Raw genomic sequence first — 57,380 nt, 5'->3', positions numbered from 1 at the left:
ACAATCTTGACGATATGCTCAACGCCGATTGCTTCAGCAGATTCTGCGGCGACGTCGACTTCGGAGTAGCCTTCGCGCTCGAAGCCGGTGGTGAAAGTCAAAAGATCCGGATTGTGGCGCTTTGCCAGGGTTGCAATCGCGGTGGAGTCGATGCCTCCGGACAGGAAAGAGCCAACCGTGACGTCTGCACGCATGTGCTTTTCGACGGAGTCCTCCAGCGCCTTAGCAATCTTGTCGAAGAGCTGCTGTTCGCTGCCCTCTGCCACCTTCTGGACCGGGAAGCGCGGCTTGAAGTAACGATCATTTGTCACCTTCTGGCCCGGGCGCAGCGTGACGGTGGAGCCGGATTCGACGCGGCGGATGTTAGCGTGCAGGGACTCCGGTTCCGGAACGTACTGTAGATCGACGTAGTGCTCAATTGCGCGCTTGTCTAGGCTGAGGTCTAGACCTAGCGGCTCGGCCATGTCGAGGATGCACTTCATCTCGGAGGCGAAGATGGTGCCTGCCTCGGTGGTGGCGTAATACAGCGGCTTGATGCCGAACTGGTCGCGGGCGGCAAACATCGTCTTGGTTTCGGTGTCCCAGATAACGAAGCCAAACATGCCCCGCAGGTGATTGACTACATCCTCGCCCCAGTGGTGATAGCCCACGACGATGGGCTCGCCGTCGCCTTCGGTGTTGAACTTCAGGCCAGCTGCCTTAAGTTCCTCGCGCAGCTCGATGTAGTTGTAGATCTCGCCGTTGAAGGTCAGGGCATAACGCTCTGGATTATCTTCTGGGCCCCAGCGCAGTGGCTGGTGGGAGTGCTCAAGGTCAATGATGGACAGGCGGTTGAAGCCAAAGACGACGTCGTCGTCATGCCAGGTGCCCGCTGCATCCGGGCCGCGGTGGTGCATGCACTGCAAGGACTGTTCGAGGGCATCTACGTACTTGGCCGCGTCGTGATTAGCGGTCAGTAGTCCGCAAAGTCCGCACATAGGGTGGTTGCTCCTTATTAATCAAGGGTCTTTTTCTTCCGAATACTTTACGGGGCTTAAATCCTAAATGGAGTTACGCGCGCCGAGTTACAAGCTTCGTGGCAGTCTTTGTCCAGCAATCGGGGAGGGGTTGGCGCAGCTTACCCGTTAGGGTGCGAACTTTCGGATGATGTAGCCGCATGACCTCTGTGAATTGGGTCATAGGCTAAACCCGCCATTCGAGGGGTTGGTTCTGCCCTTGTGCAGGTGGGCCGGTAACATGCAGTGCGTTCGCAGTTTGCAGAGTGTTTCGGAAGGCCTGTGAAGCTATCAAATGCTTAAGAAACGCAGGCTCCATCCACTATCCTGATTGGATAGGAATGCTCTGTGAGTATTCGAGAAGTTTGTGTGGACAGAAAGGCAGAACACACGTGGGACAGCGTAAGCAGCGCAACTTTGCCCGTAAGGCGGGCCTAGCTGGCGCAATCGCCCTTGGCGGCTTCGCATTGGCTGGTTGTGACGTAGAAGCTCCAACCGCCGTTGAGAACCTCTTGGGCTTTGGTTGGCCAAAGGGTATTACCCCTGAGGCGGAGTCTATGTACAACTTCTGGATTTGGGTCTGGGTTGCAGCATGGATTGTTGGTTTCATCATGTGGGGACTCTTCCTCACCGCCATCTTCAAGTGGAACGCGAAGAAGGCTGAAAAGGATGGCAAGGGCGAGTTCCCTAAGCAGCTGCAGTACAACGTGCCGCTGGAGATGACTCTGACCATCGTGCCAATTCTTATCATCATGGGCCTGTTCTTCTTTACCGTTCAGGCGCAGCAGAAGGTCACCGCACTGGACAAGAACCCAGAGGTTACCGTCGATGTCACCGCTTACCAGTGGAACTGGAAGTTCGGTTACGCCGAGAACAAGGTAGACGGCGAGAACTACAACGGCGAGGACACCGAGCGTAAAAAGATTGCTGAAGAATCCTCCGTTGACCCGGAGGGCGTGGAGAACCCGAACCCAATTCACGGCAAGTCCATGGGTGACATCTCCTACCTGAACTTCAACAAGATCGAGACTGTTGGCTCCACCGAGGAGGTTCCGGTTCTGGTTCTTCCTTCCGAGACCCCGATTGAGTTCCGTCTCGCTTCCGGTGACGTCTCCCACGCATTCTGGGTTCCGGAATTCCTCTTCAAGCGCGACGTTTACGCGCACCCAGAGGCTAACGCTCAGGAGCGTCGCTTCCAGATTGAGAAGATTGATGAGGAAGGCGCATTCGTTGGCCGCTGTGCCGAGATGTGCGGTACCTACCACTCCATGATGAACTTCGAGATCCGTGTTGTTAACCGCGAAGACTTCAATAAGTACCTGAAGTTCCGTGAGCAGAACCCGGAGGCAACCAACGCTGAGGCTCTTGAACACATCGGCCAGGATCCTTACGCAGTGACCACCTCTCCGTTCAACTCTCAGCGCGATACCCGCACCGGTGACAACTTCGTTGACACCCCGAAGGCATAAGTAGAAAAGGACTGAATTTCACAATGCGTGCAACATCTAAGGTCTTCTACTCGATTGCGACCTACCTATTCGTTTCCCTGATTGTTTACGTCCTCGGCGTGAACTTCGTGAAGGATGACGGCTACCTGTACGGCCCGGAGTGGGCAGGCATCGTCGGCCTTACCCTGGCGTTCCTGCTGTGCATCATGCTCGGCGTGTACATCAACTTCACTGATTCCCGCGTCGACGTCGCTCCTGAGGACTGGGAAGAGGCAGAGACTGAGGACGGCGCTGGCATCCTCGGCTTCTTCTCCCCGGGTTCCATCTGGCCGCTGGCTATGACCGGCTCCATCGCGCTGCTTGGTCTGGGCATCATCTTCCTGTACTTCTGGCTCATCGTTCTCGGCGCTGCTTGCCTGGTGGCTTCCGTTACCGGTCTGTCCCTGCAGTACGGTCTGCCGAAGGAAAAGCACTAATTTTCCTTGCGCGTTATGGCGGCCTATCCCGGCAGCCCATAACGCCCGCCTAAAACTTCTCGCGTCCCCCATCACTTTCCGTGGTGGGGGACTTTGGCGATCTCTGCGTCGGATGGCAAGTTCCAAAAGTTCCCACAAAATCTAAAAGATTTTCTAGAGCGGATGTAGCGGGGGAGGAGACGGTAGTGAAAGCTGCTCTCAACGCGCGCTATATCGCCGAGTAATGGCACGTTAGGGGCTATTTTCGCGGGGGTCAACCGAAAGTTGGAAACCTGCCATTTTCGGCAGCGACCGTTTTGTGATTTATATCATCAAGCTAATTGCTCAATTTGGTTGCAAAGTGCATCTCAAGTGTTCAAATTTTCCGACGATTTTGCGGCCCTTTCGATGGTCAACCGGCCAATAAGCTGTTTACCTGCACGGATGGGACGTCGTAAAGCAGTAGTAAAAGTTCCCGCTAGCAACCGATTTTTTTCCAAAATTAACCTTTGCTGGCAAAGCGCTGTGGCATGGCGAAAAGTAGCTTCAAAAAATCGGGGGGAATTGAAGTGACTTCACGTCTCTGACCGGCCATACTGTTATGCGTGACGAGCGTAGTTTCAAACCAAGGTATGGCAGCACCACGTGTTGCCGCGCTGAACCGACCCAACATGGTCAGCGTTGGCACCATCGTGTTCCTGTCTCAGGAATTGATGTTCTTTGCCGGACTGTTCGCGATGTGGTTCACCTCGCGCGCAAACGGCCAGGAAGGCGACTGGGCGGAGCATACCGCCCATATCAACGTGCCGATGGGATTCATCATCACGGCAGTGCTGATTTCGTCTTCTGTGACCTCCCAGTTCGGCGTATTCGCAGCAGAAAGGGGTGACGTATACAAGCTCCGACTCTGGTACTCAGTGACCTTGCTGTTGGGTGTTGTCTTCTTGGGCATCATGGCATTTGAGTGGACAGAGTTGATCACGCACGGTGTGACTGTTCAGTCCAGCGTCTTCGGTTCGGTCTTTTACATCCTGACCGGCTTCCACGCTGCACACGTGACCGCAGGCCTTATCTCCTTCGCGATCATTCTGGCGCGTATTGCTAAGTCCAAGTTCACGCCAGCACAGGCAACCGCAGCGATGGCAGTGTCCTACTACTGGCACTTCGTCGACGTTGTCTGGATTGGCGTGTTCGTAGTCATCTACCTAGTCCAGTAGGCCGTAGGAGCCCGGGAGCAGGCTCTCGGCCTACAGCCATCCATTTCCGTGTACGAGTTATCTAAAGGAAAATGATGGATAACATTCAGCAAACCGCCGCAGTGGAAGAGACCACTGCCGCGGCTAAGAAGACCCGCCGTCGCCGCAAGGCGAAGCGCACTCTTGCCGGCGCCTTCGCTCTGAGCATCGGTCTGACTGGTGCTGGTGTCCTGGCTTCCGCCTTGACCCCAGACGCGCAGATCGCAACCGCTCAGAAGGATGACCAGGCTCTCGTTCAAGAGGGCAAGGATATCTACGACGTTGCTTGTATCACCTGCCACGGTGCCAACCTGCAGGGCATTGAGGGCCGCGGCCCGTCCCTCGTTGGAATCGGTGCTGGCTCCGTGTACTTCCAAGTGCACTCCGGCCGCATGCCGATGATGTCCAACGACGCACAGGCTGAGCGCAAGACCCCGCGTTACACCGAGCAGCAGACCCAGGCGCTTGCAGCTTATGTTGCAGCAAATGGTGGCGGCGCTGACATCGTCTACAACGAAGACGGCACCATTGCTCAGGAATCTCTTCGTGGCGCTAACTACAACGGCCAGATTCAGGCCGAGGACGTAGCTAAGGGTTCCGAGCTGTTCCGCATGAACTGTGCATCCTGCCACAACTTCACCGGCCAAGGCGGCGCGCTGTCCTCCGGTAAGTATGCTCCGCCGCTGGCTCCGGCCAACGAGCAGGAGATCTACCAGGCAATGCTGACCGGTCCGCAGAACATGCCTAAGTTCTCCGACCGTCAGCTTTCTGCAGACGAGAAGAAGGACATCATCGCCTACCTCAAGTCTGCAAAGGAAACCCCGTCTCCAGCAGGCTGGGACCTTGGTGGATTGGGCCCGGTCGCTGAGGGTCTCGCAATGTGGATCATCGGCATCAGCGCTTTGTGCGTTGCCGCTATGTGGATTGGATCGCGCTCATGAGCAATGTAAAGAAGAACTACACCAACGCAGAGCTCGACAAGATGAGCAACGATGAGCTCGCCGCTCTCGGCACCGAGCTCGATGACGTAACCGTTGCGTTCCGCAAGGAGCGTTTCCCGGTTGATGGCGACCCAGCTGAAAAGCGCGCCGCCGGTAACGTCACCTTCTGGCTGGCACTGTCTGTTATCGCTGGTATCGCCTTCCTTGGCGTTTACCTCTTCTGGCCTTGGCAGTATAAGATGCTGGGAGAGGACGGCATCTGGTGGCATACCCTTTACACCCCGTTGCTGGGTGTTACCGTTGGCCTGGCTATTTTGGCCCTGGGCTTTGCCATCGTTCAGTACGTTAAGAAGATTCTGCCGGAAGAGATTTCCGTTCAGCGTCGTCACGACGGCCCTTCCGAGGAAGTTGACCGCCGCACCCTGACCGCTCTTCTGAACGATTCTTGGAAGACCTCCACTCTGGGTCGTCGCAAAACCATCATGGGTCTGCTCGGCGGCGCAGGCGTTCTGTTTGGTCTGTCCGTTATTGCTCCGCTGGGCGGCGCAATCAACAACCCATGGAAGAAGCGCCACGAGCTTAACTACGCTGGCGACGGCACTCTGTGGACCTCCGGTTGGACCATGCACGAGAAGGGCGTGAAGCTCTACCTGGCTCGCGATACCTCTACTATTGCGGAAAAGCACGAGGGTGAGTCCGGTACCCACTACACCACCCGTGGCCTCGCTCGTCTGGTTCGCGTGCGTCCTGAGGACCTCGCTGCCGGCGGCATGGAGACTGTCTTCCCGCTCGCTGCGGAAGACGTCAACGATGGTGACCTGTGGTCTGAGGAAAAGGACGTCTACGAAAACCACATGCACTCCATTCACGGCAACCGCAACGCCGTGATGCTCATCCGCCTGCGTCACTCCGATGCGCAGAAGGCAATTGAGCGTGCTGGTCAGGAAGACTTCCACTACGGCGACTACTACGCCTACTCCAAGATCTGTACCCACATTGGTTGCCCGACCTCTCTGTACGAGGCTCAGACCAACCGCATTCTGTGCCCGTGCCACCAGTCGCAGTTCGACGCTTTGCACTACGGCAAGCCGGTCTTCGGACCTGCAGCCCGTGCGCTGCCGCAGCTGCCGATCGGCGTGGACGAAGAGGGCTACCTCGTTGCCAAGGGCAACTTCATCGAGCCTGTCGGACCTGCATTCTGGGAGCGTAAGTCATAATGAGTAACAAACTTGCCAAGATGGGCAACAACATGGATTCGCGCTACTCCGCAGCCGGAGTACTGCGAACCCAGCTGAACAAGGTCTTTCCGACCCACTGGTCCTTTATGCTCGGTGAGATGGCTCTTTACAGCTTCATCATCCTGCTACTGACCGGTATCTACCTGGCACTGTTCTTCGACCCTTCCATCACGAAGGTCATCTACGACGGTGCATACACCCCGCTGAACGGCGTTGAGATGTCCCGCGCTTACGCAACTGCGCTGGATCTTTCCTTCGAGGTTCGCGGCGGCCTGTTTATCCGCCAGATGCACCACTGGGCAGCCCTGATGTTCATGATGTCCATGGTTGCTCACATGCTCCGCATCTTCTTCACCGGTGCGTTCCGTCGCCCGCGTGAGGCTAACTGGATTATCGGTTGTGCACTGATTCTCCTGGGCATGGTTGAGGGCTTCCTCGGCTACTCCCTTCCGGACGATCTGCTCTCCGGCGTTGGTCTGCGAATCATGTCTGCTATCATCCTGGGCCTGCCTATTATCGGCACCTGGCTGCACTGGGCAATCTTCGGCGGCGACTTCCCGTCCGACCTCATGCTGGACCGTTTCTACATCCTGCACGTTCTGGTTATCCCGGGCATCATCCTGGGTCTGGTTGCCGCTCACCTCATTATGGTTTGGTTCCAGAAGCACACCCAGTTCCCTGGACCAGGCCGCGCAGAAAACAACGTTGTCGGTGTCCGCATTATGCCGGTCTTCGCTACGAAGGCAATCGGCATGGGAATGATGGTTGCTGGCGTTCTGGCTTTGATGTCTGGTCTGCTGACCATCAACGCCATCTGGCTGCTTGGCCCGTACAACCCGTCTCAGGTCTCCGCTGGTTCCCAGCCGGATATCTACATGCTGTGGACTGACGGTGTTGCTCGTGTCATGCCGGCATGGGAGCTGTACCTGGGCAACTACACCATTCCTTCCGCATTCTGGGTTGCACTGCTTTGTGGTGCGATGGTCGTGCTGCTGTTTGCTTACCCGTTCCTGGAGAAGAAGTTCACTGGCGATGACGCTCACCACAACCTGCTGCAGCGTCCGCGCGATGTTCCGGTTCGTTCCGCTATCGGCGCAATGGCGATCACCTTCTTCCTGCTGGTGACCCTGTCCGGTGGTAACGACCACGTCGCACACTTCTTCCAGATCTCGCTGAACGCAATGACCTGGGTTGGTCGTATCGGCCTCATCGTCTTGCCTCCAATCGCTTACTTCGTTACCTACCGCATCTGCGTTGGTCTGCAGCGATCTGACCGCGAGGTCCTGGAGCACGGCATCGAGACCGGTGTTATCAAGCAGCTGCCGAATGGTGCCTTCATCGAGGTCCACCAGCCGCTTGGCCCGGTCGACGAGCACGGGCACCCGGTTCCGCTGGAGTACGCTGGTGCTCAGGTTCCGAAGCAGCTCAACCAGCTCGGCTTCGCTGACTCTGAGACCCAGGGTATTTTCTCCCCGGATGACTCCGCACTCATGCACCGTGTCCACGAAATTCACGAGGAGAACCACGCTGAGGAGGCAGAAATGTTCCGCCGCCTCAACGAGGCAAACCGTCGCGAAGACGAAGAGCACGGCCGCATCTAAGGCTTCTATATAAGAGCCTGAAACTCGCTCACAAGCCCTCGCCTTTCCTACTGCTAGTAAGAGAGGCGGGGGCTTTAGCGATCCCCACATCGGCCCGCTAGGTGCCTGTGTTGCGCGCCGTTTTCTACTCCTTATATATAGGAAGCAATCCATTCAGGTTTTAGGGCGAGAACTCTGGGGATAAGGAGAACGTCGTTATTAGGGGAGTAGTGCATTCTTCTAGCGCGTAAACTTGCCCAAACTGAGTTCAAATGTGTGTGAAAATTGGTGCTCGTGAGCCTTCAGATCCGGGCCAAAACTGCATTGTGAGCAAGGACACTGTTGTAATTTTTTACGCAAAATTCGCTTCAAAGGTTGATGATAATAAGTTTCCTGCAAACGGCATTGGTGACCATATTTTCGCAGGTTAGGCTTTATCTCAAAGTGATAACGGGGAGAGTTTCCCGGCGAAAGGTCTGAAACATTTCGGAAATGTCAATGGAAGATAACGGGACGATAACGGCCGCGGTTTTGGGTCGGTGATTCGACATTGGCTGTGACAGTTTCGTAACCTATTTGAGACATTGAGTTACCGACGAAGTGGTGCTCAATAACGAACTGAAGATTTAAGTGCCGCATCTGGCCCCCTCCTAATCCGGGGGCCGAGTGGAGATGCTCCTACAGGAACGGAGCATCAACGAACGCTAGGCCCGCCCCGGGTCAGAGCTTCGAAAGGTTCGCAGAAATTGTGAACCCGAGCGTGAATCTTTACTTCCAGCATTTCTGCGAAGTAATTACGCGTGCTCATTCGAAGTAGGCACACAGGAAGATTTGGAGTTTAATTCGTGTCTAAGCACCGTCGTCAGGGCGCAATCACCACCCGCCGTATTGCAACCACCGCAGTTGCTGCAGCGTCCGCAGCAGTTGCAGTCCCAGCAGTTGCACAGGGTGCCGAGGTAGTCATCCCTAACACCGACTACCGCTTCGAGGTTGCGGGCCTGGAGAACGTCCCGAACATCAACCAGGTTCCGAACATTCAGCAGTATGTTCCGTCCCTGCAACAGGAGAACGTAAACTACGCTGCGTCCGTACAGGCGTCGGCTCCGGCCGCTGCTCCGGCACAGTCTGCGGGCCAGAAGGCTCTCGCAGCTGCACGCTCCGTCATTGGTGCACCGTACGTTTACGGTGCAAACGGCCCGAGCGCATTCGACTGCTCCGGTCTGACCTCCTGGGCATACCGCCAGGCCGGCGTTGAGATCCCACGTACTTCCCAGGCTCAGGCTGCTGCTGGCAAGCAGGTCTCCCTGGATGCTCTGCAGCCGGGCGACATCATCGTCTACTACTCTGGTGCATCCCACGTCGGTATCTACACCGGCAACGGCACCATCATCGATGCTTTGAACTCCGGTGTCCCGGTTCAGGAGCGCCCTCTGGATTACATGCCGATCCACTCCGCAGTTCGCTTCTAAGGCTTAAGCAGCTGCCTTCGGCATTACTGGCCCTTGCCTCCATTTATTTATGGACGGCAGGGGCTATTTGTGGTTTTATGGTTTGTTGTTCGTGTACTCGCTTTCAGCGCGAGATATGCGCTAGTATTAAGCGGTCTATTATTATTTTTTAAGTTTGGGAACTACTACCGTGCTTTCTTCCACTTTGCGGGCCCGCCGCACTTTCTACGCGGCATTGGCCGCAGCGCTTACCGTATCCACTGCTTGGGGCGTGGCGGTCGTGCCTCCCGCGACGGCACAAGAGGTCGAGCAAGTCCAGGAAGCACCGGCTGCCGCAGCGCCCGCGGAGGAACCTGGTAGTCCTGAGAGCGAGGACCTGCAGAAGTTGGTTGACCGTGTCGCGGACGTCGCCCAGCGCGTGGCCGCCAAGAACGAGGAAGTCAAGGCTTCCGAGGATGCACTGGCCGCTACCGAAAAGGAAGTAGAAGAACTCCAGAAGCGCGCCGATGACGCGCGCATAAAAGCGGATGCTGCAGCTGTTGCCGTAACAGACCAACAAGATCGCATCAACGGCATCGCCCAGTCGCGTTACCGCGGTGATTCCACCAGTGCCGTCGCAGCCGCTTTGGATGCCGCAGATCCTGGCACCGCTGTTGAACGTATGGGCTACCTTGGCGCGCTTTCGCGCACCGCGCAACGCAATCTTGATGACAAGGCTGCGGCCGCCGACGTCGCTCGTGGACTGCAAGACGAGGCCGCCGCTGCCGTAAAGGCCGCACAAGATAAGGCTGTGGAGCTTGAACAGCAGCGGGATCGCCTTCTCAAGGAGCAGGAAGAGCTCGAAACACAGAAGAAGGAGATCGAGGAAAAGGTCGATAGCCTAAACGAGGCGCAGCGCGCTGCCTTTGTGGGCCGCTTCGGTGCTAAGGACGTCGACGTTGCTGCCTTGTCCGACGGTTCCGGTTCCAAGGCCGTCGAAGCTGCCCTTACCCGCTTGGGTGCGCCGTATGGCTGGGGTGCTACGGGCCCTGACGTCTTTGACTGCTCAGGTCTTATGCTTTGGAGTTATCAGCAGATGGGCAAGTCCATTCCGCGTACCTCGCAGGCGCAGCTCGCAGGTGGCACCCAAGTCCCACTCGATCAGCTCGAGCCCGGTGACATCATCGGTTATTACCCAGGAGTTACCCACGTCGGTATGTACGTCGGCGATGGCAAGGTAGTACATGCTTCGACCTATGGCGTGCCGGTTCAGGTTGTTCCGGTGGACTCTATGCCGATCCAAGGAGCGGTGCGCTACTAGAGTAGGGCGCATGGCGCGCACACTACTGGTTAGCAATGACTTCCCGCCCACGATTGGCGGGATTCAGTCATATCTACGGGACTTCGTCTCCACCCTGGATCCTTCCGAGGTTGTCGTCTTTGCCTCGACGCAGGATGCTGAGGCCGCCGCGCTTTACGATGCCGCCCAGCCCTACCAGGTCATCCGTTGGCCGCGGCGCATTATGCTGCCTACTCCGGCAACCGTGCGCGAGATGCAGCGGCTTATCAAGGCCTATGACATCGACATCGTTTGGTTCGGTGCGGCAGCCCCTCTTGCATTGATGGGTAAGGCTGCCAAGGAAGCCGGCGCGACCAAGGTTGTGGCCACTACTCACGGCCACGAGGTGGGGTGGTCCATGCTTCCGGTTGCCCGTCAGGCGCTGCGGTGCATCGGAGAGCACGCTGATGTTATTACGTATATCTCCGACTACACGCTGCGTCGCTTGCAAGCGCCCTTTGGCCCTGGGCCGAAGTGGGTGCATCTTCCCTCTGCGGTGAGCCTGGAGGATTTTCAGCCGGCCGATGAGCAGAAAAAGCAGGCTGCGCGTGCGCACTTCGGTTTGTCAGATGGTCCCGTCATCACGTGTATTTCCCGCTTGGTCCCGCGCAAGGGGCAAGACCAGCTGCTGCGAGCTCTGCCGAAGGTTCGCGCGCAATTTCCCAATGCACAACTGCTCATCATTGGTCGCGGCCGCTACCGGAAAGCTTTAGAGCGGCTCGCCGAAATCTATGCCCCCGACGTCATCATCCGCGAGGCCAAAGACATTACGGAGCTGCAGATGGCCCTGCACGCCGCCGATGTCTTTGCCATGCCCGCGCGTACCCGTGGGGGAGGCCTCGACGTCGAGGGCTTGGGCATCGTCTACCTTGAGGCCCAGGCCTGCGGCGTGCCCGTCATTGCCGGTGACTCCGGCGGCGCACCGGAGACCGTCACGGATGACACCGGCATCGTGGTGCGCGGTTCAAGTGTTGCCGAATTGGAGGAGGCATTGTGCGCCTTGCTAGGCGATGCTCCTCGCGCCCGCCGCATGGGCCAGGCTGGCCGCAACCACGTGGAGAAGGCATGGACGTGGGAAATCATGGGTGGGCGCCTGCGTGAAATCTTGGCTTAGTGACAGAGATTAATTTCTTTATCGATTCCGCTCGAACATGCAGAATGTGACCAATACCCCGGCGGGGGTATATCCTGTTGTGCATGCTTGAACACGCTCAACCTGCCGCGGACTCCGGATTCACCATTGGATTCGACATCGGCGGCACCAACCTACGCGCGGCGACCATCAGCGCGGAGGGCAACATTGTTGATTCGGTGAGCGTGCCAACTGCGGATAGCGCCCGCCAGCTAGAAGATGACATCGTCCAGGCCGTAGACACCCTGCGTGAGAAGAATGAGATCTCCGCAGTCGGCTTGGCACTCGCCGGCTTTTTGGATCCCCAGTGCGAAACCGTGCGCTTTGCCCCGCACTTGCCGTGGCGCGATGCGCCGGTGCGCGAAATTTTGAGCAAGCGGCTCGGTCTACCCGTACGCCTCGAGCATGACGCTAACTCCGCAGCGTGGGGAGAGTGGCGCTTCGGTGCCGGTCGCGGCGCCAAGGACTGGGTGTTCTTCTCTGTCGGCACCGGCATTGGCGCAACCTTGATGACCGAGGACAAGATTTACCGCGGCGCGTTCGGCACGGCCCCAGAATTCGGCCACCTTACCGTGGTCCCGGGTGGACGCGAGTGCTCCTGCGGCAAGCGCGGCTGCCTAGAACGCTATGCCTCCGGTACCGCATTGCCCGATACCTGTGAGGAGCTGCGCCCAAGCTATTCCACCACGCTGCCAGTAGGTGCCGAGGGAGTAGAAATCACCACCGCCGCACGCGCCGGCGATCCTCTCGGCCTAGCCGTCATGGAGCACTTCGGAACCTGGCTGGGCCAGGGCCTTTCCATCGTGGCAGACGTCTTGGATCCCGAGCTGATCGTGATTGGCGGCGGCGTCGCCAATGATGCGGATCTCTACCTAGACACCGCGCGCGAGAACATGGCGCGCCAAATAGTAGGGGCGGGGCATCGCCCGCTGGCCCGCGTGGCCACCGCAGATCTGGGCTCAGCGGCGGGTATGATTGGCGTAGCTGACCTAGCCCGCAATGGGCTTGCCATAGGTTAATTAAACGACAGGGACAACGCGATGCGAAACAAGTGGTACTGGGCATTTAAGAACATCTTTTTCGGTCCTGCCTTGCGGTTGTGGAACCGCCCGTGGACTGAAGGCATGGATAACATTCCCACTGCAGGCCCAGCGATTCTTGTCTCCACGCACCAAGCGGTGATGGACTCTTTCTTCTTCCCACTGATGTGCCCGCGTCAGATCACCTTCTTGGCCAAGAGCGAGTATTTCACTACCCCGGGCTTGGTGGGCCGCGCGCAAGCGTGGTTCTTCAGCTCGGTCGGCCAGGTCCCTGTCGAGCGCGACAGCGACAACGCCAGCGATGCCATGCTGGAATCCGCACAGCTGATTCTGAATAGGGGAGACCTGTTTGGCATCTACCCGGAGGGCACCCGTTCTCCTGATGGCCGCATCTACAAAGGTCGTACTGGTATGGGGCGCATCGCCATGACCACCGGGAAGAAGGTCATTCCGATCGCCATGATCGGTACCCGCAAGGCCAATCCGATCGGCAGCTGGGTGCCGCGTCCTACCAAGGTCGGCATGCGCGTTGCCGAGCCGATCGATCCGCATGAGTGGGCAGCGGAACGCGGTTTGGACCCGAATGAGCATGACACCATTCGTGCTTTCACCGATTACGTTATGCAGGAATTGGCCGAGCTTTCCGGCCAGCCATATGTCGATGTCTATGCCTCTGAGGTCAAAGCCTCCCTGCAAGCAGGCAAGGGCTATCCTGCAGGCGCGGAACCAAAATACGAGGCGCACTAGGCGGTGAGTTCCCCTAAGGCTCGATTAGCGTGGCCTGACATCGCCAAGGGTATTTCCATCCTTGGCGTTGTTCTTTTGCACGTCACGCTCACTGTTCCCGAATCCAGCGAGACCCGACTCGCGGCCCTCAACCTCTGGCTAGACCCGCTGCGTTTGCCCCTCTTCTTCCTCGTCAGCGGCTACTTTTCTACGAAGGTTTTTAACTTCACCTTCCCGCAGCTTTTCGCGCGCCGCCTGTGGTATTTCATCGTGCCCTATGTGGTGTGGATGGCCGTGGAATTGCAGGTAAAACGCCTCGAATTACACTGGGTCTTTGAAAGCGACATCTTTGATCGCAATGAGATGCTGTTCAACATGGTCTTTGGCCACACGATGGCCTGGTTTATCCATTCTCTGATCTTCTTCAACATCTTCTTGTGGTGCGTACGCAAGCTGCCCGGCTGGCTGGCCGTGCTTTTAAGCTTTACGCCGCTCTTGTTCATGGCGTGGCAGGCGCACTTTACCTTCATTGCCAAGGCAATGATGTTCCTGCCGATGTTCGTAGCCGCGGCTTTCTTCCGGGACTGGATTACCCGCTTCGCCTCCGAAATCGAGGCACCTTTCAAGGGACACTTTGGCCTTTCCACCGCCTTTTTCTACGGCGGCACCATTGTGGCTTACCTCTGCGGCTCCTTTTTCCGCCGTGCTTGGGATTCTTATCCCGAGGAGGTCTTCATTCCGTGGCCGCTGCCCGGTGCGGAGTACCTGACCTCTAACGAGGTGCACATCTTGGTCCGCTTCGTGGAACAGGCCTTGGAGGTCCCGCTGGGCATTGTGCTTGCGATTTGGGTCTCCTATGTCCCAGTCCTGTCCAAGGGATTGCGCTTTATAGGCTCGCACACGCTGCCCATCTACTTGGCGCATCCCATCGGCCTTACAGTGGGCTATGGCTTCTTCATGGCTTGGTTCCCACATGAGGTCACCCTGCACGGCGAGCACTTGCTGGATAACACCTGGTTCTGGTTGATCGCCTGCTTCGTCTTTGCCGCCATTGCCTCTCTGGCGCTATGGGCGCTGGGGCGCGTGCCGATTGTAGGCTGGCTGCTCAAACCGCCGGACATCTCGCATCTCATCGACGCGCCTGCACAGCAGGATTATCATCCGGAAAACACTCCGCGGCAAGACCCAAAGGCCCACCGCTGCGAGCGGGCCCCCTGCTGCAGCGCACGCCGCCGCGACTAGCAGGTGTATGCGTGGGAGCGGGGGTCGGGCGGCGTCGCCAAGCACCGCCTCTTGCACCCCAGACCCCAAGGCATGCTGGGGGAGGGAAGCCAAGTAAGATTAGGCCCCGTGCGCTACTTCTATGACACCGAGTTTATTGAGAATGGAAAGACCATCGAGCTGGTCTCCATTGGCATCGTCGGCGAAGATGGCAGCGAATTTTATGCGGTATCTACCGACTTCAACCCCGCGCATGCCAACGCGTGGGTGCGCGAGAACGTTCTCGATAAGCTGCCTTCCCCGAGCGATCCCGTCTGGAAGTCGCGCGATCGCATTCGCGAGGAGCTCATAGAGTTTCTCACCAAGCATTCCACTCCGGTCGAGCTCTGGGCTTGGGTGGGTGCCTATGACCACGTGGTTTTGGCCCAGTTGTGGGGCGATATGGCGGGCTTGCCCAAGCGCATCCCGCGCTATACCCGCGAGCTCAAGCAGTACTGGGAATTCGCCGGCTGCCCAAAGTTGCCGCCGGTGCCGCAGGGCAATCACGACGCGCTTGTCGACGCCCGTCATAACCTAGCCAAGTTTCGCGCCTGCATGGAGGCACTACCGCTGACAAGGGCCAACCAAGTAACTATCTAGTCCCAAACTATCCTGCGGCAGGGGGCTAATGGTTAAATAGCCATGTGAGTTGGACAGTAGATATCCCTAAAGAAGCACTTCCGGATCTTCCGCCTTTGCCTGCCGGCATCGAGGAGCGATTCCGGGATGCCATCGCACGCAATGCCAAGCAGCAGCCGAGCTGGGATCGCGCGCAGGCAGATAACGTGCGCAAGATTCTGGAATCCGTGCCGCCCATTGTCGTGGCACCGGAGATTGAGGAGCTTAAGCGCAAGCTTGCCGACGTCGCGCTCGGCAAGGCATTCCTGCTGCAAGGCGGGGACTGCGCTGAGACCTTTGAATCCAATACCGAGCCGCACATCCGCGGCAACGTGAAAACCTTGCTGCAGATGGCAGTGGTGCTCACCTATGGCGCTTCGACCCCAGTTGTGAAGTTGGGTCGCATCGCCGGTCAGTACGCGAAGCCGCGTTCGGCGGACATGGACTCAAAAGGTTTGCTCAACTACCGCGGCGACATCGTCAACGGTGTTGAGCCCACCGAAGAGGCCCGGCGTCACGACCCAGCCCGCATGATTCGGGCCTACGCTAATTCTTCGGCTGCCATGAACCTGGTGCGTTCGTTGACTTCGTCTGGCACCGCCGACCTGTACCGCCTGCACGAGTGGAACCGCGAATTCGTGGCAAACTCCTCGGCTGGTGCGCGCTACCAGGCGCTGGCCGATGAAATCGAAAACGGCCTGGCTTTCATGAACGCCTGCGGAGTTTCTGACGAGACCCTACGTTCTGCTGAGATCTACTGCTCCCACGAGGCCCTGTTGAAGGACTACGAGCGTTCCATGCTGCGCCTTGGCGTGGACACCAACGGCGAGACCAAGCTTTATGATCTTTCCGCCCACCAACTGTGGATTGGTGAGCGTACCCGCGGCCTCGAGGACTTCCACGTCAACTTCGCCGCGCTCATCGGTAACCCCGTGGGCATCAAGCTTGGCCCTGGAGTTACCCCGGAGCAGGCGGTGGAGTACGCAGAAAAGCTCGACCCGAACCGCGAACCAGGACGCCTGACCATGATCACCCGCATGGGCCACGACAAGGTGCGTACCGTCTTGCCAGCAGTGGTCAAGGCAGTAGAAGACTCCGGCCACAAGGTGGTCTGGCAGTGCGATCCAATGCATGGCAACACCTTCACGGCGTCGAATGGTTACAAGACCCGTCACTTCGACAAGATCGTCGACGAGGTCCAAGGCTTCTTCGAGGTCCACCGCGAGCTGGGCACCCACCCAGGCGGCGTGCACCTTGAGTTCACCGGCGAGGACGTCACCGAGTGCTTGGGCGGCGCTGAGGACATCACCGACCTAGACCTGCCGGGTCGTTACGAGTCCGCAGTGGACCCGCGTCTCAACACCCAGCAGTCCCTGGAGTTGTCCTTCCTCATAGCGGAGATGCTGCGCAACTAGCGGGCAAAGACCGCTACTTAGGCTAGGAACTGCGGCAAGAAGCCGTAGTTGCCTGAGCCAAACCACCAGCCGCCGATCGCCACGGCGACGGTAGCTAGTGCCACGAGCGCCAGGAAAAGCAGCAGTGAGAAGACACTGCGGTTAGTTTCCCGGCGCTCTTCTGGTTCCTCCTCCGCGATGCGGGAGAGCTGATTGTGTTGTTGCGGGGCAGGAGCCGGCGCCCGCTGCGGCATCGGAGCCGGGGGAGTTTGCGGAGTCGGGGGCACCTGCCCGGCGTAGGGATCGATGCGTGTCTGCGATGGATAGGCCGCCGGCCGCGGGGCGGCTGGCGTATCGGCGCGCGTTTCGAAGCTAAGAGGCGCGCGCTGCGGCTGCTGCGGAACGTATTCGGTTACCGGTTCTTCTTCGGCAGGCCGCGGCTGGGGCGCCGGGCTTTCCAACGCCGTGGTGGCATCGAAGACGTGGGTAGCACCTGTGCCGGAGAAATCCGTGGGCTGCTCGGCAGTGCGGGCGGCGGCAGCGTTGCGGGGGACAGGGACAGTGAAGTCGGGGAGTGCGAGCTCCCGCGTGATGTCGTCAAGCGCGTCCAAGAACTCGCCTGCGTCGGCAAAGCGCTCGGCCTTCTCTCGCGCCGTGGCGGTGGCGACGAGGGCGTCGAAAAGCTTCGGCACTCCCGCAATGCGGGACGAAGGTGCCGGCACGTCTGCCTGCAGGCGTGCCTGCGCGTGCTCCAATGGGGTAGCGCCACGGAAAGGAACGCTGCCTGTTAGAAGCTCGAAGAGGACGATGCCGGCGGAATAAACATCGGAGGCCGCCGTAATCGGCTCACCGGTGACCTGCTCTGGTGAAAGATACGACACCGTACCGATGATCTGGCTCGAGCCCCGCTCCGCTGCGGCCGACCGCACTAGACCAAAATCCCCCAACTTCACGCGGCTCTGTGCGGTAATCAGCACGTTGTCTGGCTTGATATCGCGATGGACTAAACCCGCGCGATGGACTTCATCCAAGCCCATGAGCATCGGGCGCATGACCGCCGCCGCGGCGTGTGCCGGCATGGGGCCGCGCTCGGCGAGCAGCTCGCGCAAGGTGCCGCCGGTGATAAGTTCCATGATGAGAAAAATCGGCACGCCATCGGAAGAGAAGTCATGCACTCCCACGAGGTTTGGATGCTGCAGCTGTGCCATCGCGCGGGCCTCGCGCTCGAAACGCTTCACAAAGGCCGGATCGTCTTGATAGTGCTCATGCATTACCTTCGCCGCCACCGCACGGCCTAAGCGCATGTCGACGCAGCGATAAACCGTGGACATGCCGCCCCGCGCGATCGGCCGATCGACGCGATAGCGGTCCTCGAGAATGTCGCCTACTTCCAGCCTTGTCATGTAATCCAGTATGGCTGATAGACGCAGCGATGTGGTATCCGGCTAAGGTTGTGTCTGTGACTAATCCACAGATGAATTCCGAACAGGCCAAGAACGAAGAAATCGCTGCCCTCCTGGAAGGCGAGGAGCTGTTGACGCTGCAAGAGGTGGCGGACAAGCTCGACCTGCAGATTACCCGCGTGTTTGATCTGCTGGGCGCCCGCAAGTTCATCGCGTGGCGCAACGCAGAAGGTACCCGCTTGGTGCCGGCTGCCTTCTTTAATCAGAAGGGCGTTATCTCCAAGTATGTTTCAGGCGTTATCACCGTGCTTAGCGACGGCGGTTTTAGTGACCAGGAGATCTTCATCCATCTTTTCACCGAAGATGAAACTCTCCCGGGCCGCCCGATCGACGCCTTGCACGGCCACCTGGCACGCGAAGTTATCCGCCGCGCGCAGGCTTCTGCTTTCTAGGCAGTAGCTTTTTCTGCAGACTCTGCTTTTATGGGTTCCTGGGCTGCGTTCCTACGCAGCCCATCGCCGATCTTGGGGCTGACGCCAGCGAAGATCCACTGCGTTAAAGCCCACGCGGCAACGACCATGGCGATATCCCACCACCAGTTATAGAGCTGGTGGTTGCCATCGCCGGAGAAAGCGACGCCGATAAACAGCGAAACGCCGGTGGTTATCTTCAGCAGCAACAGCGGTGGGCGGAAGGTGCCCATCAGCGTCAGCACCGAGGCGTAGTACCAAGGCAGCGTCACCGAATTGAAGAGGAACGCCACCTGGTAGGCGCCCGCAGTGCCGGCGATGGCACGGCGCACGCTGCCGCGGCCCAGCCACCACATGGCCACCAAGCCGATGAGCATCAAAACCATCGAAATGGTGCGCAGTACGTTCAGCACGCCGTTGTAGGTGGTATCCGGGCTGAAGATCTGAATCAACGGAATCATGACATCGGCGGCAAAGGTAGGGCCAGCTAGGGGATTGACCACCTTAGAGTTGCCGCTGATCTGCGAAAGCCAGCCCCAGGAGCTGCCCGAAGCCCAGGTAATCGCAGCCACTGCAAGGCCTACCTCAGCCAAAGCCACGATGCCGGAGAGCACAAAAGCACCAAGCTGGCGCCCGCGCGAGGCCGAGCCCGGCGCATAGTGCAGCACCATCATCCACACCACGAAGGGAGCTGCGAAGATAGCTGTGGCTTTAAGCGCCACCGCGACGCCAATGAGCAGCAAGCCAATGTGGAAGCGTTTCTTCACTGCAGCCAGCAGGCCGAGTGATACCAAAGCCACCATAACGGACTCGTTGTGCATGCCCGCTACCAAGTGCAAAACCACCACTGGGTTGGCCACGCCAAGCCACAGCGCTAGGGCAGGATCGCCGCCAAGGGCACGGGTGAGATGCACAATCGCCCACGCGATGACCGCAAAGCCAAGCAGGGAAATCGCCTTGTAGATGATGATACCGGCGGCCACATTGTCCCCGACTACGCGCGTGACTGCCTCGGCCATCCACAAGTGCAGCGGGCCATATGGGGTAGTGGTGTTGCGCCAGTCATGGGAGACCTCCAGCAGGAACGGGCCTGGATTGACCGCCGCGCCTTCCGTATAAGGATCGAAGCCATCGCGCACCATGGCGCCCTGCATCAGATAGGAATAGACATCGCGGGAGGCCAGGGGAGCGGCGAAGAGCAAAGGCACAATCCAGGCGCTCAGCATGATGCGGATCGAACGCAAGCCGCCGTTGGGCTGAGGGTTCTTCAGCTGCGGATTAATGACCTGGCGGCCTGCCAAAATCCAGGCCGCAACGAGGCCAAACAAGCCGACCCAGTAGAGCACCATGCCCACGTTGCGGCCGTGGCCATAAGCCAAGAAGCCGATGTTTAGCGCTTCGAGGATTCCGCCGCGATTGCGCGTGGCGCCGCCCGAAAACGAGGCAAAGGCCAATATGATGCTGGCGATGATTCCCACCGGCAGCGCATTGGGCAGGCGCACGGTATAAGTCTTGTGACCTTTCTCAGGTGCGGTCATAGTGCCTACATTCGACGGGCAGTGGACTTAATAGCCAGTGCCTCGAGGGTCTCAGTGACTGCAGGATCAACATGGGCCTTGCGCAAGTGGCCCAAGCCGGATTCGGTTAGTGCCGAAATCTGCTCCTCCAGCATTTGCGGGGCGCCGGAGTCAGCGATGATTTGAGCCATCTGCGCGATTTCGGCTGGGTCTTCCGTGTTGCCAATGAGCGAGCGCAGCACCTTCGCGGATGCTGGGTCCTTTTCATCAGCGCGCTGCAAAGCCAGCGAGAGCAGCACGGTGCGCTTGCCTTCGCGCAGGTCATCACCGGCGGGCTTGCCGGTGATTTCTGGGTCACCAAAGACGCCCAGCTGATCATCGCGGAGCTGGAAGGCGATGCCGATGTCGCGGCCGTAGCCACGGAAAGCGCTGATAAGCGCGGCGTCAGCACCTGCCACCGCGGCGCCCAAATGCAGAGGACGCTCGATGGTGTAGGCGGCCGTCTTATAACGGTTCACAGAATTGGCCAAAGTGGGGTCCTCAGAGCCCGCTGCCTCTAGCGAGATATCGAGCAGCTGGCCGCCGATGACTTCGGTGCGCATGCCCGCCCATGGGCCGCGCGCACGCTGCAAAGCCGCGCTGCTTAGACCTGAACCTTGCAGCATGTCTTCGGCCCAAGCTAGTGCGAGGTCACCGACGAGGATGGCAACCGACTGACCAAAGAAGTCTGCGTCACCGTGGAAGTCCTGTGCGCGATGCTGCGCTGCGACGGCGCGATGCACCGTGGGGTTGCCGCGGCGGGTATCAGATGAATCGATGATGTCATCATGGATAAGCGCGCAGGCCTGAATGAATTCCAGCGACGATGCGGCGGTGGCCATGGCCTGCGGATCTTCCTCGCCGTCCAAGCCACGTGCGCCCAAGAAACCCGCCCACGCGTAGGTGGGGCGGATACGCTTGCCGCCGTCGAGGACAAAGTTTTCCAGGTAAGACGTGGCGCCAACGACGGGGCCGCCGATTTCGGCGACCTCGGGGCGGCGCTGGTCTAAAAACTCTAGGAGCTTTTCGCGGGCGGTATCCGGGAACTGCTCTAGGGAAGGAATGCTGTTGTCTTTCACTCCCCACACGTTACCTGTTGAACCGGACATTCCCTGTTACGTGGTGGAAAGCGGCAGGCGTGCCGCGAGAATTGCAAAGGCACGGGAATCAGCGGGGTATTCCAACTCGCGCAGCACATCGAAGAATCCCACCTTACGGTAGAGCCGAAATGCCGCGTTGGCCTCGTCGGGGACCTCCGGCGTCGACAGCAAAAGGTAACTGGCAGGAGCGTTCCACGCCAGCTCCTTTATTAGCGCCAATCCCAGCCCATGGCCTTGCAGGTTCGGCGCGACATGAATCTCAGCGAGCTCAAAGTAGTTGTGGAGAATCTCCAGCTGCTCCTGAGTGGCCCCGCCGGCCTCGGCGAATCCCCTCCGTAGCTGCCGGTCCCACCAGGTGTCGGGCGAACCGATGAAGCCATAAGCGACGCCGCCTATTCCATACTCATCTTCCACGATCACCGCCGTAAACCCTGGCCGCATGATGTCTGCTTTCCATGCCTTGATTCGATTTGCACGCATGGTGGGGTTATATCCCATGGCGGCGATGTAAATATCGACCAAGGGGGGCGCCAGCATGGCGAACTCTTGCGGGCTCAAGCGGCGAATACGAAAACTCACGTCTTTAATATCAGCAGATCTTGGCAGAGTTCGACAAGGAATTCCGGCAAAAGTTCCTGCCCTGCTTGGCGATGCCCCGAAGAGGGGAGGGCATGTTCGAAAATATTTGGCTGTAGTGGGAAAACCATTGCCTTATTCGAACATTTGAACTAATCTGGAAGTAAATGTCCAGCGCACGCTCTAGATTTATGGTTAACAACAGCAAAGGAGGAGCATCATGGCACAGGTTATTTCTGCAACAGCACAGTTCAAGGGGTCGCGCGCTGCCGCAGGCGCGTTCAAGCGCGACCGTTTTCTAACGCAAGCCGGAGACCTTCTGTCGCAGGCCCGCGCCATGGCTGCCGCTGAGCGTTGGGACCAAGCCCTCGAGTTTGCATACCAGGCGGGTCTGCGCACTGCCGGTGCGCGTATCGCAGATTCCGCAGTGTCAAAGCGGCGCCGTTTGCCCTCGAGTGCGTGGGAGCAGCTGGCCATGGTGGGCGCTTCCGAGAGGGATTGGGCGGAGCGTTTCCGTGGATATTCCCGCCTTCGTTCTCGTGTGGCCTCCGGGCTGGATGGTGCGCCGGATGAAGAAGTCGTTGTAAAGCTAATGGCCTTGGCTGCGGAATTTTTGGCAGAGGTTGAAGAGGGGATTGTCTTCGGTTCTCTTGCTGCCTAGCTGCGTGGTTTCGGGGCCAGTTATTTACTCTGGGTGTGACGTTGCCCAATAGTGGTGGGGGCAGACTGTGCTTGCGGGAACTTACTGATTACTCTGGGCGTTAGATAGTTAGTAGTTCACGAATCATGGTGTAACCCAAAGCTTGCGCGGTGGCGCGTAGGTGCATCGCAGCGTGGATTTTCGGCCCGATGCCCATTGAGATCAATTGGAGGAAAAGTGTCGCTTTCCGAGCACGAGCAGCAGGCACTGCGTGAAATTGAACGATCCTTGATGCAGGATGATCCCAAGTTTGGTTCCTCCGTTACGGGTGACTCCGGCTTCGGTAGCGGCGGCGCCATCACCCTGCGCGGGGTTGCCCTCATCGTTGTCGGCCTTTTGTTGATGGTTGGCGGCGTAGCTTTGGCGCAGCAGTCACTGTGGTTTGTGGCCTTGTCTGTACTGGGCTTCCTCGTGATGTTCGGTGCTGGCGTGTGGATGCTGCGTGGCCGTAAAGAGGCTGTTAGCTATAGCGCGCCGCGCCGCCCGGCTGGCAACCGTCAAGGCGTGAGCTCCCGCCTTGAGGAGAACTTCCGCCGCCGTTTCGAATAAGCTGCCAGCTTCTTTGGTGCTAGAGCCCGCATCCTTCTGGATGCGGGCTTTTAGTTTTCTCTGAGCTCTATCTCCCACTTTCACCCCTTCCACCCACTTCGTCCCACATTCTCCACTTTGCCCCACCGCGGGGAGGGGAGTGTGGCCTTTTGCGCGCGTTGGGCGGTGCGTATCCCAGCGGCGTGCGAGGAGGCTATGGGGTGTTCAAGAGGATTACCAGCCCTGGAAAACCAGACTTCCTGTTCGTGGTTTAGTGCGCTATGGCGCGATTGAAAACCAGCCATGAACTCTGGGTTTCCAGCCCTGGGTATTTGTCGAAACGGATATAGAGATGGGCCGCCAAACGTCGGTACCCGGGCCAGCAGCTGCAATTGGGAGAGCTGTAAACGTGCATCGCGGGCTGAGCGGGGACTGCACTAATCGCAATATGCGGGGTTCAAAGTGGCGGTGGGGCGCAATATGTTGGTGTGATTGGTGGGGTAATTGGGGTGTTTGTAGGACGTTGTCAAGGGGGTGGCTGGGGAATTCTTCCCACTGCAAAAATGGTCTTCTACCTCGGCTGATTTGTTGAAAAACTTTTAAACACGCAGTCGAGGGTGACAGAAGTGGGGGAAAGTGGGGTAGAGTGGGGCACAGTGTAGAACCGAGGGCCTGTGGATGTGTGTTGAACATCTGCCGGCGCGAGGGGCTGCACAGAGGAATCCGGAGTTTCGAGTAACAGGAAGGTGGACCCGGGATGTTTCTCGGTACCTACACTCCCAAGCTCGATGACAAAGGGCGGCTAACGCTTCCAGCGAAGTTCCGTGAAGAGCTGGCGGGTGGCCTCATGGTCACCAAAGGTCAGGACCATTCCTTAGCGGTGTACCCGCGTGAGGAATTTGCGGCGCGAGCGCGAAAAGCGGCGGCGGTATCTCGTACGAACCCAGATGCGCGTGCGTTTATCCGTAACTTGGCAGCAAGTGCGGACGAGCAAAGGCCAGACGGGCACGGGCGAATCACGCTTTCAGCAGCCCACCGCGAGTACGCAAGCCTCAAGAAGGAGTGCGTGGTTGTCGGTTCGGTGGACTTCCTCGAAATCTGGGACGCAGCCGCGTGGGCTGAGTACCAGGCGCAAACTGAAGATGCTTACTCGGCGGCAGACGCCGATGACGTACTCGCTGGCTTGCTTTAGACATGCAGCTAGCGATGAGTGCGTGTACGGACTCTGCCCGAGGTGGATGCTCTGGTGTACTTCCCCGATATCAGAAACCTGCCTCGGACAGGGCCCTATACGCACTCTTTTGCACTGTAAGACAATTTTTCATAAGTGGGGGGTGACTAGCAGCGATGACGGCTCAGGACAATAACTCGGCAGTAAATTACGACGTAGCGGATAATCACGGCCACGTGCCGGTTATGCGTGAGCGCATGGCACAGCTGCTAGAACCTGCAGTTGCGGGCGATAACGCAGTGCTTATCGACGGCACCTTGGGGGCCGGCGGGCACACCGAATACTTCTTGAACAAGTTCCCCAATGTCCGCGTAATTGGTGTCGACCGCGATGGCGCCTCCTTGGCGGCAGCCACCGAACGCCTTGCGCCCTTCGGAGATCGCTTCGTCGGCGTCAATGCCCGCTTTGATGATGTGTGTGCAGAAATTGAGCGCGCAGAGGGCGCGATTTTCGACGTCGCGCGTGAGCACGGAATCGCCGGAGCGCTCTTCGATTTGGGCGTTTCCTCGATGCAGCTTGACCAGGTCGAACGCGGTTTTGCTTATAAGACCGACGCGCCTTTGGACATGCGCATGGACCCTTCGCATGGGATTACCGCTGCGGACATCCTCAATACTTATAGCCACGGCGATTTGGCGCGCATCTTGAAGACCTACGGCGATGAACGCTTCGCCGGAAAGATTGCCTCCGCCGTCCTCAAGGAGCGCGAGAAGGAGCCCTTTAGTAACTCTGAGCGCCTCGTTGAACTGCTTTATTCCCCCATCCCGGCTGCCACCCGCCGCACTGGCGGGCACCCTGCAAAGCGCACTTTCCAGGCGCTGCGCGTGGAGGTTAACCGCGAGTTGGAGGCAATCGAGCAGGTTATTCCTGTCATCACTGACGCGCTCACCGTTGGCGGGCGTGCGGTGTTCATGAGCTATCAGTCGTTGGAAGATCGCATCGTCAAACAGGCTTTTGCTGAGCTGACGAAGTCGAAAACTCCCGCCGGTTTGCCAATGGACCTGCCGGGTACGGCTCCGAAGTTCAAGACCGTCACCCGCGGTGCGGAAAAAGCGAGTGCTGAAGAGATCGAGGAAAACTCCCGCGCTGCTTCGGTTCGGGTCCGCGCTATCGAGCGTCTTGAGGGCGAGCCTTCGCTGCACCCACCGGGAGGCACGTCATGAGTCTTAACGAACGTATCCCTGAACGTAACTACTCTGCACAGACTTTTCAGAACCCAGCACTAGGAAGGCCCCGCACCATGGGGGCGAGCCGCGACTTTACTACCGGAACTGATCCCGGAGCCGCCACGACTCTTCTCGAGCCAGGCCGCCGTGCGGTCCCACAGCGTACTCCGCGCCGCGCCCCGCATCGCACGCAAGTGCCGACGCGCCGCGGCAACCGCTTGGGCTCGAAGCAAGTCGTGTCCTTCCGTGGCCGCCGGCTTCCGCAGCAAACCACCAAGAAGAACTCGCTGTTTACCCGGCTTTCCTTCATCACAATCGGCTTGCTGATTTTCGGCGTGGTCGTCTCCATGTGGCTGTCCGGTATCTCCACCGCGCAGACCTTCGTGGTCAAGGATCTCACTGTCCAGGAGTCTCAGCTGGATAATCAGCTTGAGACTTTGAACCGCGACCTCGAAAACGTGCGTTCGGCATCCGACGTAGCGCGCCGTGCCAACGAGGCCAAGATGGGCGTTCCGACGCAGCCGGGCATCGTTGAGGTTGACCCAGAAGGTAACCCGCAAGAGAAGCGCCCAGCGGATCCGGCAACCGAAGCGATCGTTGACGTCAACGGCGCACCGGTTCGACCGGGACAGGCTTCCAGTGACCCGGACGCAACCAAGGATGTTTCCGGTAGCTTGAACGAGGTGCCGCAAGGCCGCCAACGCACGGACCGACAGCCAGGTGAAGAGAACGCCTCATCGCCGGCACCAGGCGCGCAGGTGGAATTGCCAAACATTCCGGCGCAAGCGCCGTATGCCAACTAGCTGTGAATGTGGTTTCTTCGGATGTGCTCGCGCGTGCCTGCGCGAGCACTTCGCATTTATAGGGCAAAATCTTGATCCAAGACTGTCTGCAGCGCGATGAGCTGTAAAAAGATAATCGGCAAAAGGAAAAGGTGACTTTGTGACTCGACCCAATTCAGGTGACCGCTATGGCGGTTCCCGGAGGGACCAGGGGCGCGCCGGCAGGGGCACCCCTGCGGATCGCACTAGCCACAGTCGCCTAGGACGCAACGAAGGCTACCGTCAGGGCCGTCCCACAAACCGCACCCATCGAGGAGCCAACACTGGCTCTGCCATGCCGCGTGCCAATGCGCTGCGCCCGAGTGAGCGCGTCACTGCCGCCAGCCGTGATAAGCAAACTCGCGGTCCTGCGGCACCCGGCCGCTTCAAGTTCTTGCCGCAGAAGGAAATCCTTAGCAAGCGCGTTAAAACCGTCGTTTCTGCGCTGATGGTCGTCCTCGTTATCCTAGGCGGACGCCTGGCTTGGGTACAGCTCGTGTGGGGCCCGGATCTTGCCGCAAAGGCGGTGGCACAGCGTTCCCGTGTCTACATCGACTCCGCCCGCCGCGGTGAGATTGTTGACCGCAACGCCCAGCGCCTTGCCTACACCATGAAGTCCCGCTCGCTGACCGTTTCCCCGACCCGCTTGCGCGAAGAGCTACGGGAGCAGGAAGAGATTGAGGCAACTGGCGAGGACTCTTTCGGCAGCATGGACGAAGCCTCCCGCAACAAGTTCCTAGATGACAAGGTCGAGTCCCGCCTGAAGGAGATGGCTGAGGGCATCCCAGACAAGATCAAGGCCGCGGGCCTTAGCACTGGCGACGTCAATTCCAAGCACATCCTCGATAAGCTCCACGCTGATACGCAGTATGAGGTCTTGGTCCGCAACGTCGATCCTGACGTCGCCGTAAAGATCGCCGAGGAGTACCACGGCTTGGCTGCCGACGAGCAGCAGATCCGCCAGTACCCCAACGGCGCAATTGCCGAAAACGTCATCGGTAAGGTTTCCATGGACGGCCAAGGCCAGTTCGGTTTCGAGGCCTCCGGCGATTCCACACTGACAGGTATCGACGGCAGCTCCACCGAGGACGTTTCCACCAGTGGCCAAGCCATCCCGGGCACCCTGCGCGATCAGGTTCCAGCTACCGATGGCAAGAACGTCACCTTGACCCTCGACCTAGACCTGCAGACCTATGTCCAGCAAAAGCTCGAAAAGGCCCGCGTGAACTCCAAGGCGAAGAACGCCCAGGCAGTCGTTCTCGACGTCGCTACCGGCGAGGTTCTTGCCATGGCTAACACGGGCACCATCGACCCAAACAAGGACATTGAAAAACAGCTCAAAGAAGACAAGGCCTTCGACAACCGCAGCGTGTCCCACCCTTATGAGCCAGGTTCCGTTGCCAAGGTGATCACCGCCGCTGCCGCATTGCAGGAAGGCGTCACCACTCCGGACGAGGTCCACCAAGTCCCGGGCTCCATCGACATGTCCGGTGTGACCGTCAACGATGCGTGGCAGCACGGCGTCGAGCCGTACACCACTACGGGTATCTTCGGTAAGTCTTCCAACGTCGGTACCCTGATGCTCGCCCAGAAGCTGGGCCAGGAACGCTACGCCAAGTATCTCGAGGCCTTCGGCCTTGGCGAGACCACCGGCATTGAACTGCCAAATGAATCCGCAGGCCTCGTACCGGCTCAGGAACAGTGGTCCGGCGGCACCTTCGCCAACCTGCCCATCGGCCAGGGCCAGTCCTGGACCACCCTGCAATTGGCCAGCGTCTATCAAGCGCTTGCCAACGGAGGAGAGCGCATCGAACCGCGCATTATTTCCTCTATCACCGGCCCAGACGGCGAGAAGGAAAAACTCGACGAGCCGCGCAAGACCCGCGTGGTTAGCGAGGAAACCGCGAAGACCACCGTCGATATGTTCCGCGCCGTGTTCCAGAAGGATCCAAATGGCGTCCAGAACGGCACCGCGGGTGGCAATAACATCGAGGGCTATCAGCTTTCCGGTAAGACGGGCACCGCCCAGAAGGTCGATGAGAAAACCGGCGCCTACTCCAACTCCGCGTACTGGATCACTTTCGCGGGCATCGCGCCTGCCGACGACCCTCGTTTCGTCGTCGCCATCATGCTCGACGAACCGCAGTCGGGCGTCAACGACAACGGTTCCGGCGGCCAGTCTGCTGCGCCGGTGTTCAAGGACATCGCTAGCTGGCTGCTCAACCGCGACAACATTCCACCGTCCAAGCCCGCGCCGGAGCTGACCCTGCGCGCTCAATAAAAACTTCAACGAATACCACACCTTCGCACTACAAAAAGGGGAGAAAGCAATGAGCGTAGACCTAGAAAGCCTCGCTACTATCGGCGGCGGGCGCGTTATCGGTGACGAGACCGTCACTGTTTCCTCCTGCAGTCTCGACTCCAAGGCGATTGCTGCGGGCGGCCTCTTTGCAGCGTTGCCCGGAACCCGCGTGCATGGCGCCCAGTTCGCCGGCGGCACCGAAGCAGCGGCGATCCTCACCGACGAAGCCGGCCTGCAGCACTTGCAGGAAGCAGGGGAGCGCCGCCCGATCATCGTGGTCGAAGACATCCGCGCCGTGCTGGGGCTCATCGCCGCAGAAATCTATGAGCACCCGACGAAGTCGCTGACCGTCATTGCGGTCACCGGCACCTCCGGCAAGACGACCACCAGCTACCTGCTTGAGGCGGGCTTGCTCCACGCTGGCTACAAGGTCGGTCTCATCGGCACCACCGGCACTCGTATCAACCGCAAGCCGGTTCCCACCAAGTTGACTACCCCGGAAGCACCGACGCTGCAGGAGCTGTTCGCACGCATGCTCGCGGAGGGGGTTACCCACGTGGTCATGGAGGTCTCCTCCCACGCTCTCGAGCTGGGCCGCGTGCGGGGCACACACTTCAAGGTCGGCGGTTTCAGCAACCTCAGCCAAGATCACCTTGACTTCCACCCGACGATGGAGGATTACTTCGAGGCCAAGGCCGCGCTTTTCGACGGCCCGCAATCGGCCGCCTCCGCCGTTATCTGCGTCGACGATGAGTGGGGCAAGCGCATGCTGGAGCGCGCCGCCGGTAAGCCGCGCACCGTGGTTGCCACCACCGCAGCAGAGCAGGCACAGCAACTGGCCGACGCCGTCGATGCAACTCTGGTCACCGCGACCCAGACCGGCACCGAGGTCACTGGCGAGCAGCATGTGGATATGAACTTCGCTGGCCAGCAGCATTCCTTCGAGCTGCCGATGCCAGGAAAATTTAATATTGCCAACGCTGCGCTGGCCACGGGCATGGCGGCCGCCGTTGGCGTTGACGTCGAGCAGTTCCTGGCCGGCATCGAGCGCGTGGCCGTTCCAGGCCGCATGGAGCGTATCGACCGCGGCCAGGAATTCGTCGCCGTGGTTGACTATGCCCATAAGCCGGCCGCAGTCGCCGCCGTTCTCGATACTCTGCGTGGCCAGCTCGAGGGAACCGATGGGCGCCTCGCGGTGGTTGTCGGCGCCGGAGGCGACCGCGACTCCTCCAAGCGCCCACTGATGGGTGCTGCCGCCGCAGAGCGCGCGGACCTCGTCGTGGTCACTGACGATAATCCGCGCAGCGAGGACCCAGCCACCATCCGCGCATCCGTCATCGAGGGCGCACGCAAGGCTTCAGCTTCCACTGATATCCGCGAGGTCGGCTCGCGCGCCGCCGCCATCGACGAAGCAGTCCGCTGGGCCATGCCTGGCGACGCCGTCATCGTCGTAGGCAAGGGGCACGAAGTCGGCCAAATCATCGGCGATGAGACTGTTCACTTCGACGACCGCGAAGAGCTCGCACGCGCTCTCGACGAAAAGCTAGCCGGCAACGCGCCACAGGAAAATGCGCGGTACGGTGACACTGTGGAAAAGGAACAAGCATGATTGCATTGACCCTTCAAGAAATCGCTGACATCACTGGCGGTCGCCTCGATTGCGTGGAAGATCCTTCCGCGCAGGTGACAGGATTCGTCGAATTCGATTCCCGCAAAGTCACCCCGGGCGGGCTTTTTCTCGCACTGCCGGGTGCCCGTGTAGACGGCCACGATTTTGCAGAAAAAGCAGTCGCATCCGGGGCAGTTGCTGTGCTGGCGGCACGTCCTGTTGGCGTGTCGGCTATCGTCGTTGAGCCGAAGGGCAAGGTCGAAGGCGACGGCGCTAACGCTGACATTTATGCCAACGATGAAGACGGCTCAGCCGCCGCAGTCATCGAGGCTTTGTCCGCACTGGCACGCGCGGTCACGCAGCGCCTAGCTACCGATTCCGCCCTCAACATCGTGGGCGTGACCGGCTCGGCCGGCAAGACCTCCACCAAGGATCTCATCGCCACTATCTTCCGCGCGGCGGGGGAGACCGTCGCGCCTCCGGGCTCTTTTAACAACGAGGTCGGCCTGCCCTATACCGCTCTGCGTTGCGACGAGCACACCGAATACTTGGTGGCTGAGATGTCCGCCCGCGGTATCGGCCACATTCGCCACCTCACTAACATCACCGCACCCAAGGTCGGTGTGGTCTTGAACGTCGGCTCCGCCCATTTGGGTGAGTTCGGCTCCCGCGAGAACATTGCCCAAGCCAAAGGCGAACTCGTCGAGGCCCTACCGGGCGCGAAAGACGGCGGCGTCGCAGTGCTCAACGCGGACGATCCTTTCGTCGCCGGCATGGCGCCGCGCACGGATGCGAAGGTGGTCTACTACTCGGCCGTGGATAAGCAAGGCTCTAATGTGCAGTACTACGCTACGCAGGTCCAGCTTGACGATGTCGCTCGTGCCTCGTTCATGATGCATACCCCAGACGCGCAGCCGCTGCCGGTGAAACTGCAGGTTTTCGGCGCGCATCAGGTCTCCAACGCCTTGGCTGCCGCTGCAGCTGCCATCGAGCTGGGACTAAGCGCCGAGCTGGTAGCCAACGCTCTGTCTGGCCACCGCATTGCGTCGGAGCACCGCATGGACGTGCGCAACCGTCGCGATGGTGTCACACTCATCGATGACTCCTACAACGCAAACCCAGACTCCATGCGTGCGGCCATCGCCGCGCTGGCTTATACCGCGGCGGCGCGTCCCGACGCCCGTTCCATCGCCGTGCTCGGCGAGATGGGCGAGCTCGGCGAGGACGCACTCGACTCGCACCGCCAGTTGGGCAGTGAGCTGGCGAAGTACCACGTAGACCATCTGGTGGCCGTGGGCACTAGCGTCAACACGCGGGCGATGGCGGAAGCGGCACAAGCAAAGGGTATAAATACTAGTATCTGTGCCGATGTTGATGAGGCCGCAAAAATTGTTGACGGCCTTCTGCGTACCGCGCCAGTAGGCGTGGACGATTGGCCAAATAGGGACGCCAAAGATGTCGTCCTCGTCAAAGCTTCGAATGCCCAACGCCTGTGGCTCGTTGCAGAAAAGCTCAACCAGAGCTAGCTCACGAATATTAGAAGGAACCCAAGCAAGTGACACAGATCATCATCGCTGGTGTGGTCAGCTTTCTCGTAGCGATTTTCATCACCCCGCTGCTCATCCGTTATTTCTCGGATGTTGGCAAGGGTCAGGAGATCCGTGAGGACGGCCCGAAGTCGCACCTGCGCAAGCGCGGCACCCCGACCATGGGCGGCCTGGCCATTCTGGCAGGTATCACGGTGGGCTACCTGACGGTGGGAATCTACGGGCAGGTGACCGGCCACGGTGGCTTTACCTTCTCCGGAATCTTGGTGTTGGGCTTGACTCTGGGCCTCGGCGGCTTGGGTTTTGCCGATGACTTCATCAAGCTTTTCAAGCAGCGCAACTTGGGCCTAAACAAGACCGCCAAGTTGGTGGGGCAGCTCGCCCTCGCATTGGCTTTTGGCCTGCTCTGCCTGCAGCGCCCGGATGACACTGGCCTGACACCTGGTACCACGAAGCTGTCCTTCGTTCGAGATATTGAGACTTTCGACTTCGCGGTTGGCCCGACCATCGTGGGAACCATCGTGTTCTTGATCTTCATGTACATCTTGATCGCGGCGTGGTCGAACGCCGTGAACCTTACCGATGGTCTGGATGGTCTCGCAGCCGGCACCACCGCGATTGTCATGGGTGCGTATACCATCATGACCTTCTGGCAGTTCCGCAACTCTTGTGCCACCGAGTTCACAGCCGGCTGCTACCAGGTCCGCGACCCGCTGGATCTCGCGGTTCTCACCGCCGCTGGCCTAGGCGGCTGTCTGGGCTTTCTGTGGTGGAACGCGGCACCGGCGAAGATCTTCATGGGAGATACCGGCTCCCTCGCGCTCGGCGGCCTCGTCGCAGGCATTTCCGTGACCAGCCGCACCGAGCTGCTGATGATCATCATCGGTGCGCTCTTTGTCATCGAGACCGTCTCCGTTGTTATCCAGATCGTGGTCTTCCGCACCAGCGGTAAGCGTTTCTTCCGTATGGCTCCAATCCACCACCACTTCGAAAACGGTGGCTGGGCAGAGACCGCAGTGGTCGTGCGCTTCTGGTTGATTGCCGCCATGGCGGCTATGGCCGGCGTTGCTATCTTCTACGGCGACTGGCTCGCTGATTCCGGTATCGGGCTGGTGGGCTAGTCATGTCCGCTGCCTTCGATTTTGCTGCCTCCAATTCCGAGGTCTCGCCCGCGGCTCTGCCTGATTCCTTGCGCGGGCGCATCTTGGTCGCCGGCGCGGGCGTGTCCGGCCGCGGCTGTGCGAGCGTACTGCTGCGCCTCGGCGCCGACGTCGTGGTGGCTGATGGCAACGCGGATTCCCGCGCACGCCTGGAGGCCGACCTTTCTGTCACCACAATCGACGCCGCCACTGCCAACCCCGCCGATTACTCCCTCGTTGTTACCTCTCCGGGCTGGGCGCCGTCCTCGCCGCTTTTGCTCGCCGCAGCTGCGGCCGGGGTAGAGGTCATCGGGGATGTCGAGCTGGCCTATCGTCTTGATGCCGCCAGCGTCTTCGGCGCACCGCGCACCTGGCTTGCCGTCACGGGCACCAATGGCAAGACCACAACCACCGGCATGCTGGCCGCAATCATGGCCGCCGATGAGCAGCGCTCCGGAAAGCGCTCCCAAGCCGTCGGAAACATCGGCACCTCGCCATTCGACGCCCTAGCCGCCAGCCCACGCGTGGACGTCCTCGTCGCTGAGCTTTCCTCCTTCCAGCTGCATTGGTCCTCCCAGCTGCGCGCGGAGGTCGGAGTACTTCTCAACCTCGCCGACGACCACCTCGATTGGCACGGTTCCTTCCACGCCTATGCCGAGGCCAAGGCAAAGGTGCTATCCGGCTCCCACGCGGTCATCGGCCGCGACGACTCCCAGGTCCGCGAATACGCCGATGCCGCCGCAGAACGCGGCGCGCTTTCTCCAGACACCCACGCTTTTACCCACACCATTCCGAATGATGGGGAAGTAGGCGTCATCGACGGCCAGCTCGTTATTAACAACGTGGCAGGCGTTAGCGCCACCGTCATCGACGATGTCACCGCCCTTCAGCCCTCTGGTATGGCGGGTATTCTCGACGCCGCAGCAGCCGCCTGCGCTGCTTTGCTCGCCGGTGCCGAGCCGGCCTCAATCACCGAAGGCCTCGAAAGCTACACCGTCGCCGGTCACCGCGGCGAGCTAGTGCACCGCCATAACGGCATCGCTTTCATCGACAACTCCAAAGCCACCAACCCCCATGCAGCCGAGGCCGCGATGCGCGGGTTGGACAATGTGGTGTGGGTCGCTGGCGGTCAGCTCAAAGGTGCCGACGTCAGCGATCTTCTCGACGCCCACGCGGAAAGGCTAAAAGCAGCGGTTGTAATGGGCGTCGACAAGCAAGTGCTCTACGACGCCCTCCAGCAGCGTGGAGTTGCCACCACCGTCATCGAATCCACCGATCCCCTAAGGGCAATGGAGGAGGCGGTTACCGTCGCCGTGCAACACGCCGAACCCGGCGATACCGTCCTTTTGGCGCCGGCTGGGGCATCGTTGGATATGTACCAAGGCATGGCACAGCGCGGTGACTTCTTCGCCGCAGCCGCCCAGCGCATCGCACGTTAACCACGCAATTCAGGAGACTCCATGACCGCAACTAGGCCGCAACAACCAGCGTCGAAGACGCTCGGCCAACGCGTGGGCGAAATCCGCCAACACTACCGCGCGCAACCGGGGCTGGATTACCAGCTGCTGCGGATTATCATCTTTTCGCTGATTGGCATTGGTGTGCTCATGGCGTTCTCCGCATCCATGGCTATCTCCTTCACAGAAAACTCCAACGTGTGGACAGATGCCATCCGCCAGTGCCTGCTCGTGGCAGGCGGCCTGATTTTGTTCTGGATTGCGCTGCGGGTTTCTCCTTATACGCTGCGTAAGTTCGTGCCGTGGCTGCTGCTTTTGTCCATCATCTTGCTCATCGCAGTGTTGATTCCTGGCGTGGGTACCGGTCGTGAGACGGTGGGTTCGCAGTCCTGGATTCCGCTGGGCCCTGTGGCTTTCCAGCCTTCTGAGTTCGCACGTGTCACCGTAGCGATGTACGGCGCTTCGGCGCTGGCGGGCAAGCCGCACCGTTCGATGCGTCTTTCTGACCCATTCATGATGTACTCGCTCATCGCGTCTGTGATGTTCGTGCTCATCGTGTTGCAGGGCGATATCGGCATGGCGGCGTCGTTTGCCTTGGTGGTTATCTTCACCTTGCTTTTTGCGGGCGTGAATTGGCGCGTCGCTGCCACCATCATTGGCCTCGGCGCGTTGGGCTTAACCGCAGTCTTTCTGGGCGGCGGCTTCCGTACGCACCGTTTCCACACCTACTTTGATGCTTTCCGCGGCAACATCGAGGACACGCAGGGCACCGGTTTCCAGGCTTACCAGGGGCTTCCTTTCGCTTGCCGACGGCGGGTTCTGGGGCGTTGGCCTCGGCCAATCCCGTGCGAAGTGGTTCTACCTGCCGGAGGCGAAGAATGATTTCGTCTTCGCCATCATCGGCGAGGAACTCGGGCTGTGGGGCGGCTTGCTGGTTATCGGCTTGTTTGCCGCACTGGGTTACATCGGTCTGCGTACAGCAAAGAATGCGCAGGATTCTTTCCAGGCGCTGCTGGCCGCCACATTGACGGTCGGCGTTGTTATCCAGGCCTTCATTAACATCGGCTATGTGGTGGGTCTTCTTCCTGTGACGGGCATTCAGCTGCCGATGATTTCCGCAGGCGGCTCCGCAGCGCTTATCACCATCGGTTCGATGGGCGTGCTGTGTAACGTCGCGCGCCATGAGCCGCTGCAGATTTCTGCGATGCAGAACTTTGGCCGCCCGCTGTTCGACCGTCTGTTTTTCATCCCCGAGCCGCAGCTTTCCGACGCCGCCCCGAAGCGTAAGGGAGGCCGCCATGCCTCGCAGCCGCAGAAGAATCGGGGCGGGCGTCGGCCAGCGGAGCGCGAGGAGCGCTTTGGCCGAACGGTGACGAGCCGTGGGCCTAGTGATTACCGCCTGCCGCGGCGCGGCGAGAAGCGGTAGGCCTGGGTGGCGCTGGTAGCCTGTAGGTCATGAATTCCACCCCCATTTCTGTCGTCCTTGCAGGTGGCGGCACCGCAGGCCATATCGAACCAGCGCTCGCAGTGGGTGAAGCGCTCCGGCAGCGTCACGGCGCGAAGTTAACCGCGTTGGGCACCGAGAAGGGACTGGAGCGCGATATCGTTCCCGCCCGCGGGGTGGATCTGCGCATGGTGACCCCTGTTCCGGTTCCGCGCAAGGTGAACGCCGATCTGTTTAAGCTTCCTTTGAACGTTGCAAAGTCGGTAATGCAAACCCGCAAGGTTTTAAAAGACGTTGAAGCTGATGTGGTCTTTGGAACGGGCGGATACGTTTCCGCTTCGGCCTACCTTGCTGCAAAGACTCTAGGCATGCCTTTTTATGTGCTAGAAACCAACGCGCTTTCGGGCATCGCAAATAAGCTTGGCGTGCGTTTGGGTGGAATCGGCTTCAACGCGCACCCGAACTCCGGCATGCCTGGCGAGGTCGTGGGTATCCCAGTGCGCCCAGGAATGGGTCAAGACCCCGACGGTTCTGTGGCTGCGGAGGCCCGCAAGCGTTGGGGGTTGCGCGAGGATATGCCCACCATCGTCATTACCGGTGGCTCGCAGGGCGCAGCCAGCATCAATAAGGCAGTGGCGGGCGCGTTGCCGGAGCTAACCAAGAAGTACCAGGTCCTGCATGCCTACGGCAAGAAGAATGAGGCGCCGGCGTCTGCCCCGAATTACACGCCACTGCCATACATCGACGATATGGCTGGCGCGCTTGCCGTAGCTGACTTGATGATTTGCCGCTCAGGCGCGATGACGGTCGCTGAGGTAACCGCTGCCGGCGTTCCTGCCATTTACGTGCCACTGCCAATCGGCAATGGTGAGCAGGCACTGAACTCCCGCGAGCTAGTAGAAGCCGGCGCTGCCGTGCAGATCGCCGACGCCGAACTCAACCCCCAGCGCTTGGTCTCCGAGGTCCGCGGCATTATGGAAGATGACGCTCGCTTAAAGGAAGTGCGCGCGGCCGCGGCGACGAACTCTGCTGGCGACGTTGCCAACACCATTGCTGACCGAATCGCAACCACCATCGAGCAAGCGCGCGCCTAAAACCCTCGCGCAAGATCTTTGAAGCTGAAGGAATTTAAAGAAGATGACTGACTCTTATGACCTCACTCGCGTCCACATGGTGGGCATCGGCGGCTCTGGCATGTCTGGCCTGGCGCGCATCCTCGCTTCGCGCGGTGGCGTCGTTACCGGCTCCGACGTTAAGGAGTCCACGCCGGTGGAAATTTTGCGCACCATGGGGGTGAAGATTGCGGTAGGCCACGCGGCAGAAAATCTCGAGCTGGCGGGAGAGAAGCCGACTGTCGTGGTCACTTCCTTTGCAGCCATCCCGCAGGATAACCCAGAGTTGGTCGGCGCCCGCGAGGCCGGTATCCCGGTGATTCGCCGCTCCGACCTTCTCGCCGAGCTCATGGAGGGCCACAAGCAGGTGCTCCTCGCCGGTACGCATGGCAAGACTTCCACTACCTCGATGACTGTTTCTGCAATGCAGCAGGCAGGTCTTGATCCTTCCTTTGCCATTGGCGGCCAGCTCAACCGCGCGGGCACCAACGCCCATGGCGGAACTGGCAACGCCTTTGTCGCCGAGGCCGATGAATCCGATGCTTCCTTGCTGCGCTATAGCCCTGAAGTCGCGGTGATTACCAACATCGAGCCGGACCACCTGGATTTCTTCCACAATGCTGAGGCCTATTATCAGGTCTTCGACGACTTCGCCGATCGTATCGTGCCCGGCGGACATCTCGTCGTCTGCTTGGAGGATGAGCATGCAGCGCAGGCCGGTAAACGCGCCCTTGACCGCGGAATCAACGTTCTTGGCTACGGCAGCGCTCAAGCAGCCGCACAGTATCCGGAGATTCCCTTGGCCGCTGAGGTAGTAGAAGAGCAGGTCTCTGTCATTGGCATGCAAGTCCGTGCACGCGTCACGCTGCCCGGCGGAAAGTCGAAAGAGCTCTCCTATGAGCTGCAGATTCCGGGGCATCACATGGTGCTTAACTCTTTGGCCTCGCTTATCGCGGGCGGCTTGGCCGGCGGCGATCTGGACGATCTCGCGGTGGGCCTTAGTGATTTCACCGGTGTGCGCCGTCGCTTCGAGTACCGCGGTACCGAGCACGAGGTGCGCGTCTTCGATGACTATGCCCACCACCCAACCGAGGTCACCGCAGTCCTCGGTGCTGCCCGCCAAAAGGTAGAGGCAGAAGGCAAGGGGGCGCGCGTTATCGCATGCTTCCAGCCGCACCTGTACTCCCGCACGATGGAATTCGACAAGGAGTTCGCTGCAGCACTCGCGCTTGCTGACGCCGCCGTTGTCCTCGACATCTACGGCGCTCGGGAGCAACCGGTGGAAGGCATTACCTCCCGCATCATCACCGACAAAATGCCGGAAGAGATGAAGGTCATTTTCGAACCGAACTTCTCGGAGGCGGCTCAAGATGTTGTGTCCCTGGTGCGCCCTGGCGATGTCGTACTCACCATCGGCGCGGGTTCAGTCACGATGCTGGCCGCGGAGATCCTCGATGAGCTGAAGGCGCTTAATGACTAAGAAGACAATTGCGGTTTCTCTCACGGGGCTCGTCGCGGTCGTTGTGCTGGCGGCAGTTGCCGTGTGGATGTTCCCCGTGTTCAAGGTTTCTTCCTTCGAGGTACATGGCATAAGCCACGTCGATGCAGCGCAGGTGGAAGAAGCCAGTGGTGTCGCTAAAGGCGAGAACCTAGTGCGGGTGGATGCCCGTGGAGCGGCGTCGGGAGTCGCGCGTTTGCCGTGGGTGAAGTCCGCGACCGTATCGCGCGCATTTCCGTCCACTTTGAGCGTGGAAATTACAGAACACGAGGTGGTGGCTTTCCGTGATAAGAACAAGCTTATCGACGCCGAGGGTGAAGAATTCGCCGAGGACACCCCGCCGGAGGGCGCAGTGGAAATTACCGGCAGCGCCGAGCCTGGCTCGGAGGAGATGAGTGATGCCGTGGAGGTAGTCGCCGCTTTGCCGCAGCCGGTGCGCGCACAGGTGAAGTCTCTCGAGGTTAAAAACGCGTATTCGATGACCTTCCACCTGAAGGATGACCGCAGCGTCTTCTGGGGCGCCTCGGAGGATAACGCCAATAAGGCTTTGGCTTTCGAGACGGTTTTGAAGATGGAAGGCGGGCAGTGGAATATTTCAAACCCCGAATTGGTAACCACGAAATAGCCGTCTGAATTTAACGCCCTGCGCAGAGCCCATCTTGGTCATACAGGTGGGGTGCGTGGGGCGTTTGTGATTTGAAAACCCGCACGTCAGCAACCCTAAACTACAACTTGAGGGTACCGACACGCGGCAAAATGTACGTGAAAAACTACGGCACTTCCATAAAGATGGAAATAACCGCGCGTGAGAAAAAAGTCGCGTGCAATAAAAATCCTCGTTTACGCACCAACAGTGAAAGGTGAGCACCCCTCACATGATCTCAACTAGCAATAACCTCGCGGAAATCAAGGACGTCGGTGTCGGCGGCGGCGGCGTTAACGCCGTGAACCGCATGATCGAAGAAGGTCTGAAGGGCGTTCAGTTCGTCGCGATTAACACCGACTCCCAGGCGCTGATTTTCTCGGATGCTGACACCAAGCTCGATATCGGCCGCGAAGCCACCCGCGGTCTCGGCGCGGGCGCTAACCCGGAGGTTGGCAAGACCTCCGCAGAAGACCACAAGACTGAGATCGAGGATGCCCTGGAAGGCTCCGACATGGTCTTCGTTACCGCCGGTGAGGGTGGCGGCACTGGTACCGGCGCCGCTCCGGTCGTTGCTTCCATCGCGAAGAAGATGGGTGCGCTGACCGTCGGCGTTGTTACCCGTCCATTCAAGTTCGAGGGCGCACGCCGTACCCGCCAGGCAATGTCTGGCATCGAGGAGCTGCGCGACGTCTGCGACACGCTCATCGTTATCCCGAACGACCGCTTGATGCAGCTGGGTGGCGAGGAGCTGTCCATCGTCGAGGCATTCCGTGCAGCCGATGAGGTCCTGCACAACGGTGTCCAGGGTATTACGAACCTGATTACCATCCCGGGCATGATTAACGTCGACTTTGCCGACGTCCGCTCCGTCATGGCCGATGCCGGCTCCGCTCTCATGGGCATCGGCTCTGCACGCGGTGACAACCGTGCGCTCAATGCCGCTGAGCAGGCAATCAACTCCCCGCTGCTCGAGTCCACCATGGAAGGCGCAAAGGGTGTTCTGCTCTCCATCGCCGGCGGCTCTGATCTTGGTCTGCATGAGGTTAACGCCGCTGCATCCATGGTCGAGGAGCGCGCTGACGAAGACGCCAATATCATCTTCGGTACCATCATCGATGACAACCTGGGCGACGAAGTCCGCGTCACCATCATCGCCACCGGCTTTGATGCACAGGCCAACATGACCACCGCAGCTCAGCCGGCACCGTCCCAGCCGCAGCAGCAGCGTCCGGGCTCCCTGTTCGATAACCGCCAGGAAACTTCGGCACAGCAGTCGGTGCAGCAGTCGGCACAACAGCAGCCAATGCACCAGCAGCAGCCGGTACAGCAGCAACCGCGCTACGAGGAACCTGCGCAGCCGCGTTACGAGGAGCAGCCGGCTGAGACCTACCGTCCACGCCATTCCTCCAACGGTCTGTTCACCAGCTCCGATCGCTTTGCTCGTGAAGATCGCCGTGACGACTACCGCCTGTCCCGCCCGGCAGATCGTCGTGACGACCGTCGCCACGATGACGGCGATGATGATCTCGACGTGCCGTCCTTCATGCGCTAAAGCAGCAAAATACTGCGCTAACCTGGAGTGCATGCCAGTAAACGAGGAAGCACCTAAACGCCCCGTTCGCATGGTCTTTACGACTCGTGCGGGCGGGGTTTCGTCATCGCCTTACGACTCTTTCAACCTAGGCGACCACGTCGGCGATGACCCGGCAAACGTCGCCCATAACCGCGCCCGTCTCGCCAGGGTTCTCGGGCTCGATGAGATTGTGTGGATGGAACAGCTCCACACCAACACCGTTACGCGCGTCGACCGTAGCCATGTTGGCACCCCGGTGGCGGCGACCGATGCAATCGTCACTACCGAAAAACGCTTAGGACTCGGGGTTTTGGTTGCTGATTGCACCCCCGTATTGCTCAGCGACATCTCCGCCGGCGTTATCGCCGCTGCCCATGCTGGTCGGCTCGGTGCCCGCAACGGGATCATTCGCAACACGGTTACAACGATGTGCGAGCTGGGCGCGAGCCCCTCCAATATTCAAGTTCTTCTCGGCCCCGCCGCATCGGGACTGAACTATGAGGTGCCTGAGGCTATGGCAAACGACGTCGAGAAGCATTTGCCCGGGGCGAAGACCCGCACAAAGAAGGGCACCTGGGGCGTCGACGTGCGCAAGGGCCTTGTCCGTCAGCTGATGGGGATGGGAATTACCAACATTGAAGCGGACCCTCGCTGCACCATCGAAGACAGCGACTTCTTTTCTTACCGCCGCGAAGGCACTACCGGACGCCAAGCCGGTGTTATTTGGTTGGAGGCATAAATGACACGCAAGCAGCAATTACAGGAAAACCTCGAGCGCACCCGCGCTGATATCGCAGAAATCGCCAAGAATGCCGGCCGTCCTGCGCCCGAACTGCTGCCGGTGACCAAGTTCCACCCGGCTGCCGACGTCGCGCTTCTCGCCGAGCTTGGTATCACTGACGTCGCCGAGAACCGCGAACAAGAAGCCCGTGCCAAGGCGGCGGAGTTGCCGCAGATGCGTTTCCATATGATTGGCCAGATTCAGACGAAGAAGGCCAATCACGTCGCGCGGTGGGCACAAAGCGTGCATTCGTTGGATACGGAAAAGCTTGCGCGTGCGTTGGACCGGGGCGTCGGCAATGCTCTGCAAGCGGGCGAGCGCGAAGGAAAACTGCCGGTGTTCATCCAGCTCTCCCACGACGGAGATACTGCGCGCGGGGGAGTAGCCTATGCGGATGTCGATGAGCTTGTGGGCCTCGTGGAGGATCTCGACAACCTCGAACTGCGCGGTTTCATGGTCGTTCCGCCCCTAGATGCGGACCCCGTCGAAGTTTTTGCCCGAGTTCGCAAGCTCTGTGACGAGGTGAGCGGCCGCCTTGGACGGAAGCTTTTGATGTCGGCGGGAATGAGCGCAGATATGGCTGTGGCGATTGCCGCGGGAAGCGATATCGTGCGTGTCGGAACCGGCATCATGGGACCCCGCCCATTAGGTTAAGTGGCAACGCAAAAGCGCATTTCACGGGTGCAATTCACTGCTTTCACATGAGTAACATTCGCACCAAATAACATGCTCAACAATTAGGGTCAGAGGGAGACCAGAAATGTCATTGATTGATAGGACGAAAGAGTTCTTCGGACTGGGTCCGGTGGACATCGAAGCGGACGATGCATACTACGCAGACGAGCGCAGCTATGAGTCCAACGGCTCTGCTGCTTACGCGCCGCGCTCTTTCGAGCCGGCAGCGCAGGAGGAGTTCGTTCCGACTATCGTCGCGCTTTCCCTCGTTTCCTTCAACGATGCCGCCAAGGTCGGCGCACCGTTCCGTGATGGCGACGCCGTTGTCTTTGAGCTGACCGATGCGGACAAGGCGTCGGCAAAGCGTTTCATTGACTTTGCTGCTGGCCTGTGCTTCGGTCTCGAGGGTCGCATGCTCAACCTGACCAAGGGTATGGACACCGACCGTCGCGTTTTCGCCATCGTGCCGAAGGATGCAGGCATCTCCACCCTGGAGCTCGAGCGCGCAGCGCACCTGCGTTAAGCAGAAGCTTTTAAAGTAGCGCCGTCTTATCTTTCCTCTAAGTGTTGGTGGGGGAAGGGTAGGGCGGCGTTCGCCATTAGCGAGCCGAGTGCCGAACACGGGGGTAATTCATATAGGCTCGAGCGGGTGAGCATTATCGGATATAGTTTGTTGCTGCTTCTACGCATCTTCTCGTGGATTTTGGCCCTGCGAATCATCATCGAGATGATTCAGTCTTTCTCGCGCCAATTTAACCCACCGCGGTGGTTCATGGTGGTGGCAGAGCCGCTGTTTGTAGTTACTGACCCGCCAGTAAAGGCGCTCCGCCGCGTGGTCCCGCCGCTGCGTCTGGGTGGTGTGGCACTGGACATGTCCATCCTTGTTTTGTTCCTGATTTTGATGCTCTTGCAACTGATTGTTGTTGGAGTGTTCTTGTAGTGCGGGTGTATTAAAACCTCCCGTTAACGTTGAGACTGCGTGCAACGTTAGATAATGTGGGCTTTTGGATATAGTCTTTACTGATATTCCGTAAAATTAAACGCACAAGTTCTTTGTTAGCGCGTCCTGTGTAGACACCTGAGTTCAGAATTTAGGTACTCTCGGGATACGTTTACATCTCCCAAAAACTCCGGACCCACCGGAGTTGCACCGACTCGAAGGGGAAGAGAAGTCAATGCCACTGTCACCAGCTGATGTTCACAACGTCGCTTTTAGCAAGCCGCCAATTGGCAAGCGTGGCTACAACGAGGATGAGGTCGACCAGTTCCTAGACCTTGTCGAGGACACCCTTGCCCAGCTGCAGGACGAGAATGATGACCTGCAGTCTCAGGTAGAGCAGCTGCAGTCCAAGGGCGGCGCTGGTGCTGTAGCGGGTGCCGCTGCAGGGTCCGCAGCTACTACGGGTGCAGACGAAGCTACCCTCCGTAAGGAGATCGAGTCCAAGCTGCGCGCTGAGTACGAGACCAAGCTTGCTGATTCCAAGAATGAAGTTGCCAAGGCTAAGGAAGAAGCAAAGCGTGCGCAGGAACAGGCAAAGAACGCTGAGTCCGCTAAGGCTTCGGCTGCTGCTTCCTCGAACAACGATGCTGAGCTGAAGGCTGCACGGGAGGACGCCGCAAAGGCAAAGCAAGAGCTCGAGGCAGCTCGGGCAGAGGCTACTCAGGCTAAGAAGGACCTCGAGGCTTCCAAGAAGGAGAACGAGGACCTGAAGAAGAACGCTGGCTCTGCAAAGACCGCAGCGGCTTCTGGTCTGGCTGGTGCAGGTGTTGGCGCTGCCGCAACCAAGGCTGCCGACGGCCTGGCTACCCCAGAGACCCACATGCAGGCAGCTCGCGTTCTGGGCTTGGCGCAGGAGATGGCAGACCGCCTGACCTCCGAGGCAAAGGCAGAGTCCGAGTCCATGCTCTCCGAGGCACGCACTGCTGCCGAGAAGCAGCTGATCGATGCTGATTCCCGCTCCAAGGCACAGCTCGTAGACGCTCAGCAGAAGTTCGACGCACAGCTCGCAGACGCTGATACTCGCTCCAAGAAGCTGGTTTCCGAGGCTGAGGCTAAGGCAAAGCAGACCGAGTCCGAGGCTAACTCCCGCGCTGAGGCACAGATTCGCCAGGCAGAGGAGAAGGCTGCTGCCCTGCAGGCTGACGCTGAGAAGAAGCACACCGAGGTCATGAACACCGTCAAGCAGCAGCAGACGGCTCTTGAGGCTCGTATCGCTGAGCTGCGCACCTTCGAGCGCGAGTACCGCACCCGTCTGAAGACCCTGCTGGAGTCCCAGCTGGAGGAGCTTGAGACTCGCGGCACCGCTGCTCCTAACGGCGAGGCTGGCAAGTAAAAGCTATTTATAAAGCGCCCTTCCGAGTATCCGGAAGGGCGCTTTTTCTGGAGGTTTAAATGCTTGTTGCAGCACTCGTCTTGGCGTTCGTGGCTTTCCTAGCTCTCGTCAACTTCATTCTGACTGCAGCTGATTGGTCGCTGTATCTTCTCTTCGCTTCTGCCGGCCTAGGCATGGTGCTGTTCGTGATAGACGGTCTACGCAAGCGCAAACCTGATCTTGCGCAGGACGAGGAGGCAGGGGAGTACCCTGCCTCCTAGATTGTGGCGCATTGCCCTGACAGTGCATTGCATATAGTCGTGGTTGTTGCCTTTTTGCTAGCCGCGCTGCCAGCGCACCTTTCCATCGACCCTGGCTAACCTACCGCGTAACGGCGGGGCGTTAGGGTCGTCCTCGTTCACGCCGTTGTGGTAATGACACAAAGTCGCAAGATTTGCCATGTTCGTTGGGCCTCCCTGCGACCAGGCGTTTAAGTGATGCACCTGACTAGTATCTGCCGGGTGATTACAACCTGGCCAAGCACAGGTGGGATTTTCCGCTCCCGCCATCAGTCTTTGCTTGTGGTTGGCAAAGCGCTTCGTGCGATAGAGATTCACTGGCCCCTCATGTGGATGCACGAGTGTGGCGAAGTCAAGGCACGAGTCCAGTGCTCTTCTCACGAATTCCGCGCCGGACATGACGGCGCCGTTTGTCATTTGCAGGCTTATCTCCTCGCCGTCGCCCTGCAAGATCTTTGCCAGCGCGGGCAGTTGTACGATGACGTTGGTATGTACCCGCGGCCTTTCTCCGGTTGCGCTAGACACCCTTGTTGAGTCCTTAGCAGCGGGGAAGAAGAGGTTCTCCAAAGACTCCAGGGGAGAAGCAGGGTCGATAGCCGCATGCATATCCGCGATTAAAGTCGATGGGCCGGTGATCGCCAAAGTCCATGGCTTATCCTTGCGGCGATAAAGCTTTACTCCTTGCTCTGGCTCGCGCTCGCTATTGAGCGCCTTCAGCTTTTTCTTCGCTAGCTGCTCCATCGCGAGGGTATCGGCCTTGGTATTGCACAGTTCCTCGCGCATCTGCCACGCCGCACGTTGGGTCTTCGCGCGCATTGCGTAGCGTTCGATAACTTCGATTGTGGGCAGGGAATGGCCAAGCCTTTGCGCCGCGGCCACGGAATCGCGTTGCCGGCGGGGGAAAGCGGAGCGGCCAAAGAAGACGTCGTAAAGCGCGAGCAATTGCTGTGCCGTTTTATCCGGCGCGCCAGCCGAAATCAAAGCCTTTTCAGACAGCCCTGCGCACCCAGCCACGATGTCCATGCCTGGGCGTATTGCCGCTAAGAATGTCTGAAGTGAAGTCATGAACCCCACCCTAAAAAGCCCTATCGACAAGGCACAAGGGGCAATTTTCAACCTGTGGATAACTTTGTCTCAACCGACTCATTGATATCCATTTGCACCACTCGGGAACCTCAGCCTGTGAAAAGTTGACGCCGTGGGTATAATTTCCTCACGTATGCAATGATCCGGCCATCACCGGGGAGCATCTCGGAAGAACCTAAGCCACAGAGCTTAAAAGTAGAACCGAGCGGGTGGGACCGAAATCTCCTTCACCGAAACGAAGCGGGCGCATTTTCGCGCCAAGCAGGGTGGTACCGCGAGCCGCAAGGCGCGTCCCTGCACCAGCACTCGAGTGAAGGAAGATTAATGAGCGAAAACGTAGGCGGTGTCTACCCCAAGGTAGACATGACCGGTGGTTCCACCCGTTTCCCCGACATGGAGGAAATCGTCCAGAAGTTCTGGAAGGAAGACGATACCTTCAAAGCCAGCTTGGACCAGACCAAGGATTGTCCTGAGTACATCTTCTATGATGGCCCTCCCTTCGCGAATGGCCTGCCACACTACGGTCACCTCCTGACCGGCTACGTCAAGGACATCGTCCCTCGTTACCGCACGATGGCAGGCAATTATGTGCCACGTATCTTCGGTTGGGATACCCACGGCTTGCCGGCTGAGTTGGAGGCGGAAAAGCAGCTGGGCATCACGGACAAGGCTCAGATTCAGGACATGGGTCTAGCCAAGTTCAATGAGTACTGCGAGAAGTCCGTTATGCAGTATGCAGATGAGTGGGAAGACTACGTCAACCGCCAGGCACGCTGGGTTGATTTCGAGAACGGCTACAAGACGCTCGATATCAACTACATGGAATCTGTTATGTGGGCTTTCAAGGAGCTCTACGATAAGGGCCTTATCTACCAGGGCTTCCGCGTGCTGCCTTATTCCTGGGCGGAGCATACTTCGCTGTCTAACCAGGAAACTCGCCTGGATGATTCTTATAAGATGCGCCAAGACCCGACGCTGACGGTGACTTTCCCGGTTACTGGTGCGAAGGCTGATTCGGCGGCTGCGGAGACGCTTTCCGCACATCCTGCGCTTGCCGACGCCTCCTTCCTCGCCTGGACTACGACACCTTGGACTTTGCCGTCGAATGCTGCATTGGCGGTCCACCCTGAGGTTAACTATGTCCTGTTCAAAGCTACGGATGGCGACTTCGCGGGCCACACGTTCATCATGGCCGAGGCTTTGACGGCGACGTTGGCTAAGGAACTCGGCGAGGTAGAAGTCCTCGAAACTTTCCAGGGCAATCAGTTGGAAGGCTTTACCTACCAGCCGATCTTCGGTTTCTTCCCAGATCTGGAGAACGCCTACCAGGTCATCCTTGCAGATTACGTCACCACTGAAGACGGCACCGGCGTGGTTCACCAGGCTCCAGCCTTTGGTGAGGACGATATGTTGACCTGCCAGAAGTACGGCATCGAACTTGCCATCCCAGTGGATGAGGACGGCGAGTTTACCTCGCAGGTTCCGCCGTATGAGGGCCAGTTGGTCTTCGATGCGAACAAGGACATCATCAAGGATCTTAAAGCTGCTGGCCGCGTGGTTCGCCACGTGACGATTGAGCACTCCTACCCGCACTCTTGGCGTTCGGGCGAGCCTCTTATTTACAAGGCAATGCCGGCGTGGTTTGTGAAGGTGACCGAGTTCCGTGACCGCATGGTGGAGCTAAACCACAACGAAATCGAGTGGTTGCCGGAGCATATCCGCGATGGCCAGTTCGGTAAGTGGCTGGAAGGCGCACGAGATTGGAACATCTCTCGTACTCGCTACTGGGGTGCACCGATTCCGGCGTGGGTTTCCGATAACCCGGAGTACCCGCGCGTTGATGTCTACGGTTCTTTGGATGAGCTGGAGGCAGACTTCGGCGTGCGTCCTACCTCCTTGCACCGCCCATACATCGATGAGCTGACCCGCCCGAACCCGGATGACCCGACGGGCAAGTCCATGATGGTTCGTGTGCCGGACGTGCTGGATTGCTGGTTCGAGTCTGGTTCGATGCCGTTTGCACAAAAGCACTACCCGTTTGAGAACAAAGAGTGGTTCGAGACGCATTCGCCGTCTGACTTCATCGTGGAGTACTCGGGCCAGACGCGTGGTTGGTTCTACGTGATGCACGTACTGTCTACGGCGCTGTTTGACCGTCCGGCGTATAAGAAGGTCGTCGCTCACGGCATCGTCTTGGGCAATGATGGTCTGAAGATGTCGAAGTCTAAGGGCAACTACCCGAACGTCAACGAGGTCTTTGACCGCGATGGTTCGGATGCGATGCGCTGGTTCTTGATGTCCAGCCCGATTCTGCGCGGCGGCAATCTGATCGTCACGGAGCAGGGCATCCGCGAGGGCGTGCGCCAGGCTATTTTGCCGATCTGGAATGCGTATACCTTCCTGCAGCTCTACGCGAGCCGCGAGGCGAAGTTTGATGTCACTTCGGGCAATGTTCTTGACCGCTACATCCTGGCTAAGACCCATGACTTGGTGGAGCATACCGATGCGGCGCTGGCGAATACTGATATCGCTGCGGCGACGGAGGAGGTGCGTCACTTCGCGGACGTGCTGACCAACTGGTACGTGCGTCGCTCGCGTGACCGCTTCTGGTCGGGCGAGGAAGAGCACGCAGAGGCCTTTAACACCCTCTACACCGTGCTGGAGACTGTCACCCGCGTGGTGGCTCCGCTGCTGCCACACGTGGCTGAGGTCATCTACCGCGGCTTGACCGGTGAGCGCTCCGTGCACCTGGCTAGCTACCCGAAGGCTGAGGATTACCCGGCTGATGCGGAGCTGGTTTCCGCGATGGACGCGGTGCGTGCGGTAGCTTCCGCAGCATCGAGTGTGCGTAAGTCCAACAAGCTGCGTAACCGCCTGCCGCTGCCGAAGCTGACCGTGGCCATGGCTGATTCCGCGCAGCTCGCTGACTTTGCGGACATCATCCGCGATGAGGTCAACGTGAAGGATGTCGTTCTGACCGACGACGTCGATTCCGTGGGCACCTTCGAGGTTGTCTGTAATGCAAAAATCGCGGGTCCGCGCTTGGGCAAGGACGTCCAGCGCGCAATCAAGAACCTGAAGGCGGGTAATTACGAGCGCCGTGGTGACGAGGTTGTCGTTGACGGCGATATCGTTCTGGGCGCTGATGAGTACACCGAGCGTCTGCAGGCGGCGAACCCGGCATCGACGGCGCGTATCGACGGCATCGATGGCCTCGTGGTCTTGGACACCGAGGTGACCGAGGAGCTCGAGGCAGAAGGCTGGGCCGCCGACGTCATCCGCGGCCTGCAGGATGCCCGTAAAGCCGAGGACTTTGAAGTCTATGACCGCATCAGCGTTGTCCTGTCCGTTCCGGCCGAGAAGGAAGAATGGGCACAGCGTCACGCGGAGCACATTGCGGCCGAGGTTCTGGCCACCGAGTTCAATGTGGTTACCGAGCCTCTCGAAGGCCACAAGGTGGTCAAGGACGTCACCGCGACCGTCGCGCGCACGAACGTATAGACACCTGGATGTCAGAGCTTAAGTGAATAATGCCCGGAAGGAGATAGTGTCTCCTTCCGGGCGCGTTTCTTTTGGCCAGTTAACCGGGTATTTTTCTATGTAGATTTGCAGGTATGCGAATCGAACACATGTCCATGTACGTACAGGGCTAAAGGCCTATTTTCTGAGTTTCGAAGACGGTGCCCGTTTCGAAATCATGGCGCGACTAGGCCATGAAAAGCGGCTAGCTTCGGCTGGGTGGAATCATTTGGCATTGTCTGTGGGTAGCCGCGAGAAGGTAAATCGTCTCGCGGCGTATGGATACTATGAATTCGCCTTTCTTGATGCGGAGGTGACTATTTAGGCCACAGTGCGCAAAGTCAGCGCTGTGCGCCGGGCAGGTGCGCGCGCCAGGCAATGGTGACGTTGATTAGACACAAAATGGCCAAAATGCTGCCGATGATGAAAAGCTTCGTAAATCCGATGTAGGCCGATAGCGCGCTAAACGCCATAGGGATGAAGAAGCCGGTATAGGAGATGGAGTAGTACACGGCGGTGAGGCCTGCCAGCTCCTCTTCACCGGCGATCCGCTGGACCTCGGAGAGTCCGGCGACAAGGGCGAGGCCGTAGCCAGCGCCCATCGTGGCGGCAGCGGCGATGCCCAAAGGCAGCGACAACGTCTGCGCTGCGAAGGCCGCGACGAAAGCCCCGAGCGTAATAACCGCCATGGCGATCGCGGATGCTCGGGCGGACTTATGGGTATCGATGAGGCGTCCGAGCATTTGCACGCCAACGCCGCAGCCTAAAGTAATGACGGTCATGAGGCCGGAGAACGCAATGGGCGTTTGCCCCGCAGACGTGGCGAGCAACTGCGGGAGCAAGGCATAGGCGGCACCGGCACATCCGAATACCCACGGGGCAACGGGAACGACCACGCGCAGGAAGCGCTTGTGAGCGGCGGCCGGGATATGCAGCATTTCGAGCATCTCGCGAACCTTCAGCTCCAAGATTGTGGTCTTTACCGTACCGTGGCGTGGCTCACGAGTTTCCGGAGTATACGTCAGCCAAACCGCAGTCGCGAGAGTCAGCAGAATGTGCAGGATATAAGCTAAGTGCGTGGGCCAAGGGCCCCATTGCGCCAGTACCGAGGCAATTCCGGCGCCTACCAAGAATCCGATGGTAAGGCACAGCGAAGCTTTTCTTGCACCGGCTGCGGGGTCCCCTCCAGCCCGGGAGACAAGCTCGGTAATCCACGTGGAACCCACCGCCATAACAAGGCCCAGCGCCATGCCACACAGCACGCGACCTAGCGCGATGATAAGCGGCTCATGCGGAGCGATGGACAGCAGGAAAGATCCCAGCAGCGACAAAGGCGCGGCCGGCAGGAGAGTAGGCTTGCGGCCGATGAGGTCGGATAGCGGGCCTCCCACAAGCAACGCGGGGACGATTCCTAAGACATATGCCGCGAGCAAACCATTTACGGTCACCTGTGAAAAGTGCGAAGTCTCGCGGTACATCACCAACAATGGGGTGAACTCGTTGCCGCCCCACGCGACCGCCACCATTGAACCGGCGACGGGAAACCACGAATGAGGCCTAAACGAAGGCAACACCGCCGGCGCCGGCGATGCGCTAGGCACGGACTCAGTCGCGGGCACATGGGAAAGCGACGATGTGGATGTTGAGGTTTGAGCGGTCACAGTTGATTCCTAGAAGTAGTCAGGTGGTCTTCGAGTTCGGTGAGGTAGGTGGAGTAGTTGCCGTGGCGGAGGGCTTCGGCAAGCAGGCGGTGCTGGGCGACGAAGCCACGCGCTCGCTCCACATTGCGGCCAATTGCCGTGGCTGTGAAGCGCTGCTGACGCTCGCGCAGCGTGTGACCGAGATGGGCAAGCAGGCTATTGCCGCCGTTGTCCATGATGGTTTGGTGGAAACGCGCATCGAGGTGGGCGTATGTGCGCAGGTCACCGGCGTTGAGCGCGGCGTCTTGTTCCGCGATGGTCGCATCGAGGCGATCAGCAATGACGGCGCGCTCTGCGGCGGGGAGGGCGCAGATATGGCGGGCGGAGTGGGCGTCGACAAGCAGGCGCGCCTCGTAGACCTCGCGAATCTCGCGCGGGCTGATCGGGACCACCAGCGCGCCGCGTTTGGGATAGAGCTTCAAAAAGCCCTCAACTTCCAAGCGGAGGAAGGCCTCGCGCATGGGAGTCCTGCTCATCCCGAGCTCTGAAGCGATGACTGCCTCGGAGAGCATCTCGGATTCGGCAATGTCACCTTCGATGATTGCACGCTTGACCCATTCATAGGCGCGCTCGGCGGCTGGCGTACTTGCATTCGACATGCATTCATCTTGCATACAAGCCACGAGCGTTGTCTAAAAAATCGTGCTATTAGTGAGGCGGTGATCACCTTCGTGCTTTATGAGATCTGCAAGACTTTTCGCGTGTTTTCCATGCTAGAAAGCTGGGCAGTGCATGACATTTAGGACGCATGTTCTAAAATGGGGCGCATGCAGCGTTGGGTTTTACACATCGACATGGACGCTTTCTTCGCGTCCGTCGAGCAGCTGACCCGGCCGACGTTGCGTGGGCGCCCGGTGTTGGTCGCGGGCGTCGGCGGGCGCGGCGTCGTGGCGGGCGCATCCTATGAGGCCCGCGCGTTCGGCGCCCACTCAGCTATGCCCACTTTCCGCGCCCAGCAGCTGGTTGGTCTGCGCGGAGTGGTGGTGCAGCCGCGGCACGTGGTGTACTCGGCGGCGTCGAAAAGAGTGTTTAAGATTCTCGCGGAACACGTGGGAGTTATAGAGCAGCTTTCCGTTGATGAGGCCTTTATGGAGCCTGAAGCTTTGATCGGCGCGAGCCCAGAAGAAGTAAAAGAATGGGCAGATAACCTGCGGGAGCTGATTCGTGCGGAGACTGGCCTGCCGAGTTCGATTGGGGCGGGTTCGGGTAAGCAATTTGCCAAGATTGGTTCTGGGGAGGCGAAGCCGGACGGCACGTTTGTGATTCCAGCAGAAAAACAGTTGGAGATTCTCCACCCCATGCCGGTGGGAAAGCTGTGGGGCGTAGGGCCTGTAACGAGGACGAAGCTCGCGGCTATCGGTGTGGAGACCATCGGGCAGCTGGCGGCGATGTCGCAAAAAGAAGTGGAGATTTCTTTAGGCGCGACGATTGGTGTGGGTTTGTGGAAGCTCGCTCAAGGCATCGACGACAGGGCGGTGGCCCCGCGCGCAGTGGCCAAGCAGATTTCCACGGAGCATACCTATCCTAAGGATTTGCTCACGGTAGCGGAGGTAGACGCTGCGATTGTGAGGGCGGCGGAGGGCGCGCATCGGCGCTTGCTTCGCGACGGCCGCGGTGCCCGCACCGTCTCCGTCAAACTGCGGATGGCAGATTTCCACATCGAATCGCGCTCGGCCACGCTTCCTTATGCCACGGATGATGTGGAAACCTTAAAAGCAACGGCATTCAAGCTCGCGCGCTATCCCGATGAGCTTGGTCCGATTCGTTTGGTGGGCGTGAGCTATTCGGGCTTGGAGGCCGCGCGCCAAGACGTACTCTTTCCTGAGCTGGACCGCGTGGTGGTGCGCCCGCCGAGTAAAGCGGACGATGACTACGAGGCCGGAGTTTCGGATAACGCATTTGATGAGGGGCGCGTGGAAGTAAGCATCGAGGACGAACCCGATAGCACGTGGCGGGCAACGCAAGACGTTTATCATCCCGATTATGGCCACGGCTGGATTCAGGGCGCCGGTCACGGTGTGGTCAGCGTGCGGTTTGAAACGCGTGCGACAGGCCCCGGCCGCACCAAATCCTTTGCTGCTGATGATCCGGATCTAATGCCCGGGGACCCACTTGATTCTTTGGCATGGCCGGAGTGGTTTGTGCAGGACGCTGATCCGGATGCTGAACCAGGCACTGAGTCAGGCGCTGTGTAAAGCTAGCGCGAGTATTGTTTCGGCGCTGCTTTGGCGGCGAAAACTTCGGAGACGGGAGTGCCGGTGGCGAGGGCGGCGGCGAGAAGGATTCGCGCTTGACCGGGGCGGAAAGCGCCAGCACTAACCGCGCCTTTATCGGCAAGCGTTGCACCACCCCCGGAGCCGCCGTAGGCGAGGGAAGTAGTGCCGTAGGGCACGCGGGTGCTGATGGCAACGGGAAGGCCTGCTTCGAGTGCGCGCGCTACGCCTTCGCCCATACCTTCGCCCATGTTTCCGGAACCGAGCGCCTCGATGACGAGGCCCGAAAAGTGGGGAATGGCGGCGTCGACAAGCGTGGCGTCAGCGCCGGGGTACGCGGCAAGGATGGCAACCGGGTGTGGTGCGAGTGGGGCAAGCGGTAGGGGAAAGAGATTGGATTCGCCAACGGGCATCGATTCAAAGCCGTTGAGATGAAAGGTGTGGTTCTTGCGTGCCCCGCGCGCCGGGATGGTCATGCCTCCGAACTGGATATAAACACCGGGGGTTCCTTGCTCGATGAGGTGCAGGCTGTCGTGGAGGTTGCGCGGACCGTCGCCTCCGGGATGATCGAAAGACCGCTGCGCGCCTGTGAGAACAACGGGCTTTGTGCCCGGATCAAAAATGGAAAGCGCCATGGCGGTTTCTTCCATGGAATCCGTGCCATGGGTGATGAGGATGCCGTCGATGTCGGTGCGGGTGAGTTGCACGTGGACGGTGCCGAGCAGCTCATCGAGATCCGCCAAGGTGATGGAGCTGGAGTCGAGTTGGCGGAATTCGATGACTTCAATGTCTGCCGAAAGGCTACGGGCCAGTTCCTGGCCGGTGACTGTTGGAATGAGCGAGCCGTCCGCGGCCGCGGTGCAGGCGATGGTGCCGCCGGTGGCGATAAGCGCGATAGTCATGGACTCCACCCTAGCGATTAGCGGCGGGGTATTAGTAGCGAAAAAGATGGTGTTGGCGGGCGCGGGGCGCACGGAAATGGAAGTGGCGTGGGTAATGTGGTGTGAAGAAAAGCGACAATTATCGCGCGCTAAGATGCGAAGTCGCGCCACCCAACGTGAGGAGAAAAAGTGAAGTTCACCAAGCTCGGGGCCGCTCTCATGGCCGTTAGTGCTGCTACCGCTTTGGCTGCCTGCTCTTCTTCCGATGAAGCTGACAAGGCAAAACCATCATCTGCTGAGAAGTCCTCGAGTGCAGAGGAGACCTCAATTGCCTCCACTGAGATTCCGGATGCAGCTGCCCTCAACGCCATCCTGACCAAGGCCACCGACCCGAACGTGCCGGTCGAGGAAAAGACCAAGACCGTGCAAGGCTCCGAGGAGGCGCCAGAGCTTTTCGACGTCATGGCAGCCTCCCAGGCAGAGTCCGGCGCAGTTTTTGAGGTCGTCGACCCAGTGCTGCCGGGCTACAGCCCAGAATCCGCGCTGGCTACCGTTAACTTCTCTACCCCGGATGGCCAGGGCCAGACCGCAGACCAGGTTGAGTTTGTCTTCGAAAACGGCGACTGGAAGCTGTCGAAGAACTGGGCCTGCATCTTGGTTTCCAACATCGTGCCGCCAGAGCAAGTCCCGCCGATGTGCGCGGATACCGCAGGCGGCGCTGCAGGTGCGCCGGCAGAAAACGCTCCGGCCGAGCAGCCAACAGAGGGCGCTCCGGCAGAACAACCCGCCGAGCAGCCGGCAGAAGGTGCGCCAGCCGAGCAGCCGGCGCAGTAACAAGCGAACAAGCGCTAGAAAAGAAGAGCTAAAACTCGAAGCCGGGAACTACTTAGCTGGGGAGAACTTCAGATCTGTGGTGGTGGACTGCACCACGCGCAGGTCGGAGGAGTCGGCGCCGTAGGTGATTTTGGTGTCGATGGCCACCTCGCCGTCGGTTGGCAGCGGCTGCGATAGGTCCACGGTCAGCTGGCCAGAGGAATCGGTTGTGGAGTCCATGACCTTGAGCTCTTTATCAGCCAGCTCCGTGCCCGCGGCTTGCCCTTCGAAAGACAGCGCGCCCAGGGATGGGCGCTGCTTTACAGAAACACTGAGCTTGACGACGTCGCCGTCCTGCTCATCCAGCGTATAAGTTGCGGTTTGCAGCAAAGTGGACTCGCCGGCCACGCGGGATTCCACTGACCACTTTGCGCCCTTGCCGATTTCCTCGTCCGGGAAGACTACAGGTAGGGAAGTCAGCTTCATGATGGCCTGTTCAGTAATGCCACGGGCCTCGTCGGTGCCGTCTTGTGGCGCGGCCAAGCGCAGCGAAGACATCTGGCCCGAGTCCTCGGCACGCCAGCCAAACTGGAATCCCTCGCCGGAGGAAGCATCAGCATCCCCGGAGTATTCCGGCGTGCCGCTGGTGGCAAAAACGTTGCGGGTAGCAGGCAGCTGGCCCTCGACGTTCTCGGTAGCCTCATCGACGCTGGCCTCTAGCGGCAGCGTCGTGGTGGCCGCCTTAATCTTGGAGGCATTGAAGTCCTTGGCAGCTGTTGACTTCATCAGGTCCTGGCTAAAGCCCTCGGTTACGGAATAGGTGACTTTCTGCTCGGCATCGATGTCGTGGTAGGAAAGCACCCGCTTTTCTCCGCTGCCTGCGGATTCGACGGTGATGCGCGGGGCGTCGATTGGCAGGCCCACCGGCTGCTCAACGGTTGGCGCAGGCTTTTCATAGGAGCAGGCGCTAAGCGGTGAGGCGGCGAGCGCGAGGACAGAAACGGTGGCTAAAGCTTTAACACGGAACACAGCATTCCAAATTACCGGAAGCGGGTGTTTAGAATGACTTGGGTGAGTCAAAAAGAAGGAGTTTCGTTGGGCTGATGGCCGCGGTAGTTACCGCGGTGGCCGTCATTGACCAAGCAGTAAAGCAAATAATGCTGTCCATCCTCACTGAGGGGGAGCCGATGAATATTATCGGCGGATGGTTCCGCTTCTACCTTCTGTTTAACCCCGGCGCGGCCTTTTCTATGGGCGGCGAGGGCAGTACTTGGCTGTTTACCACCATTCAGCTGGCATTCGTCGTGGGCGTGGCTATCGCGGCGCCGCGGATGAAGGACAAATGGCAGGCCGTGAGCTTAGCCATGATCGCCGGCGGCGCGCTGGGTAACCTCATCGACCGACTCTTCCGCGAGCCGGGCTTTTGGTTTGGTCATGTAGTGGATTACATCTCCGTGGGACGGTTCGCAGTATTTAATCTGGCGGATGCCTCGATTACCTGCGGCGTAGTGGTATTCATTGTGGCGATGTTGCTGGAAGATACAAAGAAGCAAGCAGAAAAGGCAGGTGGCGATGCGCGAGAGTCGTAGACTTCCGATTCCAGAAGGCCTCGAGGGCATGCGTGCCGACGCCGCCTTGGCCAAGCTCATCGGTATCTCCCGGGCAAAGGCTGCGGATTTGTGCATGGCTGGCGACGTCGAGATGGACGGTGCTGCGGTAGCCAAGTCCGACCGCTTGGAGGCAGGCGGCTGGATTGACGTCATGATGCCCGCGCCGGAGGAGCCGCTGATTCCGAAGGAAGAACTCGTCGAGGGCATGGATGTGCTCTATGCCGATGACGATGTCATCTGCGTGCACAAGCCGGTGGGCGTGGCAGCGCATCCGACGCTGGGCTGGGAAGGCCCCACGGTCATCGGCGGTTTGCGCGCGGCGGGCTACCAGCTTGCCGACGCGGGGCCTACCGAACGCAAGGGCATCGTCCACCGCCTTGACGTCGGCACCTCGGGCGTGATGGTGGTGGCCGCAAGTGAGCGCGCCTATTCGCAGCTGAAGGCAGCGTTTAAAGAACGCACCGTGACCAAGACCTATCACGCGGTGGTCCAGGGCCTCCCGGACCCGATTGTGGGAACCATCGATGCGCCGATTGGCCGCCATCCCTCCTCCGGCTGGAAGTTTGCGGTGGTAGACGATGGCAAGCACGCCGTGACCCACTACAAGCTACTTGAAGCCTTTCGCGAGGCCAGCCTGCTCGAGGTACACCTAGAAACTGGGCGCACCCACCAGATTCGCGTGCACATGGCGGCAACGGGGCATCCCTGCGTGGGCGATCCCATGTATGGCTGCGATCCGAACCTGGCCAAGCGCCTGCGGCTGGTTAGGCAGTGGCTGCATGCGG

General features: G+C 59.4%; 51 protein-coding genes and 1 pseudogene (1 of these 52 running past the window's edge). 42 read left to right on the top strand and 10 right to left on the bottom strand.

Annotated features, from left to right (window positions below; translation table 11 throughout):
* Positions 1 to 977, bottom strand: partial view of an asparagine synthase (glutamine-hydrolyzing) gene (gene asnB / locus HMPREF2935_RS12475; protein WP_070733436.1) — the 5' portion only. The gene continues 946 nt to the left of window position 1, outside the view; the window shows 977 of its 1,923 coding nt (coding positions 1-977); the start codon lies at positions 975 to 977; its stop codon lies off the left edge, out of view.
* Positions 978 to 1,387: 410 nt separating this feature from the next.
* Between asnB and HMPREF2935_RS12470 the strand changes: the two genes are divergently transcribed.
* From HMPREF2935_RS12470 to HMPREF2935_RS12405, 14 genes are all read left to right on the top strand, one after another.
* Entirely contained in the window at positions 1,388 to 2,464 is a 1,077-nt protein-coding gene (locus HMPREF2935_RS12470) for an aa3-type cytochrome oxidase subunit II (RefSeq protein WP_070733435.1), read from the top strand.
* A 23-nt stretch (positions 2,465 to 2,487) separates the two neighbouring features.
* A complete protein-coding gene (locus HMPREF2935_RS12465) occupies positions 2,488 to 2,919 on the top strand; it encodes an aa3-type cytochrome oxidase subunit IV (RefSeq protein WP_070733434.1) in 432 nt (143 codons plus the stop codon).
* 611 nt (positions 2,920 to 3,530) lie between these two features.
* Positions 3,531 to 4,115, top strand: a complete 585-nt coding sequence (locus HMPREF2935_RS12460; RefSeq protein ID WP_179294365.1) for an aa3-type cytochrome oxidase subunit III — start codon at positions 3,531 to 3,533, stop codon at positions 4,113 to 4,115.
* A 71-nt stretch (positions 4,116 to 4,186) separates the two neighbouring features.
* The gene (locus HMPREF2935_RS12455; protein WP_062038174.1) at positions 4,187 to 5,074 is read left to right on the top strand and encodes a cytochrome bc1 complex diheme cytochrome c subunit; all 888 of its coding nucleotides are present in this window, start codon (positions 4,187 to 4,189) and stop codon (positions 5,072 to 5,074) included.
* The gene (locus HMPREF2935_RS12450) at positions 5,071 to 6,291 is read left to right on the top strand and encodes a cytochrome bc1 complex Rieske iron-sulfur subunit (protein ID WP_070733433.1); all 1,221 of its coding nucleotides are present in this window, start codon (positions 5,071 to 5,073) and stop codon (positions 6,289 to 6,291) included. The genes HMPREF2935_RS12455 and HMPREF2935_RS12450 overlap by 4 nt, the downstream gene beginning before the upstream one ends.
* Positions 6,291 to 7,913, top strand: coding sequence for a cytochrome bc1 complex cytochrome b subunit (locus tag HMPREF2935_RS12445; protein ID WP_061923546.1), 1,623 nt, complete (start codon positions 6,291 to 6,293; stop codon positions 7,911 to 7,913). Before HMPREF2935_RS12450 ends, HMPREF2935_RS12445 begins: the two co-directional genes overlap by 1 nt.
* 824 nt (positions 7,914 to 8,737) lie before the next feature.
* Complete coding sequence (locus HMPREF2935_RS12440; protein ID WP_061923543.1) at positions 8,738 to 9,361, top strand: C40 family peptidase; 624 nt, start codon at positions 8,738 to 8,740, stop codon at positions 9,359 to 9,361.
* A gap of 169 nt (positions 9,362 to 9,530) precedes the next feature.
* Positions 9,531 to 10,640 (top strand): C40 family peptidase, encoded by a 1,110-nt coding sequence (locus tag HMPREF2935_RS12435; protein WP_235591059.1) that lies wholly within the window; start codon positions 9,531 to 9,533, stop codon positions 10,638 to 10,640.
* A 10-nt stretch (positions 10,641 to 10,650) separates the two neighbouring features.
* Positions 10,651 to 11,772, top strand: a complete 1,122-nt coding sequence (locus HMPREF2935_RS12430) for a glycosyltransferase family 4 protein (protein ID WP_061923541.1) — start codon at positions 10,651 to 10,653, stop codon at positions 11,770 to 11,772.
* Between the two features lie 83 nt (positions 11,773 to 11,855).
* Positions 11,856 to 12,809: an ROK family protein gene (locus HMPREF2935_RS12425; RefSeq protein WP_061923538.1), complete on the top strand. Its 954-nt coding sequence runs from the start codon at positions 11,856 to 11,858 to the stop codon at positions 12,807 to 12,809.
* Positions 12,810 to 12,830: 21 nt separating this feature from the next.
* Positions 12,831 to 13,577: a lysophospholipid acyltransferase family protein gene (locus HMPREF2935_RS12420; protein ID WP_061923535.1), complete on the top strand. Its 747-nt coding sequence runs from the start codon at positions 12,831 to 12,833 to the stop codon at positions 13,575 to 13,577.
* Positions 13,578 to 13,580: 3 nt separating this feature from the next.
* Complete coding sequence (locus tag HMPREF2935_RS12415) at positions 13,581 to 14,798, top strand: acyltransferase family protein (RefSeq protein ID WP_082778619.1); 1,218 nt, start codon at positions 13,581 to 13,583, stop codon at positions 14,796 to 14,798.
* 108 nt (positions 14,799 to 14,906) lie between these two features.
* Positions 14,907 to 15,416 carry a polyadenylate-specific 3'-exoribonuclease AS gene (locus tag HMPREF2935_RS12410; RefSeq protein WP_061923531.1) on the top strand — a complete coding sequence of 170 codons (510 nt, stop codon included), beginning with the start codon at positions 14,907 to 14,909 and terminating at the stop codon, positions 15,414 to 15,416.
* A gap of 44 nt (positions 15,417 to 15,460) precedes the next feature.
* Entirely contained in the window at positions 15,461 to 16,849 is a 1,389-nt protein-coding gene (locus HMPREF2935_RS12405) for a class II 3-deoxy-7-phosphoheptulonate synthase (protein WP_061923528.1), read from the top strand.
* Between the two features lie 17 nt (positions 16,850 to 16,866).
* On the opposite strand, the gene HMPREF2935_RS12400 is transcribed toward HMPREF2935_RS12405, so the two are convergent.
* The gene (locus tag HMPREF2935_RS12400) at positions 16,867 to 18,231 is read right to left on the bottom strand and encodes a protein kinase domain-containing protein (RefSeq protein WP_061923525.1); all 1,365 of its coding nucleotides are present in this window, start codon (positions 18,229 to 18,231) and stop codon (positions 16,867 to 16,869) included.
* A gap of 71 nt (positions 18,232 to 18,302) precedes the next feature.
* On the opposite strand from HMPREF2935_RS12400, the gene HMPREF2935_RS12395 reads away from it, so the two are divergent.
* Entirely contained in the window at positions 18,303 to 18,683 is a 381-nt protein-coding gene (locus HMPREF2935_RS12395) for an Rv2175c family DNA-binding protein (RefSeq protein ID WP_235591065.1), read from the top strand.
* On the opposite strand, the gene HMPREF2935_RS12390 is transcribed toward HMPREF2935_RS12395, so the two are convergent.
* The 3 genes from HMPREF2935_RS12390 to HMPREF2935_RS12380 are packed head-to-tail and all read right to left on the bottom strand — an operon-like array spanning position 18,680 to position 21,936.
* Positions 18,680 to 20,239 carry an alpha-(1->6)-mannopyranosyltransferase A gene (locus HMPREF2935_RS12390; RefSeq protein WP_070733432.1) on the bottom strand — a complete coding sequence of 520 codons (1,560 nt, stop codon included), beginning with the start codon at positions 20,237 to 20,239 and terminating at the stop codon, positions 18,680 to 18,682. The genes HMPREF2935_RS12395 and HMPREF2935_RS12390 overlap by 4 nt on opposite strands.
* Before the next feature lie 5 nt (positions 20,240 to 20,244).
* Positions 20,245 to 21,366: a polyprenyl synthetase family protein gene (locus HMPREF2935_RS12385; protein ID WP_070518215.1), complete on the bottom strand. Its 1,122-nt coding sequence runs from the start codon at positions 21,364 to 21,366 to the stop codon at positions 20,245 to 20,247.
* A 6-nt stretch (positions 21,367 to 21,372) separates the two neighbouring features.
* The gene (locus HMPREF2935_RS12380) at positions 21,373 to 21,936 is read right to left on the bottom strand and encodes a GNAT family N-acetyltransferase (RefSeq protein ID WP_070733431.1); all 564 of its coding nucleotides are present in this window, start codon (positions 21,934 to 21,936) and stop codon (positions 21,373 to 21,375) included.
* Positions 21,937 to 22,153: 217 nt separating this feature from the next.
* Between HMPREF2935_RS12380 and HMPREF2935_RS12375 the strand changes: the two genes are divergently transcribed.
* From HMPREF2935_RS12375 to HMPREF2935_RS12275, 22 genes and pseudogenes are all read left to right on the top strand, one after another.
* Positions 22,154 to 22,594, top strand: coding sequence for an SAV_6107 family HEPN domain-containing protein (locus HMPREF2935_RS12375; RefSeq protein WP_070733430.1), 441 nt, complete (start codon positions 22,154 to 22,156; stop codon positions 22,592 to 22,594).
* Positions 22,595 to 22,810: 216 nt separating this feature from the next.
* Positions 22,811 to 23,182, top strand: a complete 372-nt coding sequence (locus tag HMPREF2935_RS12370) for a DUF3040 domain-containing protein (protein ID WP_062043940.1) — start codon at positions 22,811 to 22,813, stop codon at positions 23,180 to 23,182.
* Between the two features lie 736 nt (positions 23,183 to 23,918).
* Positions 23,919 to 24,353, top strand: a complete 435-nt coding sequence (gene mraZ / locus HMPREF2935_RS12365) for a division/cell wall cluster transcriptional repressor MraZ (RefSeq protein WP_061923504.1) — start codon at positions 23,919 to 23,921, stop codon at positions 24,351 to 24,353.
* A gap of 155 nt (positions 24,354 to 24,508) precedes the next feature.
* Positions 24,509 to 25,555, top strand: coding sequence for a 16S rRNA (cytosine(1402)-N(4))-methyltransferase RsmH (rsmH, locus tag HMPREF2935_RS12360; protein ID WP_070733428.1), 1,047 nt, complete (start codon positions 24,509 to 24,511; stop codon positions 25,553 to 25,555).
* Positions 25,552 to 26,361, top strand: coding sequence for a cell division protein FtsL (locus tag HMPREF2935_RS13300; protein WP_246817838.1), 810 nt, complete (start codon positions 25,552 to 25,554; stop codon positions 26,359 to 26,361). Before rsmH ends, HMPREF2935_RS13300 begins: the two co-directional genes overlap by 4 nt.
* A gap of 466 nt (positions 26,362 to 26,827) precedes the next feature.
* Positions 26,828 to 28,660, top strand: a complete 1,833-nt coding sequence (locus tag HMPREF2935_RS12350) for a peptidoglycan D,D-transpeptidase FtsI family protein (RefSeq protein WP_070733490.1) — start codon at positions 26,828 to 26,830, stop codon at positions 28,658 to 28,660.
* Positions 28,661 to 28,709: 49 nt separating this feature from the next.
* The gene (locus tag HMPREF2935_RS12345; protein WP_070733426.1) at positions 28,710 to 30,290 is read left to right on the top strand and encodes a UDP-N-acetylmuramoyl-L-alanyl-D-glutamate--2,6-diaminopimelate ligase; all 1,581 of its coding nucleotides are present in this window, start codon (positions 28,710 to 28,712) and stop codon (positions 30,288 to 30,290) included.
* Positions 30,287 to 31,816: a UDP-N-acetylmuramoyl-tripeptide--D-alanyl-D-alanine ligase gene (gene murF / locus HMPREF2935_RS12340; RefSeq protein WP_070733424.1), complete on the top strand. Its 1,530-nt coding sequence runs from the start codon at positions 30,287 to 30,289 to the stop codon at positions 31,814 to 31,816. The genes HMPREF2935_RS12345 and murF overlap by 4 nt, the downstream gene beginning before the upstream one ends.
* A 29-nt stretch (positions 31,817 to 31,845) precedes the next feature.
* Positions 31,846 to 32,958: a phospho-N-acetylmuramoyl-pentapeptide-transferase gene (mraY, locus tag HMPREF2935_RS12335; protein ID WP_061923494.1), complete on the top strand. Its 1,113-nt coding sequence runs from the start codon at positions 31,846 to 31,848 to the stop codon at positions 32,956 to 32,958.
* 2 nt (positions 32,959 to 32,960) lie between these two features.
* Positions 32,961 to 34,415: a UDP-N-acetylmuramoyl-L-alanine--D-glutamate ligase gene (gene murD / locus HMPREF2935_RS12330; protein WP_070733422.1), complete on the top strand. Its 1,455-nt coding sequence runs from the start codon at positions 32,961 to 32,963 to the stop codon at positions 34,413 to 34,415.
* A 21-nt stretch (positions 34,416 to 34,436) separates the two neighbouring features.
* Positions 34,437 to 35,165: pseudogene (locus tag HMPREF2935_RS13885) on the top strand (FtsW/RodA/SpoVE family cell cycle protein); the annotation flags it as partial.
* A 1-nt stretch (position 35,166) separates the two neighbouring features.
* Positions 35,167 to 35,859 (top strand): FtsW/RodA/SpoVE family cell cycle protein, encoded by a 693-nt coding sequence (locus tag HMPREF2935_RS13880; RefSeq protein WP_371326248.1) that lies wholly within the window; start codon positions 35,167 to 35,169, stop codon positions 35,857 to 35,859.
* Between the two features lie 29 nt (positions 35,860 to 35,888).
* The gene (gene murG / locus HMPREF2935_RS12320) at positions 35,889 to 36,971 is read left to right on the top strand and encodes an undecaprenyldiphospho-muramoylpentapeptide beta-N-acetylglucosaminyltransferase (protein WP_070733420.1); all 1,083 of its coding nucleotides are present in this window, start codon (positions 35,889 to 35,891) and stop codon (positions 36,969 to 36,971) included.
* A gap of 43 nt (positions 36,972 to 37,014) precedes the next feature.
* Positions 37,015 to 38,469 (top strand): UDP-N-acetylmuramate--L-alanine ligase, encoded by a 1,455-nt coding sequence (murC, locus tag HMPREF2935_RS12315; protein WP_070733419.1) that lies wholly within the window; start codon positions 37,015 to 37,017, stop codon positions 38,467 to 38,469.
* Positions 38,462 to 39,112, top strand: a complete 651-nt coding sequence (locus HMPREF2935_RS12310; protein WP_062038236.1) for a cell division protein FtsQ/DivIB — start codon at positions 38,462 to 38,464, stop codon at positions 39,110 to 39,112. The genes murC and HMPREF2935_RS12310 overlap by 8 nt, the downstream gene beginning before the upstream one ends.
* 250 nt (positions 39,113 to 39,362) lie before the next feature.
* Positions 39,363 to 40,685, top strand: a complete 1,323-nt coding sequence (gene ftsZ, locus HMPREF2935_RS12305; protein ID WP_070733417.1) for a cell division protein FtsZ — start codon at positions 39,363 to 39,365, stop codon at positions 40,683 to 40,685.
* A 31-nt stretch (positions 40,686 to 40,716) separates the two neighbouring features.
* Positions 40,717 to 41,445: a peptidoglycan editing factor PgeF gene (pgeF, locus tag HMPREF2935_RS12300; protein WP_061923470.1), complete on the top strand. Its 729-nt coding sequence runs from the start codon at positions 40,717 to 40,719 to the stop codon at positions 41,443 to 41,445.
* Positions 41,446 to 42,141, top strand: coding sequence for a YggS family pyridoxal phosphate-dependent enzyme (locus HMPREF2935_RS12295; RefSeq protein WP_062043967.1), 696 nt, complete (start codon positions 41,446 to 41,448; stop codon positions 42,139 to 42,141).
* Positions 42,142 to 42,247: 106 nt separating this feature from the next.
* A complete protein-coding gene (locus HMPREF2935_RS12290; RefSeq protein WP_061923465.1) occupies positions 42,248 to 42,685 on the top strand; it encodes a cell division protein SepF in 438 nt (145 codons plus the stop codon).
* Positions 42,686 to 42,811: 126 nt separating this feature from the next.
* Positions 42,812 to 43,102 (top strand): YggT family protein, encoded by a 291-nt coding sequence (locus HMPREF2935_RS12285; protein ID WP_070733415.1) that lies wholly within the window; start codon positions 42,812 to 42,814, stop codon positions 43,100 to 43,102.
* A gap of 235 nt (positions 43,103 to 43,337) precedes the next feature.
* Complete coding sequence (locus HMPREF2935_RS12280; protein WP_062043973.1) at positions 43,338 to 44,495, top strand: DivIVA domain-containing protein; 1,158 nt, start codon at positions 43,338 to 43,340, stop codon at positions 44,493 to 44,495.
* Between the two features lie 59 nt (positions 44,496 to 44,554).
* On the top strand, positions 44,555 to 44,755 hold the full coding sequence (locus HMPREF2935_RS12275; RefSeq protein WP_061923455.1) for a hypothetical protein: 201 nt from the start codon (positions 44,555 to 44,557) through the stop codon (positions 44,753 to 44,755).
* A 57-nt stretch (positions 44,756 to 44,812) separates the two neighbouring features.
* Here the strand turns inward: HMPREF2935_RS12275 and HMPREF2935_RS12270 are convergent, their stop codons facing one another.
* Positions 44,813 to 45,838 (bottom strand): HNH endonuclease signature motif containing protein, encoded by a 1,026-nt coding sequence (locus tag HMPREF2935_RS12270; protein ID WP_070733413.1) that lies wholly within the window; start codon positions 45,836 to 45,838, stop codon positions 44,813 to 44,815.
* 345 nt (positions 45,839 to 46,183) lie between these two features.
* On the opposite strand from HMPREF2935_RS12270, the gene ileS reads away from it, so the two are divergent.
* The gene (gene ileS / locus HMPREF2935_RS12265; protein ID WP_070733412.1) at positions 46,184 to 49,360 is read left to right on the top strand and encodes an isoleucine--tRNA ligase; all 3,177 of its coding nucleotides are present in this window, start codon (positions 46,184 to 46,186) and stop codon (positions 49,358 to 49,360) included.
* A gap of 359 nt (positions 49,361 to 49,719) precedes the next feature.
* Here ileS and HMPREF2935_RS12260 read toward each other — a convergent pair whose 3' ends face one another.
* The gene (locus HMPREF2935_RS12260) at positions 49,720 to 50,904 is read right to left on the bottom strand and encodes an MFS transporter (protein WP_061923445.1); all 1,185 of its coding nucleotides are present in this window, start codon (positions 50,902 to 50,904) and stop codon (positions 49,720 to 49,722) included.
* A 131-nt stretch (positions 50,905 to 51,035) separates the two neighbouring features.
* Complete coding sequence (locus HMPREF2935_RS12255; RefSeq protein WP_061923442.1) at positions 51,036 to 51,677, bottom strand: GntR family transcriptional regulator; 642 nt, start codon at positions 51,675 to 51,677, stop codon at positions 51,036 to 51,038.
* Between the two features lie 168 nt (positions 51,678 to 51,845).
* Between HMPREF2935_RS12255 and HMPREF2935_RS12250 the strand changes: the two genes are divergently transcribed.
* Entirely contained in the window at positions 51,846 to 53,273 is a 1,428-nt protein-coding gene (locus HMPREF2935_RS12250; RefSeq protein WP_070733483.1) for a DNA polymerase IV, read from the top strand.
* A gap of 2 nt (positions 53,274 to 53,275) precedes the next feature.
* Here HMPREF2935_RS12250 and HMPREF2935_RS12245 read toward each other — a convergent pair whose 3' ends face one another.
* Positions 53,276 to 54,193 carry an asparaginase gene (locus HMPREF2935_RS12245; protein ID WP_061923439.1) on the bottom strand — a complete coding sequence of 306 codons (918 nt, stop codon included), beginning with the start codon at positions 54,191 to 54,193 and terminating at the stop codon, positions 53,276 to 53,278.
* 168 nt (positions 54,194 to 54,361) lie between these two features.
* On the opposite strand from HMPREF2935_RS12245, the gene HMPREF2935_RS12240 reads away from it, so the two are divergent.
* The gene (locus HMPREF2935_RS12240) at positions 54,362 to 55,006 is read left to right on the top strand and encodes a WKL family lipoprotein (protein ID WP_070456004.1); all 645 of its coding nucleotides are present in this window, start codon (positions 54,362 to 54,364) and stop codon (positions 55,004 to 55,006) included.
* Between the two features lie 48 nt (positions 55,007 to 55,054).
* Here the strand turns inward: HMPREF2935_RS12240 and HMPREF2935_RS12235 are convergent, their stop codons facing one another.
* Positions 55,055 to 56,014, bottom strand: coding sequence for a hypothetical protein (locus tag HMPREF2935_RS12235; RefSeq protein WP_061923433.1), 960 nt, complete (start codon positions 56,012 to 56,014; stop codon positions 55,055 to 55,057).
* A 74-nt stretch (positions 56,015 to 56,088) separates the two neighbouring features.
* Between HMPREF2935_RS12235 and lspA the strand changes: the two genes are divergently transcribed.
* Entirely contained in the window at positions 56,089 to 56,574 is a 486-nt protein-coding gene (gene lspA / locus HMPREF2935_RS12230) for a signal peptidase II (RefSeq protein ID WP_070733410.1), read from the top strand.
* Positions 56,558 to 57,380 (top strand): RluA family pseudouridine synthase (locus tag HMPREF2935_RS12225; RefSeq protein ID WP_070733404.1); only part of this gene is annotated, 823 nt, incomplete at its 3' end. The genes lspA and HMPREF2935_RS12225, both read left to right, overlap by 17 nt.

This window comes from Corynebacterium sp. HMSC076D02 (assembly GCF_001813815.1).
GTDB lineage: Bacteria > Actinomycetota > Actinomycetes > Mycobacteriales > Mycobacteriaceae > Corynebacterium > Corynebacterium simulans.
Note: the sequence above shows the minus strand (reverse complement) of the source record. Positions and strands in the feature narration are given on the sequence as shown.

What these genes read in the sequence shown, in the direction of transcription:
- HMPREF2935_RS12465 (WP_070733434.1), top strand. Translation starts at nt 2,488, where the DNA reads ATGCGTGCAACATCTAAGGTCTTCTACTCGATTGCGACCTACCTATTC.
- HMPREF2935_RS12460 (WP_179294365.1), top strand. Translation starts at nt 3,531, where the DNA reads ATGGCAGCACCACGTGTTGCCGCGCTGAACCGACCCAACATGGTCAGC.
- HMPREF2935_RS12455 (WP_062038174.1), top strand. Translation starts at nt 4,187, where the DNA reads ATGATGGATAACATTCAGCAAACCGCCGCAGTGGAAGAGACCACTGCC.
- HMPREF2935_RS12450 (WP_070733433.1), top strand. Translation starts at nt 5,071, where the DNA reads ATGAGCAATGTAAAGAAGAACTACACCAACGCAGAGCTCGACAAGATG.
- HMPREF2935_RS12445 (WP_061923546.1), top strand. Translation starts at nt 6,291, where the DNA reads ATGAGTAACAAACTTGCCAAGATGGGCAACAACATGGATTCGCGCTAC.
- HMPREF2935_RS12430 (WP_061923541.1), top strand. Translation starts at nt 10,651, where the DNA reads ATGGCGCGCACACTACTGGTTAGCAATGACTTCCCGCCCACGATTGGC.
- HMPREF2935_RS12425 (WP_061923538.1), top strand. Translation starts at nt 11,856, where the DNA reads ATGCTTGAACACGCTCAACCTGCCGCGGACTCCGGATTCACCATTGGA.
- HMPREF2935_RS12420 (WP_061923535.1), top strand. Translation starts at nt 12,831, where the DNA reads ATGCGAAACAAGTGGTACTGGGCATTTAAGAACATCTTTTTCGGTCCT.
- HMPREF2935_RS12400 (WP_061923525.1), bottom strand. Translation starts at nt 18,231, where the DNA reads ATGACAAGGCTGGAAGTAGGCGACATTCTCGAGGACCGCTATCGCGTC.
- HMPREF2935_RS12395 (WP_235591065.1), top strand. Translation starts at nt 18,303, where the DNA reads ATGAATTCCGAACAGGCCAAGAACGAAGAAATCGCTGCCCTCCTGGAA.
- HMPREF2935_RS12390 (WP_070733432.1), bottom strand. Translation starts at nt 20,239, where the DNA reads ATGACCGCACCTGAGAAAGGTCACAAGACTTATACCGTGCGCCTGCCC.
- HMPREF2935_RS12385 (WP_070518215.1), bottom strand. Translation starts at nt 21,366, where the DNA reads ATGTCCGGTTCAACAGGTAACGTGTGGGGAGTGAAAGACAACAGCATT.
- HMPREF2935_RS12375 (WP_070733430.1), top strand. Translation starts at nt 22,154, where the DNA reads ATGGCACAGGTTATTTCTGCAACAGCACAGTTCAAGGGGTCGCGCGCT.
- mraZ (WP_061923504.1), top strand. Translation starts at nt 23,919, where the DNA reads ATGTTTCTCGGTACCTACACTCCCAAGCTCGATGACAAAGGGCGGCTA.
- rsmH (WP_070733428.1), top strand. Translation starts at nt 24,509, where the DNA reads ATGACGGCTCAGGACAATAACTCGGCAGTAAATTACGACGTAGCGGAT.
- HMPREF2935_RS13300 (WP_246817838.1), top strand. Translation starts at nt 25,552, where the DNA reads ATGAGTCTTAACGAACGTATCCCTGAACGTAACTACTCTGCACAGACT.
- HMPREF2935_RS12350 (WP_070733490.1), top strand. Translation starts at nt 26,828, where the DNA reads ATGGTCGTCCTCGTTATCCTAGGCGGACGCCTGGCTTGGGTACAGCTC.
- HMPREF2935_RS12345 (WP_070733426.1), top strand. Translation starts at nt 28,710, where the DNA reads ATGAGCGTAGACCTAGAAAGCCTCGCTACTATCGGCGGCGGGCGCGTT.
- murF (WP_070733424.1), top strand. Translation starts at nt 30,287, where the DNA reads ATGATTGCATTGACCCTTCAAGAAATCGCTGACATCACTGGCGGTCGC.
- murD (WP_070733422.1), top strand. Translation starts at nt 32,961, where the DNA reads ATGTCCGCTGCCTTCGATTTTGCTGCCTCCAATTCCGAGGTCTCGCCC.
- HMPREF2935_RS13880 (WP_371326248.1), top strand. Translation starts at nt 35,167, where the DNA reads ATGCTTTCCGCGGCAACATCGAGGACACGCAGGGCACCGGTTTCCAGG.
- murG (WP_070733420.1), top strand. Translation starts at nt 35,889, where the DNA reads ATGAATTCCACCCCCATTTCTGTCGTCCTTGCAGGTGGCGGCACCGCA.
- murC (WP_070733419.1), top strand. Translation starts at nt 37,015, where the DNA reads ATGACTGACTCTTATGACCTCACTCGCGTCCACATGGTGGGCATCGGC.
- HMPREF2935_RS12310 (WP_062038236.1), top strand. Translation starts at nt 38,462, where the DNA reads ATGACTAAGAAGACAATTGCGGTTTCTCTCACGGGGCTCGTCGCGGTC.
- ftsZ (WP_070733417.1), top strand. Translation starts at nt 39,363, where the DNA reads ATGATCTCAACTAGCAATAACCTCGCGGAAATCAAGGACGTCGGTGTC.
- pgeF (WP_061923470.1), top strand. Translation starts at nt 40,717, where the DNA reads ATGCCAGTAAACGAGGAAGCACCTAAACGCCCCGTTCGCATGGTCTTT.
- HMPREF2935_RS12295 (WP_062043967.1), top strand. Translation starts at nt 41,446, where the DNA reads ATGACACGCAAGCAGCAATTACAGGAAAACCTCGAGCGCACCCGCGCT.
- HMPREF2935_RS12290 (WP_061923465.1), top strand. Translation starts at nt 42,248, where the DNA reads ATGTCATTGATTGATAGGACGAAAGAGTTCTTCGGACTGGGTCCGGTG.
- HMPREF2935_RS12280 (WP_062043973.1), top strand. Translation starts at nt 43,338, where the DNA reads ATGCCACTGTCACCAGCTGATGTTCACAACGTCGCTTTTAGCAAGCCG.
- HMPREF2935_RS12275 (WP_061923455.1), top strand. Translation starts at nt 44,555, where the DNA reads ATGCTTGTTGCAGCACTCGTCTTGGCGTTCGTGGCTTTCCTAGCTCTC.
- HMPREF2935_RS12270 (WP_070733413.1), bottom strand. Translation starts at nt 45,838, where the DNA reads ATGACTTCACTTCAGACATTCTTAGCGGCAATACGCCCAGGCATGGAC.
- ileS (WP_070733412.1), top strand. Translation starts at nt 46,184, where the DNA reads ATGAGCGAAAACGTAGGCGGTGTCTACCCCAAGGTAGACATGACCGGT.
- HMPREF2935_RS12260 (WP_061923445.1), bottom strand. Translation starts at nt 50,904, where the DNA reads ATGGTGGCGGTCGCGTGGGGCGGCAACGAGTTCACCCCATTGTTGGTG.
- HMPREF2935_RS12255 (WP_061923442.1), bottom strand. Translation starts at nt 51,677, where the DNA reads ATGTCGAATGCAAGTACGCCAGCCGCCGAGCGCGCCTATGAATGGGTC.
- HMPREF2935_RS12250 (WP_070733483.1), top strand. Translation starts at nt 51,846, where the DNA reads ATGCAGCGTTGGGTTTTACACATCGACATGGACGCTTTCTTCGCGTCC.
- HMPREF2935_RS12245 (WP_061923439.1), bottom strand. Translation starts at nt 54,193, where the DNA reads ATGACTATCGCGCTTATCGCCACCGGCGGCACCATCGCCTGCACCGCG.
- lspA (WP_070733410.1), top strand. Translation starts at nt 56,089, where the DNA reads ATGGCCGCGGTAGTTACCGCGGTGGCCGTCATTGACCAAGCAGTAAAG.